The organism is Methylobacterium sp. Gmos1 (assembly GCF_053764715.1).
Window position 1 is genome coordinate 56515 of sequence record NZ_JBSNCC010000008.1, and the last position, 55771, is coordinate 112285.

The window sequence follows — 55771 nt, forward strand, 5'->3', positions numbered from 1 at the left end:
TCCTGCCGGTCCAGGCCGGCACCGTCCGCCTCGGGGGCGCGCTGCTCTCGGGCGCCGGGCCCCGCCAAGCCGTGCGGGCCGGGCTCTCCCACGTCATCGAGGGCCACCGGGTCTTCACCGGGCAGACGGTGCGCGAGAACCTGCTGCTCGCCGCCTACGACCTGCCCCGGGCCGAGCGCGAGGCGCGCATCGACGAGGCGCTGGCACACTTCCCCGAGATCGCCGCGAAGAGCCACGACAAGGGCGCCTCGCTCTCCGGCGGCCAGCAGCAGATGCTGGCGGTGGCCCAAGGCCTGGTGCAGCGCCCGCGCCTCCTGATGCTCGACGAGCCCTCCGCCGGCCTCTCGCCGGTGCTGGTCGACCGGGTGCTCGAGGTGGTCACCCGCCTGCGCCGCCAGGGCACCGCGGTGCTGCTGGTCGAGCAGCTGGTCGAGAAGGCGCGCGCCGTCTCCGACCGGGTCTACGCGCTCGCGCAGGGACGGATCGTGCTCGCGGCCGAGGCCGGCGCGCCCGACCTGCCCGAGCGGCTGGAGCGGGCCTATTTCGGCGAGGGCGGACCGGTGCACGCCTGATGGCAGCGGCCCAGGATGGTCAAATGGGGACGGCCCCTCCCGCAGGCGGGAGAGCCCCGGTCGAGCTGTCGCGTTGCATCCCCGTGTCCGGCCCCCGATCAGCCAAAGGCGACGGCCACACTGGTGGTACGCGACACGCGCTCCCATCATCGGAACCGCTTCGCGGCACGTCTCCCTTGGATCCCGGATCTCCTTCCGCCGACGCTTCGGTCGTCCGGGACAGGGGAGCGGTGGAGAGAGTAGGAAGGATGACATGACCGCACCACGCCCGACAGCCATCGATATCGTCGAGGTCGGTCCCCGCGACGGGTTGCAGAACGACAGCCGCCATCTCTCGACCGACGCCAAGGTCGAGATGATCCGCCGGCTCGCGGGCGCCGGCCTGCGGCGGATCGAGGCCGCGAGCTTCGTCAATCCGAAGCGCGTGCCGCAGATGGCCGATGCCGAGGCGGTGCTGGCCCGGGTCGTCGACCTGCCCGGCGTCAGCGTCTCGGGCCTCGTGCTCAACGCCCGCGGCTTCGAGCGGGCGCTCGCGGCGGGCCTGCGCGAGATCAGCTTCGTCGCCTCCGCGACCGACACGATGGCGGCGCGCAACCAGGGCACGACCGCGCGGGGCCTCGTCGAGACCTGGGCCGGGATCGCGGCGCGGGCGGGAGACGCCGGCCTGTTCCGGTCGGTCACGATCGCCGTCGCCTTCGGCTGCCCGTTCGAGGGCGAGGTGCCGCTCGAGCGCGTGATCGCGACCGCCCGGGCGCTCGCCGAGAGCGGCATCGACGAGATCTCGCTCGCCGACACGATCGGCGTCGCGACGCCGCGCCTCGTCGAGGAACGCTTCGCGGCGCTGGCGCAAGCTCTCCCCGGCCTGCCGCTGCGGGCGCATTTTCACAACACCCGCAACACCGGCTTCGCCAATGCCGACGCGGCACTGCGCTCCGGCGTCACGGTGCTCGATTCGAGCCTCGGCGGGCTCGGCGGCTGCCCGTTCGCCCCGGGCGCCACCGGCAACGTCGCGACGGAGGACCTCGTCTCGATGCTGGAGCGCGACCGGGTCGCGACCGGTGTCTCGGTCGAACGCCTGCGCGACGCGACCCTCTGGCTCGAGGGCGAGATGGGGCGGCGCCTGCCGGGCCACGGCGCCCACGTCACGCCGTGGCCCGCGGTGCTGGCGGCCTGACACCCGACACGATGAGCCCCGCGGCCGATCGGCGCCGGGATGTCCTTCGACAGCGATCTTGCGGGCGGCATCCTCGGCGCCCGCGAAAGCGGCCGATTGCCAGGTCTGCCGGCGGTGCGATACCGTCCCCGACCGAAGAGGCCGCCCGGCAGAAGGCGGTTTTTCCGACCGGGAGCGCGGGCGGCCGCCGCGGAGTGAGAGCCATGACGCAGACGCGCTCGGGTCCCCTCGCCGGACTGAAGGTGATCGAGCTCGCCCACATCATGGCCGGACCGGTCTGCGGGATGATGCTCGGCGACATGGGCGCCGAGGTGATCAAGGTCGAGAAGAGCGAGGGCGGCGACGACACCCGCCGCATGGTGCCCCCCGCGATCGCCGGCGAGAGCGCCGCCTACATGATGATGAACCGCGGCAAGAGCGGCCTCGCCCTCGATCTCAAGGCACCCGAGGGGCGGGCGGTGCTGCGCCGGCTCCTCGTGGGAGCCGACGTGCTCATCGAGAATTATCGCGCCGGCACGATGGACAAGCTCGGCTTCGGCTACGAGGCCCTGCGGGCCGAGCATCCGGGGCTGATCTACTGCTCGCTCTCCGGCTTCGGCCGCACCGGCCCCTACGCCGACCGCGCCGGATTCGACCTCGTGGCGCAGGGGATGAGCGGGCTGATGAGCATCACCGGCGAGGGCCCGGGCCGCCCGCCGGTGAAGAGCGGGGCGCCGGTCACCGACATCACCGCCGGCATCCTCGCGGCGATGGGCGTGCTCGCGGCCTACACGCACCGCCTGCGCACCGGCGCGGGCCAGCGGGTCGATACCTCGCTGTTCGAGGCCGGCATCGTCCAGACCTACTGGCAATCGGCCATCGCCCTCGCGACCGGGGTGGCGCCGGGCCCGATGGGCTCGGCCCACCCGCTCAACGCACCCTACGAGGCGTTCGAGACCGCCGACGGCTGGATCACCGTCGGGGCCGCCAACCAGACCAACTGGCTGCGGCTCCTCGGTGTTCTCGGGGCGGAAGCCCTGGCCGACGACCCGCGCTTTGCCCAGAACCGCGGCCGGATGGAGCACCGGGCCGAACTCGGCGCGGCGCTCACCGGGTATTTCCGGCGGGCGACCTCCGCCGAGTGGCTGGCGCGGCTCGAGGCCGGCGGCGTGCCCGCCGGACCCGTCCTCGACGTATCGCAGATGCACGCCGACCCGCAGACCCTCGCCCGCGACATGGTGGTCGAGGTCGACCACGCGCGGGCGGGTCGCATCCGGACGCTCGGTACCCCAGTGAAGTTCTCGGGCACGCCCGGGCGCGTGCATGGGCCGGCGCCGCTCCTCGGCGAGCACAGCCGCGCTATCCTGGCCGCGCACGGCTACGCCCCGGCGGAAATCGACGACCTGATCGAACGGGGTGTGGTGCGCGAGACGGTGGCGTGAGCGGAAACAGGACGGCTCACGCCGTCGCCGGCGTGACGATGATCGTGCCGGCTTCGCCTGCCTCGGGATGCGGGCGCACGATGATCTCCACGTCCTGGTCGAATGCGGTCAGGAAATTCATCAGTCGCTCGACGGAGTATTCCCGGAAACGGCCCTTGAACAGGCGCGACACCTCCGGCTGGGAGATGCCCAACAGTTCACCGGACTTGGTCTGGCTCATGCCCCGCTGCGTGAACACCCGATAAAGTTCCGCTACGATACGAGCCTTGAGCAGATGTGTCTCTGGATTAGGGAGGCCCAAGTCTGCAAAGATATTGTCGCCGCTCCGATGGATATCGCCGGCTTCAATGGTCATGTTCATATCTCCCGCGGCTTGCTGGCAGCATAATCGGCTTCAGCATCCCGCAAGCGCCGTTTGATCGGATCTACGTCGGTTTAAGGCGTCTTGATGCCCTGCTTCGATTTTCTCATGACGGCGTGCAGGACGCAGACCGCGGTTTCGAAGTAAACCGTGTAGACGGTGCGGTCGGTGCCACGATCGTCAAACTGGTGTTCGACGGCATCGGCCATGCCGCCGCAGCCGGCGTCGGGCGTGCGCCCGGCCACACCTACGAACCATCCATCTCCTCCCGCATGAACCGCGCGAAGCGCGGATCGCCGAGATGCGCGACGTTGACCCGCATCATCGGCGGACCGGCGGCGCCCTCCGGCAGGAAGAGACCGCCCGGCGCGATCAGGATGCTGCGCGACGCGGCCCGGCGCGACAGGGCGTCGAGGTCGCACGCCTCCGGCAGGCCGCACCAGAGGTAGTAGCCGCCGCGGGGCTCGCCGAAGACCGGCAGACCGAGGCCGTGCAGGACCGCCCGGCCCTGGAGCGTCGCCGCCTCGATCCGGCCGCCGAGGCGGCGCAGGTGGCGGCGGTAGCGCCCGCTCTCGATCAGCTCGTGGACGACCCGCTCGACGAAGCCCGAGCTGTTGACGCTCGTCACCATCTTGAGGTCGCGCAAGGCCTCCCGGACGTCGCGGCGCGCCGCGATGTAGCCGCAGCGCAGGCTGGCCGAGAGGGTCTTGGCGAAGGTGCCGACGTAGATCACCCGGTCGAGCTGGTCGAGAGCGGCGAGCCGGGCCTGGGCCGCCGGCAGCACGTCGGCGAAGGGGTCGCTCTCGACGATCCGGAGATCGAGGGCGCCGGCGCGCTGGAGCAATCGGTGGGCGACCGGCAGGGTGAGCGAGCAGCCGGTCGGGTTGTGGGCGAGCGAGTGGGTGAAGAACAGCCGCGCGCCGCTCGCCCGCGCCATCGCCTCCAGGTGGGCGACGTCCGGCCCGTCCGGGTTGCGCCGCACCCCGACGATCCGGGCCTTGGCGAGCCGCAGCTTGCCGAACAGCGGGTAGTAGCCGGGCGAATCGACCAGCACCGGATCGCCGGGGGCCACGAACTGCCGGATGATCAGGTCGAGGGCGTGGTTGGCGCCGGCCGTCAGCAGCACGTCCTCCGGCGCGGCGTGGATCGCGCGCTCGGCCAGCCGCAGGGCCAGGCTCCGGCGCAGCGGCGGATAGCCGTCGGGGCTGCCGTAGCTCTCGCTCGCCGCGGCGAGCGAGGGCCGCACCGAGCGGCCGACCTCTGCGCCCTCCATCCAGGCCGGCGGCGGGCGCCCGTCGCCGACGCGCACGTCGTAGTGCCGGTCCAACTGCTCGCGCAGCAGCCAGACGCTGTCGACCGCCCGCAGCGGCACCGGGGCCGGGGTCGCGGCCGGCGCCGGGCGGCGGCCCGAAACGTAGAAGCCCGAGCCCGGCCGGCTCTCGACCCGCCCCGACGCGACGAGGCGCTCATAGGCGTGGACGATCGTGTTCTTCGACACCGCGAAGGCCGCGGCCGCCGCCCGGATCGAGGGCAGGCGCTCGCCCGGGCGCAGGAGCCCCCGATCGATCCGCCCGGTCAGCCCGGCGACGACCTGCTCGACCCGGGTCCGGGGTTCGGGATCCCCAATCGTATCCATCGGGGGAAGGGTACGGTCACTCCGGATAAGGTGCAAAGCGTTCCTTGCCGGAAGGAGACGGATGGGTACGGTGCCGGTAACGGGCAGGTTCTAACGGGCCCGGACGAGGGAGAGCGGCGCCCCGGCGACGGCCTCGACGGGCCGGCGCATGACGGGTCGACATGCGGGCGATCGCCCTCGTCCGGCGCGGACGGACCGCCCGATCGCGGCGCTGATCGACGAGACACCCCATGCCGAACACGACCCGGGCGAACCGCACCTCGCGCATCGCCGGCTTCCACAAGAAGAGCCCGCGCGAGCGCCTCGACCTCGTCGCCGCCTTCGCGGATCTGTCGGAGGCCGAGGTCGCGCACCTCGCCGAGTTCGGCAACCTCAGCCCCGACCTCGCCGACCGGCTGATCGAGAATGTCGTCGCCACGATGACGATACCGCTCGGCATCGCCACCAACATGCGGATCGACGGCGAGGACGTGCTGATCCCGATGGCGACCGAGGAATCCTCGGTGGTGGCCGCGGTCTGCAACGCGGGCCGCCAGGTCTACGAGGACGGCTTCACCACCTCGGTCTCCGGCAACCTGATGATCGCGCAGGTCCAGGCCGTCGGCGTCAGCGACCCGTACGCGGCGCGCCTGCGCATCCTGGAGCAGCGCGCGGCCCTCGGCGCTCTCTGCGACGCCTGCGACCCGGTGCTGGTGCGCCTCGGGGGCGGCCTGCGCGACGTCGAGGTGCGGGTGCTCGACAGCCTGAGCGGGCCGATGGTGGTGACGCACCTCATCGTCGACACCCGCGACGCGATGGGGGCAAACGCCGTCAACACCATGGCGGAGGCGGTCGCCCCCCACATCGCCGGCTGGAGCGGGGGCCGGGTCTACCTGCGCATCCTCTCGAACCTCGCCGACCGGCGGCTCGCCCGCGCCCACGCGGTCTGGCGCACGGACGCGATCGGCGGGCCGGAGGTGCGCGACGGCATCGTCAGCGCCTACCACCTCGCCGAGGCCGATCCCTACCGTGCTGCGACCCACAACAAGGGCATCATGAACGGCATCGACGCGGTGGTGCTCGCCACCGGCAACGACACGCGGGCGATCGAGGCCGGCGCCCACGCCTACGCCGCGCGCTCGGGCCGCTACACCAGCCTCACCCGCTACGAGGTCACGGCGTCGGGCGATCTCAGCGCCTCGATCGAATTGCCGCTCGCCGTCGGCCTCGTCGGCGGGGCGACCAAGCTGCATCCGACCGCGCAGGCCTGCCTCAAGATCCTCGGGGCGACGACGGCCGAGCGCCTGGCGCGGATCATCGCGGCGGTCGGCCTCGCGCAGAATTTCTCCGCCCTCAAGGCGCTCGCCACCACCGGCATCCAGAAGGGCCACATGGCGCTGCATGCCCAGAACATCGCCATGATGGCCGGCGCCGTCGGCGAGGAGATCGAGGCGGTGGCGCGCGTGCTGGTCGAGGGGCACCGCGTGCGGCTCGACGTGGCGCAGGAGGTCCTGGCCGGGATCCGGCGGGGGTGACGGGCAGTCGGGCCGCGGCCGGTCGGCTCGTCCCGTCCCATTCGCCACCTCATCCTGAGGTGCGAGCGTCAGCGAGCCTCGAGAGGCCTCCAGACGTCAGTGCGATCTTTGAAGCCCTCCTTCGAGGCCGCTGCAAGCAGCAGCACCTCAGGATGAGGTTGTGGGTCGGACGAGCGGAGCCGCTCAGGCCCGCGACCAGATCCGGACGAATATTACGCCTGCACTTGATAACGACAAAAACGGGAGGAGACCCATGCTCAAGATCACCCGCACCCGCACCCGCGCCGCGCGCCTCGCCATCCGCCTGCTCGCCGGGGCCGCCCTCCTCGCCGCCGCCGGCGCCGCCCATGCCGAGGTGACGGTCGTCAAGCTCGGGGTGCTCACCGACCTCAGCGGATTCGCCGCCGACTCCACCGGCGAGGGCTCGGTCGTCGCCGCGCGCCTCGCGGTCGAGGATTTCCGCAAGGAGCAGCCGAAGATCAGGGTCGAGGTGATCCAGTCCGATCACCAGAACAAGCCCGACATCGGCTCGGCCACCGCCCGCCGCTGGATCGCGGAAGGCCAGGTCGACGCCATCCTCGACGTGCCGTTCTCTTCGGTGGCGCTCGCCGTGCAGGAGGTGGTGCGGGATTCCAGGGCCGCGTTCATCGCCTCGGGCCCCGGCACCTCGGACCTGACCGGCCCGAAATGCTCGGCCAACACCGTGCACTGGACCTACGACACCTGGGCGCTCGCCCACGGCACCGCGCTCGCGCTGGTGCGCGCCGGCAAGACGAAGTGGTTCTTCCTCACCGCCGACTACGCCTTCGGCCACGCGCTCGAGGCCGATGCCGCGAGCGTGGTCAGGCAGCAGGGCGGCACGGTGGTCGGCGGCGTGCGCCATCCGACGGCGGCGGCGGATTTCTCCTCGTTCCTGCTCCAGGCGCAAGCCAGCCGCGCCCAGGTGATCGCGCTCGCCAACGCCGTCGGCGATACGGTCAACTCGGTCAAGCAGGCGGCCGAGTTCGGCATCACCGGCGGCGGCCAGGACCTCGCGGCGCTGCTGATGCAGCTCTCCGACGTCCACGCGATCGGCCTCAAGGACGCGCAGGGGCTCTACCTGACAGAGGGCTTCTACTGGGATACCAACGAGGGCACCCGCGCCTTCGCCGACCGCTTCGCTCAGGCGATGAAGGGCCGCCGGCCGACCGCCAACCAGGCCGGCGTCTATGCCGGCGCGCTCGCCTACCTGCGCGCGGCAGCCGCCGCCGACAGCACCGACGGGCGCACCGTCGTCGCCAAGATGAAGGCGGAGCCGACCAACGACCCGCTGTTCGGCGAGGGCCGGGTGCGCGAGGACGGGCGGCACATCCACCCGATGTACCTGTTCCAGGTGAAGACCCCGGCCGAGTCGAAGGGCCCGTTCGACTACTACAAGCGCGTGCAGACGATCCCCGCCGCCGAGGCGTTCCGGCCGCTGGCCGAGGGGCGCTGCCCGCTGGTCAAGGCGCCGTGATCGTCGCCCGCGGGTGGATCGTCGGGGCTGCGCCGACGCCTCCCGGGCGGCGTCATACGACGTCCGACTGATTGCTTCAGGCGATCCTGCCGGATCGCATTCGCCATGCGGAAGTCGGCTTCGCTCAGACGTGTGAAGCCTGCGGCTTCACCGCGCGGGCTGGTGATACGAGATCCGGAAGTGATCTTCCGGATCTCGTATCAGTGGTGCCCCGCCATGTGCCGGCCGATCACCGCGGTCTCGGCCCGGGCGGCGTCGGTCTCGTAGACGAGGCGCCCTTCCGACATCACCAGGATGCGGTCGGACAGTTCGAGGATCTCGTCGAGGTCCTCGCTGATCAGCAGCACCGCGGCGCCGCCGTTGCGCGCCGCCACGATGCGCGAGCGGATGTCCGACACCGCCGCGAAGTCGAGGCCGAAGCAGGGATTGACCACGATCAGCAGATCGACCGGGTCGGTCAGCTCGCGGGCGAGCACCGCGCGCTGCACGTTGCCGCCCGACAGCGTGGCGATCGGCGCCTCCGCCGAGGCGGTCTTCACCCCGAACCGGGCGATGAGATCGTGGGCGCGCCGGCGCATGGCGCCCTTGTCGAGCCAGATCGCGGGGCGGCTCTGCGCGTCGTCCCGGCGCCGGTCGAAGGCGCGAAATCCGATATTCTCGGCGACCGACATCTGCGGCGCGCAGGCGTTGCGCAGGGGCTCCTCGGGGATGAACCGGACGCGACGGGCCCGGCTCTCCGCCCGGGTCCCGGCATAGGGCGTGCCCGCCACCGCGACACGGCCGCCGGTGGCGCGGATCTGGCCGCCGAGCACGTCGGCGAGCTCCTTCTGGCCGTTGCCGGACACGCCGGCGATGCCGACGATCTCCCGCGCCTGGACGCGAAGGTCGTCGATGGCGATCCGGCGCAGGCCCGACGGGTCGGTGGCGGTGAGGCCTTCGAGATGCAGCACGGTGCGGGCGGGATCGGGCGCGCCGGAGCGGGCGGCCACGGTGCGCACCCGGCGCTCGCCCATCATCATCGCCGCCATGTCGTCGCGCGAGACCGCGCCGACCGCGCCGCCGCCGGCGAGGTGCCCGCGGCGCAGCACGCTGAACGAGCGGGCGAAGGTCTCGACCTCGCGGAACTTGTGGCTGATCATCAGCACGGTCAGCGCGCCCGAATCCGTCATGCCGCGCAGCAGGCCCAGCACCTCCTCCGCCTCGCCCGGCGTGAGCACCGAGGTCGGCTCGTCGAGGATCAGGAACCGCGCCTTGAGGTAGAGCTGCTTGACGATCTCGAGCTTCTGCTTCTCGCCCGCCGACAGCGTGGCCACCGGGCGGTCGAGGTCGAGGCGAAACGGCATCCCGGCCATGAAGGCGGCGAGCGCCGCCCGCTCACCGGCCCAGTCGATGAGGCGCGGCACGTCGGCCCGGGCGATCACCAGGTTCTCCGCCCCGGTGAGGGAGGGCACCAGGGTGAAGTGCTGGTAGACCATGCCGAGGCCGCGGGCTTGCGCCGCCTTCGGGCCCGCGATCTCGACCTCGCGGCCGTCGACGAGCACGCTGCCGGCGGTGGGCGCGTAGAACCCCATCACGCACTTCACCAGGGTCGACTTGCCGGCGCCGTTCTCGCCGAGCAGCGCGTGGAAGCCGCCGGCCTCGATCTTGATCGAGACGTCGTCGAGGGCCGCGAAGGCGCCGAAGCGCTTCGTCATGCCGACCGTCTCGAGCGAGAGGGCGCCGCTCATGCTCCCATCCCCTCAAGGATCGCCGCCGAGGTCGCGACGGCGCCGAACACCCCGCCCTGCATCGTCACCATCTTGAGCGCGGCCTCGTGGTTGCCCGGATCGGTCGCGGCGGTCGCGTCCGAGACGATGACGCATTCGAAGCCGCGATCGTTGGCCTCGCGCATGGTGGTGTGGACGCAGACGTCAGTGGTGATCCCGGTGAGGATCAGGTTGCGGATGCACAGCCGGGTGAGGATCAGTTCGAGGTCGGTGGCGCAGAACGAGCCCTTGCCGGGCTTGTCGATGATCGGCTCGCCGGGCAGTGGCGCGAGTTCGGGGATGATCTCCCAGCCGGGCTCGCCCCGCACCAGCACCCGCCCGCACGGGCCCGGATCGCCGATGCCGGCGCCGATCCGGCGCGAGCGCCAGCGCTTGTTCGCGGGAAGGTCGGCGAGGTCGGGCCGGTGTCCTTCCCGGGTGTGGATGACGGGGTAGCCCTTCGCCCGTGCCGCCGCCAGCAGCCGGCCGATCGGCGCGATGGGCGCGCGGGTGAGGCCGAGGTCGTAGCCCATGGCGTCGACATAGCCGCCCTTGCCGCAGAAGTCGGTCTGCATGTCGATGATGACGAGGGCCGTCGTCTGCGGTGAGAGGCTGCCGTCGAAGGGCCAGGGGTAGGGCTCGGCGGCGACGAAAGTGCCGGGGGCGGTGCCTGCGTCGGTCGCGATCGTGGCGATGCTCATGCGACCTCCGCGCCGCTGGTGTCGGGACAATTTTGTAGTAACATCGCGATCGTGACGATGCGCTTCGAATGGGATCCGGCCAAGGCCGCATCGAACCTGCGCAAACACGGCGTGAGCTTCGAGGAGGCGGCGCGCGTGTTCAGCGATCCGTTCGCTCTCACCCAGGCCGATCGCGTCGAGAATGGAGAACTGCGCTGGCTCACGATCGGCATGGTCGGATCGGCCGTGCTGCTCGCCGTGGCGCATGCCGACCGCGAGGAGGACGACAATGGCGACACGATCGAGATCATCCGCATCATCTCGGCACGACGCGCAGGGCGGTCAGAGCGGAAGCGGTATGTCGATGAAGCGTGACAGCATCGCGATCGATGCGGCCGACCTGCCCCCGCTCACGACGGAGCAGAAGGCCCGCCTCGAAGCCTTGGCTGCCCGGCCCGACGACGAGATCGATTACAGCGAGATCCCGCCGCTTTCGGATGAATTCTGGGCCACTGCCGTGCGGGGCCGTTACTATCGCCCGACCAAGACCTCGACGACGGTGCGCATCGATTCCGACGTGCTGGCCTGGCTGCGCGCGCAAGGTCGCGGCTATCAGACCCGCATCAATGCGATCCTGCGCCGCGAGATGCTGGCGGCGCTGAAGCGGGAGGGGTGACGCGCCACTCACTCCGCCGCTTCCTTGACGTCGGGCGCCGGCTCCGCCTGATAGCTCCGCGTCGGCGCCGGGATCCCGCACGAGGTCCCGTCGGTGATCGTCACCTCCGCCTCCCAGGGCAGCCGGTACCGGCCGGCGGCGAGGTCGTGCATGTAGGTGTAGGGGCAGTCGCCGGCACCGCCCTTCACGGCGGCGTAGCCGCGATGGCCGAGCTGGTAGATGTTGTTCTCCACCCCCCAGTGCCGGCGCGCCTCGCGGACGAGGTCCGGCCGCACCTCGGCGGTGATGATCTCGTCGGGCCGGCCGGAGGTGCCGTGGGCGATGATCGTGCCGTCGAAGTTGACGACCATGCCCTCGCCCATCGAGTCGAAGGTGCCGTCCGAGCCGCACATGCAGACGTTGGCGGTCACCATCAGGTTGCAGAAGGCGTTGGACTGGTTGGTGAAGCGCCAGGCCTCGCGGATCGGCGCGGTGTAGCCGGCGGTGCGGATCATGATCTCGGCGCCCTTGTAGGCGCATTCGCGCGCCATCTCGGGGAACATGCCGTCGTGGCAGATGATCAGCGCGATCTTCGCCCCCTTCGGCCCCTCGATCACCGGGATGCCGCGGTCGCCCGGCTCCCACGGCTCGACCGGGACCCAGGGGTGCATCTTGCGGTAGTAGAGCTTGAGCTCGCCGGTATCGTCGATGATGAGGCCGGAATTGTACGGGTTGCCGGCGGGGTTGAACTCCATGATGGAGAAGCAGCCCCAGATCCGGTTGTCGATGCACGCCTGCTTGAACGCCGCGACCTCCGGCCCGTCGAGGCGGCAAAGGATGTCGGGGTTGGTATCCATCGAGAGGCCGTGCAGGGCGTATTCGGGGAACACCACGAGGTCCATTCCGGCCATGTTCGCCCGCGCCTTGCCGACCATCGCGACGATGCGGGCGGTCTGGGCCGCGAGGTCGGCCGGGGTGGCGACGACCGGCAGTTGCAGCTGCACGAGGCCGATGACGACGCCGTTGGGCGCCTTGTTCAATCCGCCGAGGCCGTTCATGCGCGACTCCTGGAAAAACTAACGCGACAGGCCGAGCTCGCCCGGGGCGCCGGCCAGCGCCCGGTCGGGCGAGGAGGTGGCGACGAGGAGCGCGAGGGTGAGGACGTAGGGCGCGGCGTAGAACAGGTAGTAGCCCGACGAGACGCCGACCGACTGGAGCGCGGGCCCGAGCGCGCCCGCGCCGCCGAACAGGAGCGCGGCGCCGAAGCAGGCGAGCGGGTTCCAGCGGGCGAAGATCACGAGCGCCACCGCCATCAGGCCCTGGCCCGACGAGATGCCCTCGTTCCACGAGCCCGGATAGGAGAGCGACAGGTAGGCGCCGCCGATGCCGGCGAGAACGCCTCCCGCCATGGTGGCGAGCACCCGGACCCGGGTCACGTTGTAGCCCATGGCCCGGGCCGCCTCGGCGCTGTCGCCGGCGACGCGGATGACCAGGCCGGCCTTGGTGTTGCGGAACGCCCACCACAGCACGACGCTCAGAAGCGCGCCGACCAGGAACAGCACGTTGACCCGCAACGCCGCCTGCACCTGGGGCAGGTCCGACCAGAACCCGAACGGGATCGCCGGCAGCGGCGGCGCCGAGGGCTGGATGAACGGCTTGCCGAGGAAGAAGGCGAGGCCGGCGCCGAACAGCATCAGGGCGATGCCGACCGCGACGTCGTTGACCCGCGGCAGCGAGCAGATCAGCCCGTGCAGCAGGCCGAAGCCGGCACCCGCGAGGCCCGCCGCCGCGACGCCGGCCCAGGGCGATCCGGTCAGCACGGCCGTGGCGTAGGCCGCCATGGCGCCGAAGACTAGGGTGCCCTCGAGCCCGAGGTTGATCCGCCCGGCGCGCTCCGTGATCGTCTCGCCGAGGCTGACGAACAGGAACGGGGTTGAGACGCGGATCGCGCCGCCGAGCACCGCGAGCGGCACCGTCCAGAGGCCGAGATCCTGGCTCATAGGATTTGGCTCATCGGATTTGGCTCATGCGGCGGCTGCCTTCTTGGACGACCAGAGGTGCGGGCTGAAGACCTTGAAGCGCCCGTAGGCCGTCTCGCCGACGAGGAGGCAGAGGAAGAGCAGGCCCTCCAGCACCAGGATCGTCGCGTCGGGCAGTTGCATCCGGCGCTGGATCAGCCCGCTCGATGCCTCGAGGCCGCCGAGCGCGAGCGCCACCGGCGGGATCGCCAGCGGGTTGTGGCGAGCCAGGAACGCGATCAGGATGCCGGTGAAGCCGTAGCCGGCGGCGAGCGTCGCGTTGGCATTGCCCTGCACGGCGGCGACCTCGAAGAAGCCGGCGAGCGCCGCACAGGCGCCGCCAAGCGCCGTGAAGCCGACGATCAGGCGGCGCACCGGCAGCCCCTGGATCTGCGCCGCCCGCACGTTGCCGCCAGCGATCCGGGCGGAAAAGCCGAGCGTCGTGCGCTCCATCAGCAGCCAGGCGGCGAGGCAGGCGACGACCCCGACGCCGAGGCCCCAGTGCACGCCGATACCCGGCATGGCCCCGAGCATGTTGGCCTCGCCGACCGGCAGCGTCGAGGGCTTGTTGAGGCTCGTCGGATCCCGAAGCGGCCCCTCGATCAGGTGGTTGGCGAGCGCGATCGCGATGTAGGACATCAGCAGGCTCGCGATCGTCGCGTCGACGCCGCGATAGGCCTTGAGCGCCCCGACCGCGCCGATCCAGACGGCGCCCATGAGCATCGCGGCGAGCGCCATCGCGGCGACGACCAGGGGGGCCGGCAGGCCGGCGAGCGGCGGCGCGACGACGGCCGCCGCGAGGCCGCCGAGCACGATCGCTCCCTCGCCCCCGATCACCACCAGCCCGAGCCGGGCCGGCAGCGCGACGCAGAGGGCTGCAAACAGCAGCGGCGCGGCGCGCTGCAGGCTGTTCTGCAGCGCGAAGGCCGAGCCGAAGCCGCCGCGCCAGACGAGATCGACCAGCGCGGCCGGGGACTTGCCGAGCGCCAGGAGGAACAGGCTGAACAGCGCGAGGCCGGCGAGCACGGCGCCGAGCGGGATCGCCACAGCCTCGGCGCGGCGGGCGAGCCAGGCCAGCACCTGGATCACGGGCGAGGGCCGCCTGCCGGCGGCCGTCACGCCGGAGGGGGCGGCATCGGCGACCATGGCGGGATCTCCGGCACGAGTCGGGGAGCGGACCGGCATGTCGAGCGCGGCGTCACACCGATCCCCGCACCCCGGCCACGAGGTAGTTGGTGCCCTCCAGCTCGATCGCCTTCTCGGGCAGGCCCTTGCCGGCGGCGATCACCTCCTTGCCGGTATTGTCCTTGAGCGGGCCTTTGATGATCTCGTAGCCGCCCTTCAGCATCTCGGCCTTCACCGCGTCGGCGTTGCGGCGCGCGCCATCGCTCACCGCGGGACCGTAGGCGCTCATCTTGACGAAGCCGTCGGCGAGGCCGCCGCGCAGGAAGTTCGGGGGAGAGCGGCCGGCCTGCACGTCGGCGACGAAGCCCTTGTAGATCGGCAGCCAGTCCCACTCGGCCCCGGTGAGGTACTTCTGGGGCGCCAGCGGCGACTGGTCGACGTGGTAGCCGCACACGAAGGCGCCGCGGCGGGCGGCGGTCTCGACCGTCACCTTCGGGCTGTCGACGTGGCAGGTGATGACGTCGGCGCCGCCGTCGACCAGCGCGTTGGTGGCCTCGGCCTCCTTGACCGCGAGCGACCACTCGCCGGTGAAGATCACCTGGCAGGTGATGCCGGGATCGACGCTCTGCGCGCCGAGCAGGAAGGCGTTGACGTTGTTCAGGACCTGCGGGATGGGTTTCGCCGCCACGAAGCCGATCTTCTTCGACTTGGTCGTGTGGCCAGCGACGATGCCGTTCAGGTACTGCCCCTGCGCGATGTAGCCGAAATAGGAGCCGGCGTTCTTCGGGTCCTTCTCGGTCCACAGGCCGCCGCAATGCCGGAACTGTACCTTCGGATTCTTCTTCGCCGCGGCGATCACGAACGGGTTGAAGTAGCCGAAGGAGGTCGGGAACAGCAGGCCGGCCCCGTCGAGGTTGATCATGCTCTCCATGGTCTTGTCGACGGCGTTGGTCTCGGAGACGCGCTCTTCCTCGATCACCTCGAGGCCGGGCATCCCCTTCAGGGCCTTGGCGGCGACCGCGTGGGCCTGGTTGTAGCCGTAATCGTCCTTCGGCCCGACATAGATGAAGCCGACCGTCAGGGAGCCGGCCGCCCGCGCCCGGCCGGGCAGGCCGGCGAGGCCGAGGGCGGCCGCGCCGCCGAGAAGATGCCGCCGGGTGAGATCAGTCTTCGTCACAGCTGCGCGCTCCGCCCGGGAGAAATCCGTGCAGGGCAGAGAATAGAGCGGTGTATACCTGCGGCGAAGCATCGAAATTCGGCAGCGCAGGGGCCCCGGCGCACAGGGGCGGGCGGGGATTCGGGGCACCATCGCCCAATCGCGCGCCCGTGTATGCACAAATGCGCGCCAGCGCCGAGGATGGTTCCGGGCCGTCGCAGGGACCCCGGAACATATGGCCACGATACTCGACTTCGGAGCCGGCGCACGGACGGCTTGTCGTAAGCCACTTCCCCTTTCCCATACGACTGGAGCGTCAGCGGAAGAAGATCCGGAATCCAGCAGAGAAAGTGCCGCGACTTTTTGCGCTGGACCCTGGATCTCCTTCCACTTCGTTCCAGTCTTGGGGGACAGGGGAGGCTCACGACGAATCGGCGGCGCATGGGCGAGGAGGGGAGCGATAACGATGGCTCTTCTCGGCAGTAGCATGTATGCACGGGGGCCATAACGGCTTCCGATCGGGTGAGGGCGGCGCTTCATCCTCCCGGCGCATCCGGCACCCGGGGACCGTCCCAGTTCGCGGAGACCAATCGCGCCCGTGGCCCCCTCGAAGACCCGCGCCGAACTCCTCTCCGAGCGGATCGCCGACGAGATCCTGGCGGGCGCCCTGCCGCCGGGGCTGCACCTCGACGAGCAGGTGCTCGCCCGGCGCTTCAGGGTTTCGCGCACGCCGGTGCGCGATGCGCTGCGGCTGCTCAGCGGGACCGGGCTGATCGATATCAGGCCCCGCCTTGGCGCCACCGTCCGGTCGGTGACGACCGAGGAGCTCGACACCCTGTTCGTCGCCATGGGGGAGATCGAGGCGAGCTGCGCGCGCCTGGCGAGCCTGTGCATGACCCGGGGCGAGCGGGCGTCCCTGCGGGCGCATCACGAGGCGATGGCGGGGCTCGCCGCCGCCCACGACCGCGAGGCCTATATCGAGGCGAACCTCGAGTTCCACGGCCTGCTCTACGCCGGCGCGCACAACCGGACGATCGAGGATATCGCCCGGGCCCTGCGGCGGCGGTTGATGCCGTACCGGCGGGCGCAGTTCCAGGCGCCGGGGCGGCTCGCCCGCTCCCACGCCGAGCACGACCTCGTGGTCCGCGCGGTCCTCGCCCGCGACGCCGCCAGCGCCAATACGGCGATGCTGGTCCACATGAGCGTGGTCGAGGACGTGTTCGTCGACCTCGCCGAGGCCACGAGGAGCGAAGCCCCGGTGCCGGGCGGGGAGCGCGGGTCGTCCGCCGCGCGCCCTGCCCGAAACTCGCGCAACGACGTGCGCAGATGAGGCAGGCCTTTTCGCTCGCGTGCATACATGATGGCGCGGCGACGCCCGAGGGATCTCCATGCCGCGCAACCTCACCGTCCCCGCCGAGCCCGGCCCGCTGACGCTCGATCTCGACGCGACGGCGCTCGTCATCATCGACATGCAGCGGGACTTCCTGGAGCCCGGCGGCTTCGGTGAGAGCCTCGGCAACGACGTGTCGCTGCTCGCAGCCGCCGTGCCGCCGTGCCGGGCGCTGCTGGCGGCGGCGCGGGCCGCCGGGCTCCTCGTCGTCCACACCCGCGAGGGCCACGCCCCCGACCTCTCCGACGCGCCGCCCGCCAAGATCGAGCGCGGCGCGCCGAGCGTCCGGATCGGCGCGCCCGGGCCGATGGGCCGGATCCTGATCCGCGGCGAGGCCGGCCACGGCATCATCGCCGACCTCGCGCCCGCCCCCGGCGAGGTCGTGATCGACAAGCCCGGCAAGGGGGCGTTCTACGCCACCGACCTCGGGACGGTGCTGGAGAGCCGCGGCATCGCGAGCCTGATCGTCTGCGGGGTCACCACCGAGGTCTGCGTCCACACCACCGTGCGCGAGGCCAACGACCGCGGATACCGCTGCCTCGTCGTGTCGGATGCCTGCGGCTCCTACATCCCGGCCTTCCACGCAGCCGGCCTCGCGATGATCGTCGCGCAGGGCGGCATCTTCGGCTGGGTGGCGGACAGTGGCGCCGTGCTCCCGCTCCTCGCCCCGGCGCAGCGAGGAGCTTGAGCCGGCTCAATGCGGCGGGGCGGCCTCCGCGTCGATCACGGAGCTGAGGGCGGCGGCGACCGAAAGCAGCCGCGCATCGGCGTAGCGGGGTCCGACGAGCTGGATGCCGACCGGCAGCCCGGCAGGCCCGCGCGTGCAGGGGATGCTCACGCAGGGCCCGTGCAGCAAGGTCCACATCGCGTTGAAGACGTGGTCGCCGGTATTCTGCAAGCCCGCCGGCGCCTCCCCGGGGCTTGCGGGTGCCAGCACCGCGTCGAGGCCGCCGAACAGCTCCGGGAGCGCGCGCCGGCACTCCGCCGCGAGGTCGTGGGCGGCGATCATCTGTGCCGGGGTGATGCCCTTGGCGTTCTCGGCCCGCTCGACGAAGTCCTGCCCCAAGCGCGATCCCTGGATCAGGAACTCGTCGAGGAAGGCAGCGCGGCCCTCGCCGAACATGATGGTATCTTGCGCCTCGAACAGACCGCCGAAGGCGTCGGGCAGGACGATCTCTTCCACGGCGACGCCGGCCCGGCTCAGCCGCTCGGCGGCGGTGGCGAAGGCCGCCTCGCCGCCGGGCTCGATCCGCGACCAGTACGGCGTGCGGCACAGGCCGATCCGGAGCACCCGCGGATCCGGCGCCGGAGCGTCCCCGATCCCGTCGAGCCGGAAGGCCTCGGCGACGAGGGCGAGGTCGGCGACCGAGCGGCCGTACCAGCCGATCGTGTCGAGGGAGTTGGCGTAGACCTTGGCGCCCTCGCGGCTCACGCTGCCCCAGGTGGGCTTGAGCGCGTAGAGACCGGTGAACGAGGCCGGGCGGATCAGCGAGCCGCCGGTCTGGGTGCCGAAGGCCAGCGGCACCTGGTGGTCGGCGACCGCCGCGGCCGACCCGGAGGACGAGCCGCCCGGGGTATGGGCGGGGTTCATCGGGTGGCGCGTCGCGGCCCGACGGCCGGCGGCGGCGAACTCCACCGTGTCGGTCTTGCCGAGGATCACGCCCCCGAGCGCCCGCACCACGCCGACGCAGGCCGCGTCCTTCGCCGGGCGGTGGCCCTGCCAGTTCGCCGAGTTGTGGGTCGTCGGCATGTCGAGGGTATCGATCATGTCCTTCACGCCGAAGGGCAGCCCGTGCAGCGGGCCTTGGCGCGGGCGCTTGTCGGCCTCCCGGGCGGCCTTGAGGGCGGCGCGGGGATCGAGGTGCAGCCAGGCCTTCACGGCGGGTTCGCGGGCCTCGATCCGCTCCAGGCAGGAGCGCACCAGGGCCTCGCTCGTCAGCCGGCCCTCGGCGATGGCGCGCGATGCGGCGGCGGCGGTGAGGAAGCAGGGCTCGCTCATCGCAGGGGCACCCGGAACACGTGCGCCGGCTCGTCCTCCTTCGAGGCCTGGCGCGGGATCGCCAGCCCGGCCGCCGCCGTCTTGTCGAGGAGGAGGGCGAGGTCCGCCACCTCGGCGGGCGCGAGACCGTCGAGGCCGTAGCGGGCCGCGTAGCGCTCGGCCTCGGCGAGGTGCTCGGGGAGTACGGCGGGCGGGGTCGTGTCGGGCATGATCGGTTCCGGGGCGTACGGGGCGGGGTCGGGTTTGCGGGTGCGCCAGGGTGTCATCGCCTCGTAGCCTCGCGCCACGCGCAGCACCGTCGCCTCGTCGAAGTAGCGGCCGACGACCTGGGCGTTGAGCGGCAGGCCGCTCGCGGTGAATCCGGTGCAGAGCGACAGGGCCGGGTGGCCGGTGAGGTTGAACACCGAGCAGGCGGTGTCGCGGGTGAAGGCCGGCACGCTCCCGGGCTCGCGCAGGCTCGGGGCGACGTGGAAGGCGCCGGGGAGGAGCAGCGCGTCGACCGAGCGCACCAGCGCGTCGGTGGCGAGCGCCAGCCGCCGCCGCTCGCGCAGGGCCGCGAGGTAATCGACGGCCCGGACGCAGAAGCCGGCCCCCATCTTGGTCCGCAGGGCCCGGCCCATCTCCCTGCGCCGGGCGAGGAAGTCGGTTTCGTGGATCGAGAACGACTCGGCCCAGTTGATGGTCCAGGCGACCGCCTGGTAGGTCGAGAGTGCGGCCGGCAGCGACACCTCGCGCAGGATCGCCCCGGCCTCCGCGAGCCGCGCGGCGGCGTCGTCGATCCCGTCGCGGATCGCCGGATCGACCCCGTCGAGGTCGCGCACGATCCCGATCACCAGGCCGCGCACGCCCTCGTGGAGCCCCTTCCGGTAGTCGGGAACCGGGGCTGTCGCGCTCGACGGGTCGCGGGGGTCGAACCCGGCAGTGGCGCCGAGCACGATCGCATGGTCCTCCACAGTCCAGGTCAGGGCGCCGGTGTGATCGAGCGACCAGCAATTCGGCAGGCAGGCGGCGCGGCTGTTGCGCCCGAAGGTGGGTTTGAGTCCCTGCAGCCCGCAGGCGGCCGCCGGCAGGCGGATCGACCCGCCGGTGTCGGAGCCGAGCGCGAACAGGGCGGTGCCGCCGGCGACCGCCGCCCCCGCGCCGGTCGAGGAGCCGCCGGTGAAGCGGGCGAGGTCCCAGGGGTTGCGCGCCACCGGATACGGCAGGTCGTGATAGACCTGCCCGTCGCCGGTGCCGTACTCCCAGGTATTGAGCTTGCCCATCAGGATCGCGCCGGCGCGCTCCAGCCGCGCCACGATCGTGGCCGTCTCGGTTTGCGGGGCGCTGTCCTGCATCAGGCGCGAGCCGCCGGTCGTGGGCAGGCCGGCGACGTGGTAATTGTCCTTGATGCCGAAGGGGATGCCGTGCAGCGGCCCGCGCCAGCCGCCGGCCGCGATCTCGGCCTCGGCCGCCCGCGCGGCGGCGAGCGCCCGCTCGGCCAGCACCAGGATGTAGCTGTTGAGGCGCTCGTCGACCGCCGCGATCCTGGCGAGCATCGCCTCGACCAGCTCGACCGGGGACAGTTTGCGCGCGCCGATCAGCCGGCCGGCCTCGGCGACGGAGAGGGTGTGGAGCTCGCTCATCGGACCGGGGCCCTCTCCTTGCGCCACGGCGTGGCCGCCTCGTAGGACGCGGCGACCCGCAGGATCGTCGCTTCGTCGAACCGGTGGCCGACCACCTGCCAGGCCAGGGGCAGCCCCTCGGGCGTGAAGCCGGTGCACTGGACGAGGGCCGGGTGGCCCGACAGGTTGAACGGCGTCATCGCGGTCTCGACCGTGAAGGCGACCATCTCGTCCTGTCGGTCGAGCCGGGGCGCGACCCGGAAGGTGCCGAAGGTCACGAGCGCGTCGAAGCCCGAGAGGAGCCTGTCGATCCCGTCCGCCACCACCCGCCACTGGCGCTGGGCGGCGATGTAGTCGGCCGCCCGCTGGAGCGTGCCGCCATGCATCTTGTCGCGGAGCGCCGTGCCCATCAGGGCGGCGTCCGTGCGGTACTCCGCCTCGTGGATCGAGGCCGATTCCGGCGGGCCGATGAAGCGCGAGAGCCGGAAGCATTCGTCCGCCGGCACCGGCAGCCGCGTCTCGACGATCGTCGCGCCCAGGCCTCTCAGCACGTCGAGGCCGGCGTGAAGGGCCGCCGCCATCGCGGCGTCGGGGGCCGGGAAGCCCGGGCCCGGATCGGTCACGGCGGCGATGCGAAGGCCCGCCACGCCGCCCGCGAGGCACCGGGGATAGTCCGGCACCGGCACGTCCTCGGTCACCGGATCGGCGGGATCGTGGCCGGCGATGCCCGCGAGCACGAGCGCCGCGTCCTCCACCGTCCAGGTGAACGGGCCCGGGATGTCGAGCGACCAGCAATTCGGCAGGAGGCCGTGGCGACTGACCCGCCCCGGCGTCGCCTTGACGCCGACGACCCCGCAGGCCGCGGCCGGCAGGCGCACCGAGCCGGTCGTGTCCGAGCCCAGCGCGAACATCGCGGTCCCGGCGGCGACCGCCGCGCCCGCGCCGATCGAGGAGCCGCCGGCAAAGCGCGCGAGGTCCCAGGGGTTGCGGGTGGTGGGATGGACCGTGTCGCCGTACTCACCACCGTTGCCGGTGCCGTATTCCCAGGTCGAGAGCTTGCCGAGGAGGATCGCCCCGGCCGCCTTGAGCCTCGCCACCGGGCCGGCATCGCGGGTCGCGACGTGGCCGAGGCGCAGGCGGGAATTGGCCACAGTCGGCAGGCCGGCGACGTCGTAATTGTCCTTCACCGCGAAGGGCAGGCCGTGCAGCGGCCCGCGCCGTCGCCCCGCCGCGAGCTCCGCGGCGGCGATGCGGGCCGCTGCGCGGGCGCCTGCCGCATCGACGTGGACGTAGCTCGGCATGCGGGCATCGACCGCCGCGATCCGGTCGAGGAAGGCCTCGACGAGGTCGATCGGCGACAGCGCGCCCAGGCCGATGCGCCACGACGCCTCGGCGACGGTGAGGCTCCAGAGGGGGGCGTCGGTCATGGCGCAGCCTGCCGGGAGGAGGGGAGGGCGGTCACGCGACCACCACCTGGGTGAGGTCCTGCAGCCAGCTCTGCGCCTGGACGAAGCCCGTGACGTTGGGCGCGAGCGCCCGCGGGTTGAGGTCGTGGACGACGAAGATCCACATCGCGTCCTCCACCACCACCTCGTGGAGTTTCCCCAAAAGCGCGTTCTGTGCAGCGGGATCGAATTCCTGCTTGGCGGCCTTCGCCAGCTCCTCCGCCTTGGGGTTGTAGTAATTGCCCCAGTTGAAGCCCGAATCCTTCATGAACCGGCTCGCCGGACCGATCAGGCCGATATCCGGGTCCCAGTAGGCGAAGGAGTTGTTGATGCCGTGCCGGCCCCTGTTCTCGGGGGCGGCGGCGCCGAGGCGGCGGCGGGTGCGCAGGGTCTCCCAGTCCATCACCTCGAACTCGACCGCGATGCCGACGTCCTGGAGGTTCTCCTTGATGAACTCGTTCATCGGCAGCGGCTGCATCTGCCCGGAGCCGGCCGGCGAGATGATGATCCGCGCCTTGACCGGCTTGTCCCGGCTGAACCCCGCCTCGGCGAGCAGCGCCCGGGCGCGGTCGGGGTTGTAGCTGAGGTCCAGCGTCGGCTTGCCGTACCAGGGATGGCCCGGATCGATCATGCCTTTCGCGGGCGCGGCGAGCCCGCCGAGCAGGCTCACCAGCCCCTCGCGGTCGATCGCCATGTTGGCCGCCCGGCGCACCCGCACGTCGAGGAAGGGCGAGCCCTCCTCGAAGCTGAGCATGTAGGGCCAGATATGCGGGTAGACGTTGGTGACGATTTTCATCTTCGACTGGCGCAGGCGCGGGATCGCGTCGGGCGGTGGCGCCTCGACGAAGTCGACCTGGCCCGACAGGAGCGCGGCGACGCGCGAATTGACGTCCGGCATCGGGATCAGCACCAGGCGCTCGGATTTCGGGATCCGCGTTCTGTCCCAGTGGTCGGGGTTGCGCACCAGCTCGGCCCGCTCCCGCGCCCGCACGCTGTCGAGCTTCCACGGCCCGGTTCCGGAGGGTTTCTGGGCCACCTTGTTCCAGTCCCGGCCCATCTCCTCCCAGCGCGCCGGGCTCGACATGAACACGCTCGCCAGCGAGTAGGGCAGGACCGCGTCGATCACCTTCGTGGTGATCTCGACGGTGTGGTCGTCGATCTTGCGCCAGCGGGCGATGCCCCCGGTATAGAGGCTGCCCTGCGTCGCCTGCGGCAGGTCGAATTGCGGCGAGGCCTTGTCGAGCAGCTTGTCGAGGTTCCACACCACCGCGTCGGCGGTGAAGGCCGACCCGTCGTGGAAGCGCACGCCGGGGCGCAGGCGGAACGTCCAGACCCGCTTGTCCTGCGGATCGACGCTCCAGCTCTCGGCCAGCCCCGGCACGATGGTGGCGGCGCGGTCGCCGCGGGAGAGGTCCCAGCGGGTCAGGCCGTCGTAGAGCGTGATGCCCATGAAGCGCACGCCCTCGGCGCCCTGGCTCGGCTGGCCTGTGGTGAGCGGGATGTCGCCCGCCGTCATCGCGACCCGCAGCACCCCGGGCCGCGACTGGGCGCGGGCCTCTCCCCTCACGCCCAGCGACAGGCCGGCGGCGGCGCCGAGCTTGAGAAATTCGCGCTTGTGCATTCCGTGTCCTCGCCGGTGCCGCGATCGTCCCCGCCCGGGCGTGTCTCCCTTGTCCGGCCGGGCTCGCCCGCCGGCTTGTCGTCTCTTGGGAGAGCCTTCGAGCAACCCGCGTGCCAGGAAACCCGCTGGCAAGGAATCCTGTCCTGGCAGGCCTCGCCGCGCCGTCGTCCGGCGCATGCCCGCCCGCGCGGAGGCGCGTTGCAGGCTCTGACAAACTGGCTCTACAACTGAACCAAAGGCGCGCCGGCCAAGGCAGCGCCGCGGGAGGAAACCATGCCGTCACTCGACCGCCGCAGCGTGCTTCGCGCCGCCGGAACGCTGGCGCTCGCCGCCCCCGCGCTGATCGGCCGGGCCGATGCCGCCGCCTTGCGCCTGCGCCTGTCCTCGTCGCAGGCGAACGACCCGAAATTCGGCAACGGCCGCGTCTTCTACGACCGCCTCGTCGGCCAGTTGCGCCAGGACGGGCTCGACGGCCAGGTCCAGGTCAGCTTCTTTCCCGACAACCAGCTCGGCCAGGAGATCGACGTCATCAACTCGGTCAAGCTCGGCGTGATCGACATGATGGTGTCGGGCTCGTCGATCGCCGCGAACGTCGTGCCCCTCGTCGGCACCTTCGATCTCGGCTACCTGTTCTCGAGCTTCGAGCAGCAGACGAAGGCCTTCGAGGCCGGCGCGGCGCGCCCGGTCGAGGAGGCGCTGCTGCGCGGCGGCGGCATCCGCATCGTCGCCTGGGCCTACAATTTCGGCGCCCGCAGCGTGCTGTCGAAGAAGGCGGTGCGCAACCCCGACGACCTGGCGGGCCAGAAGATCAGGACGCTCCCCAACCCCGTCATCACCGAGTGCCTGCGCCTGATGGGGGCGGCGGCGACGCCCCTCGCCTTCGGGGAGATCTACACCGCGCTCCAGGCCGGCGTCATCGACGGGCTCGAGCACGATCCGCCGACCATGGTGGCGAGCAAGTTCTACGAGACCTCGAAGTTCTACTCGCTGACCCAGCACAATTTCTCGCCCCTAGCGCTCTACCTGAGCGACGCGACCTACAACCGGATGAACGCGACCTTGCGCGACCGCTTCCTCGACGCGGCCAGGAAGGCGGCGGTCGAGGTCCGCGCCCACGGCCTGGCGGTGGAGAAGGAGGCGCTCGCCCTCCTGCGCGACAAGGGCGTCGGGATCGTCGAGTGCGACCGCGCCGCCTTCCGCCAGCGGGTCGCGCCGCAGATGGAGGCGTTCCTGCGCAGCCGGCCGGAGGCGAAGCCGATCGTCGAGCAGATCCGCGCGACGGCGGCCTGACGGAGCGTCGCCGATGCACGCTCCGGCCACCCCCGCCCGCGGCGATGGGGTCATCGACGGATGGCTCCTGGCGCCCCTGCTTGCCGGCTCCGACGCCGTCGCGGCCCTCCTCCTCGCCGCCGACCTCATCGTCGTCGTCGGCTCGGTCGTGGCGCGCTCGCTGTTCGGAGCCCCGGTCGAGTGGTCGGACGACGTCGCCCGCGGGCTGATGGTCGGATCGAGCTTCTTCGGCGCGGCGAGCGCGGTGGCGCGGGCCGAGAATCCGGGCGTCGCCTTCTTCGTCGACCGGCTCGGGGCGGGCGCGCGGCTGCGCCTCGACGCGCTCGGTGCCGTGCTGGTGGCGCTGGTCGCCGGCCTCGTCTCATACAATGCCCTGCGGCTCGGCTGGCTCACCGCCGGCCAGACCACCGGCTCGGGCCTGCCGCTCGAATGGACCTTCCTGCCGATGGGCGGCGGCGCGCTCGTCATGACGGTGTTCGCGCTCGCCATCGCGCTGCGCCGGCCGGGACGCGACCTCGCCGAGGCAGCGGGCGCGCTCGCCATCGTGGCGGCGGGCTTCCTCGCCTGGAACGCGCTGGCGCCGGATTCGCTGCCCGATCCGGGCTGGTTCATGGGGATCGGCTTCGTCCTCGCCCTCGTCGGCGGGCTGCCGATCGGCTTCTCGATCGCGCTCGCGGCGCTGATCTACATCTGGGTCGACGGCAACCTGCCCGGCGTGATCTTCGCCCAGCAGATGGCCCGCGGCATCGACAACTTCGTGCTCCTGGCGATCCCGTTCTTCATCCTGGTCGGCTACCTGATGGAGGCGAACGGAATGTCGGTGCGCCTCATCGAGCTGCTCCAGCGCCTGGTCGGGCGGATGCGGGGCGGGCTCAACGTCGTCATGGTGCTGTCGATGGTGCTGTTCTCCGGCATCTCGGGCTCGAAGATGGCGGATGTCGCCGCCGTCGGCTCGGTGCTGGTTCCGGCGGCGCGCCGCTCGCGCCAGGATCCCGGCCAGGCGGTGGCGCTCCTCGCCGCCTCCGCGGTGATGGCCGAGACGATTCCGCCCTGCATCAACCTGATTATTCTTGGCTTCGTCGCCAACCTGTCGATCGGCGGGCTGTTCATGGCCGGCCTCATCCCCGCAGCCCTGATGGCCGCGGCGCTGATCGGCGTCTCGGTCCTGTTCGGCACCAAGGCGGCGATCGCCGCCGACCTGATGCCCGAGGGCGCGTCGCGCCGGATGTGGGTCGGCGCGGTCGTCTCGCTCGGGCTGATCGCGATGATCTTCATCGGCTTCAAGAGCGGGTTCGCCACCGCCACCGAGATCTCGGCCTTCGCGGTGCTCTACGCGATCGTCGTCGGCGCGGTGGTGTTCGGCGAATTGAGCTGGCGGGCCCTGGCACGGTCCTTCGTCCACGCGGCGACGCGCTCGGGCCTCGTCCTGTTCATCGTCGCGGCGGCGCAGGCGCTTGCCTTCGTGCTGACGCTCCAGCAGGTGCCGCACGCGCTCGGCGAACTGATGATCGGGCTGTCGCAATCGAGCGGCACCTGGCTGTTCCTGCTGCTCTCGATCGCGATCCTGATCGTCATGGGCTCGGTGCTGGAGGGCGCGGCGGCGCTGATCATCTTCGGGCCGCTGCTGGTGCCGATCGCCGGGCGGCTCGGGATCGATCCGCTGCATTTCGGGGTCGTGCTGGTGATCGCCATGGGGATCGGCCTCTTCGCCCCGCCGCTGGGCCTCGGACTCTACGGCGCCTGCCTGATCGGCCACGTGCCGATCGAGCGCACGGTGCGGCCGATCCTGGGCTATCTCGGCCTCCTCTTCGCCTGCCTGCTGCTGATCGCCTTCGTGCCGGTCCTCAGCACCGGGTTGCCGCGGCTCCTGGGCTATTGAGGGATCTTGTGAGGGATCTTGGGCCATCGAGGGAACGACGATGAAGCTGCTGCTGACGCACACGCCGCGCATGCGCGAGCAGTATTACGGCGCCCGGGCGCTCGGCGAATTGCGTGGCCTCGCCGAGGTGGTGCTGCACGAGGGCGACGATCCGCTCGACGCATCCGCCCTGGTCACGGCCGCAGCCGGGGTCGACCTTGTCGTCTCCGACCGGCTCACCCCCGGTCCGGGCGAGGTCTTCGACCGGCTGCCGCGGCTGCGGGCGTTCCTGCGCTGCGCCGTCGACATCCGCACCATCGACGTGCCGGCGGCGAGCCGGGCCGGCGTGCTGGTGACCCATGCAGCACCCGGCTTCGTCGCCTCGGTCACCGAGCTGGCGCTCGGCTTCATGGTCGATCTGTCGCGCGGCATCTCGCGGGCGACGCGCGAATACCAGGCCGGCCGCGCCCCGGAGATGCGGATGGGCCGCCAGCTCGCCGGCAGCCGCCTCGGGATCATCGGCTACGGGGCGATCGGCCGGAGCCTCGCGGCGATCGCCGCGCATCTCGGCATGGAGGTGCTGATCTGCGATCCCCACGTCGCGGTGCCGGCGGACCGGGGCCGGCAGGTGGCGTTCGAGACGCTGATGGCTGAGGCCGACATCGTCGTGTGCCTGGCGGTCGCCACCGAGGCGACCGAGAACCTGATCGACGGGGCGGCCCTGGCGCGGATGCGGCGCGACGCGGTGTTCATCAACCTCTCGCGCGGCAACCTCGTCGACGAGGCGGCCCTGGCGGCGGCGCTCACCGAGGGCCGGATCGCCGGGGCGGCGATGGATGTCGGGCGCGCGCCCGACCAGATGCCCTCGCCCGCCCTCGCGCGCCTCGGCGGCGTGATCGCGACCCCGCATATCGGCGGCCTCACGCCGCCGGCGATCGAGGCGCAGGCCCTCGACACGGTGGCGCAGGTGCGCGCCATCCTGGCGGGGGAGGTGCCAACCGGGGCAGTCAACGCGGAGCACTGGTCGCGCCGGCCGTGAGCGAGGCACCGACCGGGATCGGCGCCTGCGACGATGCCATGACGACGGGCGCGCGTCCGTCCACCGACCTTTGCCCGGTGGAAGAGACGGCGGCCCGGCCTCACGTGCGCACGAGCGGGCAGCCGCCCTGCGCCAGGGGCTTGGCCGCGTCGGGACCGGGGATCTCGGTCACCACCTTGCAATAGTCCCAGCGCGCCCTGCTCTCGCCGGGGGTCTTCACCTGGAGCAGGAAAGCCGGCACCAGGGCGCGGCCGTCCTGGCGCACCACGGTCCGGCCGAAGGCGTCGTCGTCGGCCGGCATGGCCTTCATCCTGGCGATGGCCGCCGCCCCGCTCGCCTTGGCGGCGGGGGCGCCGAGGGCGGCGACCGCCTTCAGGTAGTGGAGCGTGCCGGCGTAGCAGCCGGCATGGACCATGCCCGGATAGGCGCCCTGCATCCGCGGCAGCACCCGCCTGGTGAAGGCGCGCGTGCGGTCGTTGGCGTCCCAGTAGAAGCTGTTGGTATGGAGCAACCCCTGCGTCAGCGGCAGCCCCAGCGCGTTGATGTCGTTGAGGAACATCACCGGCGCGGCGACCCGCATGCGGTCGCGCAGGCCGAACTCGCTCGCCTGCTTGAGGCAGTTCACCATGTCGGTGCCGCCGAGCGCGAGACCCAGCACGTCGGCGCCGCTGCCCTGCGCGGCGATCAGGAAGGACGAGTAGTCCGTCGCGCCGATCGGGTAGCGGGAATTGCCCAGGACCGTGCCGCCGGCCTGCTGCACGAAGCCCGCGGTCTCGCCTTGGATCGCGTTGCCGAAGGCGTTGTCGGTGGTGATGAAGTACCACTTGCGCCCGCCGGCCTTCACGGTCTCGGTGCCCAGCGCCTTCGCCAGCATGTAGGCGTCGTAGGTCCAGTTGATGGTGTTCGGCGTGCACTGCGCGCCGGTGAAGTCCATCGAGGTGACCGCGGTGCCGATGCAGGCCTTGTTGCGCTCGGCCGTCACGAAGGCGAGCGCGAGGGCGACCGAGGAGTTCGGCAGGCCGATCACCATGTCGACCCCCTCGGAATCGTACCAGCGCCGTGCGATGCCGGAGCCGACATCCGGCTTGTTCTGGTGGTCGGCGAACACGACCTCGACGGTAAAGCCGTGCTGCTCGGGGCCGAAATCCGCCACCGCCTGCTGCACGCAGGCGACGCCGCCCGGCCCGAGCAGGTCGGTGTAGATGCCGGAGAAATCCGACAGCACGCCGATCTTGATCCTCGGGGTGCCCGTCGCTCGAGCGCGGGCGCCGCCGCCCCAGGCGGCCGCGAGCGCGGTGGCGCCGCCCATCAGGGCCCGCCGCGAGATCTCCATGGCGTCGTCCTCCCGGATCGACCGTGCGGCGTCGAGGCCGCCGGCGTCCCTGCTCGTGTGGTCTCGTACCGGTTTGCGCCGGCCTCGCCCTTGTCGGCGCCGGCGCCCATGCGGGCTCGGGCCGCGCCTCCGGACCGGTCCGTCCGAAGGCGCCGCGGTCTCAGGCTCGGCGCCGCAGGCGCGGCTTCTCGATCCCGGCGAGGTCGCACAGGGCGTCGACCATCGCGGAGAAGTCCTTGGATCCGAAGCCGCGGGCGCGGGCGGTCGAGAACGCCTCGCGGGCGGCCGCCAGGATCGGCATCGGCACACGCGCGGCGTGGGCGGCCTCGCTGACGAGGGTCAGGTCCTTGTGGGCGAGGTCGATGGTGAAGCCCGGCTCGATGTCGCCGGCGAGCACCTTGCTCGGCCAGGCGATCTTCAGCTGCCCGTTGACCGCGGTGGTGCCGTAGAGGACCTCCAGCGTGCGCTCGAGGTCGAGGCCGAGGCGCTGCGACAGCCCGAGGGCCTCGGCGTTGAGCTGGCAGGAGGTCACCGCGAGGTAGTTGTTGACGAGCTTCGTGCGCGTGCCTGCGCCGACCGGGCCGCAATGGTAGATCGTCGAGCCCATGCCCTCCAGGAGCGGCTTGACCCGGACGAAGTCGGCCTCCGACGCGCCGACCATGAACAGCGACTCGGCCCTGTCGGCGTGGCTCGCCAGGCGGCCGACCGGGGCGTCGACGAAGCCGATGCCGCGCTCCTTGGCGAGGGCGGCGATCTCGTCGGTGGTCTCGGGCGAGACCGTGCTCATGTCCATGACGAGCGAGCCCGGTGCGGCATGCGCCAGCACGCCGCCGGGCCCGGCCACCACCTCGCGCACCACCGCCGAATTCGGCAGCATCGTGACGATGATCCCGGCCTGTCCAGCCACCTCGGCGGCGCTCGCCGCGGCGCGGGCCTGCAGGCTCTCGAGCTCTCCCACGGCGGCCGGGTTCACGTCGTTGACGACGAGCCGGAAGCCCTTGCGGCAGAGGTTGGACGCCATGGGCCGGCCCATGCGGCCGAGCCCGATGAACCCCACCATCTCCATGCCTGTCCTCCCGATTGGTCCGCCCGTTCGTCGCAGGCGACTTGAGGCCCGATCTTAGGCCGCGGCGCCTCGCAGCGAATTCGAATTCCGTGAGACCGGATATGCCGAGAATGAAAGTGCGCCGGGGACGCCGCCGCGGGCACATCTCGCCCCGTGACCTTGGGCTGGCCGGAGACGCCGATGACTGCCTCGACCGACGCCGTGACGGAGTGGCCGCTCGCGATCTATCGCGCCTTGCGCGAGGCCGGGGTGAGGCAGGCCTCCTACGTGCCGGATGCCGGGCACGCCCGCCTGATCCGCGCGCTGCACGACGACGCCGAGGTCCACACCACCGTCCTGACCACCGAGGAGGAGGGGATCGCTCTCGCGGCGGGCGCCTGGCTCGGCGGCGAGCGCGCGGTGCTGCTGATGCAGTCGAGCGGGGTCGGCAACTGCATCAACATGCTGTCGCTGCCCGCGACCTGCCGGTTCCCGTTCCTGACCCTCGTGACGATGCGCGGCGAATGGGCCGAGTTCAACCCGTGGCAGATCCCGATGGGCCTCGGCACGCCCGCCGCCCTCACGGCGATGGGCGTCACGCTCCTGCGCCTCGACCGGCCGGAGGAGGCGGGCGAGGTGGTGACGGCGGCGGCGAACCTCGCCTTCGACGGCGACCAGCAGGTCGCGGTGCTGATCTCCCAGCGGATGCTGGGGCGCAAGAAGTGGGTCGAGGGCAGATGAGCCGGGGAGATCACGCCATGTCGGAGACCTACGGGACGCTCGACCGCCGCCGGGCGGTCAAGATCCTCCTCGCTGAGCGCCGCGACCTCCTGGTCGTGACCGGGCTCGGCTCGCCGTCCTACGACGTCTTCGACGCCGGCGACCACGACGGCAACTTCTACCTCTGGGGCGCGATGGGTGGAGCCGCGCTCGTCGGTCTCGGGCTCGCGCTGGCCCAGCCCGCGCGCCCGGTCGCGGTCGTGACCGGCGACGGCGAGCAGATCATGGGGGCGGGCGGTCTGATGACGGTCGCGATGGCGGCCCCCGGCAACCTCACGCTCGTCGTCCTCGACAACGGCCATTACGGCGAGACCGGCATGCAGAGAAGCCATTCGGGCCTCGGCGTCCGGCTCGACCGGGTCGCGCAGGCGAGCGGGATCGAGGACGCGGTCGAGATCGCCGACGAGGCCGGGCTCGCGGCCTACCGGCCGAAGCTCCTGGCGATCTCCGGCGGACCCCGCTTCGTGCGGGTGCGGATCGCCTCCGGGCACGTCGAGCGGGCGCTGCCGCCGCGGGACGGCGTCTACCTCAAGCACCGGATGCGCGGGCATCTCGGCTTCACGGTCTCGTAGGGCGCGTCACGATCGCGCTGCAAACGCGAGGCTCTCTCGGTCTTTGTTTTATCGCATTTATCCGACGAAGCGGCCTCCGCTTCGTCGGATAAATGCTTCAGGGGGCAGACGATCCTATCGGGGCCGGGCGGCGAACTCGGTCGCGAGGCGCCAGCGGCCCTCGCGCACGAGGGCGGCGATCTCCGTCCGGACGAGGCCGGCGACGGCGGCGCTCGCGACCGAGGCCGGCTTGGCGGTGGCCGAGGCCAGCACGACCTCGCGGGTGATGCCCGGGGCCGCGAAGGCCGCGATCTCGAGGCGGCCCTGCTGCAGCTCGGCGTGGATCGCCGAGGGCGGCAGGATGGTGTAGCCGATCCCCTCCTCGACGATGTTGGTCAGGACGCGGAAGGAATCGGCCTCGACGACCACGTCGACCGCGAGCCTTCGGCGCTGCGCCGCCTTCTCGACCAGGCGGCGCAGCCCGTGCGAATGGCTCGGCAGGGCGAGCTTCTGGCCGATGAGCCAGGCGAGGTCGACGGGCGCGCGCTCGGCCAGGCCCGACCCCTTCGGCCCGACCGCCACCAGTTCGTCGCGCCCGAGCGTCTCGACGTCGAGATGCAGGTCGACGGCCGGACCGTAGATGATCGACAGGTCGACCCGGCCGCGATGCAGCCACTCGACGAGGTGACCGCCGTAGCTCTCGACGATCCGCAGCGCGACGTTCGGCAGTTCGGTCACGGCCCGCCGCGCGACCCGGGCCGACAGGACCGCGCTCACCGTCGGCACCACACCGAGCACCACGCTGCCCGACGGCACCCGGTCGAGCGACTGCATGTCGTCGCGGACCTGCTCGATCTGGCGCACGAGGCTCAGGCTGCGCTCCAGAAGCAGTTGCCCCGCGCTCGTCAGCACCATGCCGCGGCCGTTGCGCACGAACAGCTCGGCCTTCAGCTCGTGCTCCAGGAGCTTCATCTGCCGGCTGAGCGCCGGCTGCCCGATACGCAGCAGGTCCGCCGCCTTGCTCAGGCTGCCGAGCTCGGCGATGGCGTGGAACGTCCTGAGCGTGCGAAAGTCCATCGGCCCCTGCCTCGCCGGCCGGACGGTCCGCGCCCGTCCCCGGTCGGTCCTATGCCCGACGGCAGCCTGCGCGGTCGGCGGGTTGGCTAGGGACGCCTGCCGCCAGCTCAAGCGGGGCGGCGTCGGTCAACCGGTCGTCGCGGGCCGGTTCCCCGTCCCGGACGACCGGGACCGGCTGCCGAACGGATCGGTGCGGACACGGTCTCGTCCCACCCGGTGATGCGATCGCACTCTCCTCCACCGATCGGTCGACGCCAAGGCTCAAGGGTAGATCACGCCCTTGCGCAGGAGGATGTTGGCGTAGAGGCGCCGCTCGCCGCTGCGGATCACCGCGAAGGCCTTGGCGGTGCGGGCGTAGAATTCGGGGATCGGGATCTCGCTGATGACGATCGGACGTCCCTCGGCGCGGTCGGCGCTGGCCTGGTAGCCGTCGTAGAGCGGCCGGGTCTCGGGCGGGGCTTGCATCACCGCCACCGGGCTCTCGACGAAGTCGTCGAGGGGCAGGAGCGACAGGATCGCGTCGAGGAGCGCCGGCGCCGTCGTGCCCGGCATGTCCACGAGCCGCCGGGCGTTGCTCGCGGAGGGGAAGTTGGCGTCGGCGATGACGATCTCGTCGCCGTGGCCCATGTCGTCGAGGAGAGCGAGGAGCTGCCCGTTGAGCAGCGGATCGATGGTCTTCAGCACGGCGTCCCCCCATTCCGTTCTTGCCGCCGCCGGCCCGACGCGCCGAGCGGCGCGGTCGTCCCGGCAGGATCGCTTGCGTCGGAACGATAGGTTCGGCGCCTCGACCGGGCAACGCCCTTGTCGTGTCGGCTCACGCATTGCCCGGTCGGCGGGACCCCGCGCCCTCCGGCACCAGCCGGATCGTCGCGACGCTCGCTGCATCGACCGCCGCCCGGCTGTAGAGCATCGGCACGGTCTGCCCCCGGACCCAGAGAGGCGCCAGGTCGCGGTAATGCGGCGAGCGCGGGTCGCCGGACTGGCCGGGCGCGTTGATGCAGACGCTCCTGTCCCAGTCGCCGACGTCGACGACGAAGCGGACCGAGGCGCCGTTGGTGACGCGGAAATCGCTGCCGCGATAGGCCGCGTGCATCACCGTCGAGGCGCTGCCGGGCGTCTCCAGCGGCCCGACATCGAGCGTTTTCCGCACATCCGCATCGGCGGCCGGGCTCGCCGCATGAGCAAAGAAGCCGTGATGCAGCGCCCCCCAGCGCCAGTGCGACGGGTCGGCACCGAAGCGGGCGCCCGCCTCCGCGAAGGCCGCAGCCAGGGTTTCCGCGAGGAGCCGGTCGCGGCCTGAAGCGGGATCCTCGCCGAGGCGGGAATCGGGCCCCTCGAGGAGCTGCAGGATGCCCTCGACGTCGCCCGGCAGCATCAGGGCACGCAGCGAAGGATCGTCGATCAGGCGGGCGAACAGGGCCGGCTTCAGGTGGCGCGTCCACCACAGCTCGGAGAGGAGGCCGGCGCCGGAATCGACCGTCAGCCGCTCGTCCCAGGCCAGCAGCAGCGCGCGCGCCGGCCCGACCGCCCCCTCGGGCGGGAGCCGCTCCAGCAGCGGGCGCAGCCGGCGGGCCGGCATCGAGACGACGTCCGCCTGCAAGGCGGCGGATTCCGCGACCGTGTGGCCTGCGGCCTGCGACAGCACTGCGCGGATGCGGCGGGCACGGCTTCCCTCCAGCCACTCGTAGCCGACTTGCATCTCGGCATGCGGCCAGTCGGCCGGCAGGTTGGCCTCGTTGGCGCTGGCGACGAAGCCCTCGGGCGGGTTCTCCAGACGCGGCATGGCATCGGGATCGTGGAACCCGGCCCATTCGAAGCGTCCGTCGCCTGGGACCGGCAGCAGCCCGTCCCAGTTCGGCCGGATCGGAGTGAAGCCGGCCGGGAACCACGCGATGGTGCCGCCCGCATCGGCGTAGACGTGGTTGAGGGAGGGCGCCCCCCAGCGCCGGGCCGCCGCACGATACGCGGGCAGCGTCCTTGCCCGCATGGTCGAGAGGCCGGCGAGGTAGGCGGCCGAGCCCGGCTCGAACCAGACCGAGCGCAGCGCGAAGGCGCGCGGTCCTTCGGCGTGGAGGACCGGGCCGTGCCGGGTGAAGCGCAGGCGCACGGTCTGGTCCGGCGCGCCCTTCACGGATATCGTCTCCTCGACGATGCGCATCGCCTCCCACTCGCCGTCGTAGCGGTAGCGGTCGGGATCGCCCGGCTTCGTCTCGTAGACGTACACGTCCTCCTGGTCGGCGCCGAAGATCGTGATGGCGAAGGCGGCCTCGCCGTTGTGCCCCATGCAGATCCCCGGCACGGCGGGTTCGCCGGCGCCGATCGCGTCGAAGCCCGGCGCGCTCAGGTGCACGAGGTAGCGCAGGGACGGCACGGCGTGGGCGCGGTGAGGATCCCCCGCCAGGACCGGGCGGCCGGTGGCGGTGCGGCTGCCGGCGACCGCCCAGTTGTTCGAGCCCTCCCAGGCCGCGTCGCGCACGACCTCGCCGAGATCGGTGACGCTCGTCCAGGCCTCGGCCTCGGCGAGGGTGGCCGCCAAGCGCTCCGGCGTGAACAGCACGCCGGCCGTGCCGAGCTTGAACAGGTCGAGCACCGCGAGCGGGATCTGCGCGAGGTCGAGGCCGCCGGGATTGCCCGGCGCGATCCGAGGCTCCAGGTTCTTGCGCAGGAGGTCGGTCGCGTCGCCGCAGCGGGGCGCCACCTGGGCACGCAGGACCTCCGAGAGGGCGTTGCGGGTCAGGCCATGGCTGCGGATGCGCACGACGTCCTCGGGCGCCCAGAGCGCGGGCTGCGTGCCGAAGAGCCGGAACTCCTCGGGCAGCCGCTCCGGCTCGCGACGGGTCAGCGCCACGTAGGCGTTGATGCCGCGCACGAAGGCCTCGACGATGTCGCGCGCGTCGGGGGCGTAGCTCGCCCACTCGGCCGCCATGTCGCGGCGGTAGAGGAAGGCGCGGGAGGCGCGGTCCTGCGCGAGGTAGCCCGGCCCGAAATCCGCCGCGAGCAGCCCGAGCCCGCGCTTGCGCCACAGGTCGATCTGCCAGAGTCGGTCGCGGGCGGCGTTGAAGCCTTGCAGGAAGAACAGGTCGTCGAGGCTCTCCGCCCGCAGGTGGCAGAGGCCCCACGGATCGATCCGGATCTCGGCCGGCCGCGCCAGGCCCTCGATCGCGATGACCTCTGGTGTCGTGCCGGTGTCGCCCATCGCAGGCCTCGTGTCGGGTTCATGCGTCGCGGCAGCAGTCTACAGGCGCCCGTCATCCACGGGCAGCACCCGCCAGGTAGCACCTGCCAGGTAGCACCTGCCAGGTGATCCGGCCGGCCTGCCCGCCGGCGAGGAACGCGACTGCCCAACACGATCACGGCGAGGCCCGCGCCGCCCGCACCTCCGCCAGGAAGGCGCGCGCCAGGCGCGACAGCGGCTCGGCCTCCGACCACAGCATGAAGGCCTCGACGGGCGTGCGCGGCGCGAAGGATCGCACGACGACCGGGTGCGCGCCCCCTTGCGCGGGCGAGAACGGGTCGACCACCGCGACGCCGACGCCGGCGCCGGCGAGCACGCAGGCGGTGTTGCAGTAGCGCACCTCGACGGTGGCGTCGAACGGCACCCCGGCCCGCGCGAAGGCGTCCCGCAGGGCCTCGCCGAGGCGGGTGCCGCGCTCCAGCCCGATGAAGGGGTGGCGCGCGAGGTCCGCCGGCGTGACGCTCGCCTTCAGGCTCAGGGGATGGCCGGGGGCCATGACGCAGACCATCTCGCCCCGGTGCACGACCTCGTGGGCGATGCCGACGTGGTTCGACAGGCCGAGCGCGAAGCCGAGTTCCGCCACCCGGCCCGACACGCCCTCGATCACCCCTTCGTAGCGGCGCACGTCGAAGAACAGCCGCGTCTGCGGCCGCTCACGCACGAAGGCGGCCAGCGCGCGGGGCAGCAGGCCGTAGGCCAACGGCGGGGTCGCCATGATGGCGAGGTGGCCGTGCCGGTTCTCGCGCAGGTCGCGCAGGCGGTTCTCCAGCTTGGCGTGCAGCGCGAAGATCGCCTCGCTCTCCCGGTAGAGCGTCATCGCCTCGGCGGTCGGAAACAGCCTGTTGTTGATGCGGTCGAACAGGGGAAAGCCGACCTGCGCCTCCATCGCCTTGAGGGCGTTGCTCACCGCCGGCTGCGACACCGCCAGCTCCTCGGCCGCCGCCAGGGTGGTGCGGTGCCGGACCACCGCCCGCAGGATCTCCAGATGCCGCAGGTTCATCATCACTCCAGATTATAGTTCAGCACAATTTATCATAAGGCTCAGGATTGTGGAGGCGTAACGAATATGCATGATCGGGCCATGGAGGCCGGCCATTGGACCGTAATGCTTATAGTTCGAGCATGATGCCCGCTCAGAGGTCATGATGTCCCGTATCGTCACCGTCGCGGCAGCCCAGATGGGGCCGACCCAGCGCGCCGATTCCCGCGCCCACACCCTCGACCGGCTGATCCGCCTGCTCGAGGAGGCGGCGGGCCGCGGCGCGACGCTGGTGGTCTTTCCCGAACTCGCCTTCACGACGTTCTTCCCGCGCTGGCTGCTCGAGGGCGACGACCTCGACCGGTACTTCGAGCGCGCGATGCCCAACCCGGCCGTCCAGCCGCTGTTCGACCGCGCCCGGGAGCTGGCTGTCGGCTTCAACATCGGCTACGCCGAGCTGACCCCTTCGGGCGAGCGCTTCAACAGCACGATCCTGGTGCAGCCGGACGGGTCGATCCTCGGGCGCTACCGCAAGGTCCACCTGCCGGGCTCGGTCGAGCCGCGGGAAGGCGCCCGGTTCCAGCAACTCGAGAAGCGCTACTTCTCCTACGGCGATACCGGCTTTCCGGCCTTCCGCGCCGGTGACGCCTGGAAAGGCGCGATTCTCGGCATGATGATCTGCAACGACCGGCGCTGGCCCGAGGCCTGGCGGGTGCTGGGATTGCAGGGCGTCGAGCTGGTCTGCGTCGGCTACAACTCGGCGGCCTACGACCCCAACGGCGGCACGAGCGAGGATGCGGCGCTGCGCACCTTCCACTCGACCCTGGTCGCCCAGGCCAACGCCTACATGAACGCCACCTGGGCGGTGGCGGTGGCGAAAGCCGGGGACGAGGACGGCTCGGGCCTGATCGGCGGCTCCTGCATCGTCGATCCCGACGGGCGCATCGTCGCCCAGGCGCAGGGCCTCGGCGACGAGGTCGTGGTGGCCGAATGCGACCTCGACCGGTGCCGCCAAGGCAAGGACAAGATGTTCAATTTCGGCCAGCACCGCCAGCCGGCGCAGTACGGGCCGATCACCGAACGGGCCGGCGTGATCGAGCCGCCGCCCGCCGCGGCATGATCCTGGCACGGTCCTTCACCCGACATGGCGAGCGATGACGAGGGATTGATGAGCAGCGGACGCGCTCTCGCCGAGGGCTTTCCCGATCTCACAGGCCTGCCGACCGCGCGGCAGGCCCACTGGGGCCGCTGGCTCGCCGCCGGCCTGATCCTCGGCGTCCTGGCGCTCATCGGGCGCGCCTTCGCGCAAGGGCAGATCGAGTGGGCTTATGTCGGCCGCTTCCTCACCGTGCCGGTGATCCTGCACGGCATCGTCAACACCCTGACGATAGCGGTGCTGGCGATGGGGCTTGGCATCGCGCTCGGCCTTCTCGTCGCGGTGATGCGGCTCTCAGCGAACCCGGTGCTGAAGGGGGTGGCCGCCGGCTACACCTGGCTGTTTCGCGGCACGCCGCTGATCCTGCAACTGCTGCTGTGGTTCAACCTGGCGCTGGTCTTCCCCGTCATCGGCATTCCGGGCCTGTGGTCGGTGAAGTCGGTCGAGGTGATGACGCCGTTCCTCGCCGCCCTGCTCGGCTTGGGCCTCAACCAGGGCGCCTACACCTCCGAGGTGATGCGCGCCGGCCTGCTCTCGGTCGATACCGGGCAGTACGAGGCCGCGCAGGCGATCGGCATGGGCCGGCCGAAGGCGCTCTCCCGGATCATCCTGCCCCAGGCGATGCGGGTGGTGCTGCCGCCGCTCGGCAACGAGTTCATCGGCCTCGTCAAGGCGACCTCGCTCGCCAGCGTGATCCAGTACCCGGAGGTCCTGCACGCCGCCGAGAACATCTACTACGCCAATTCCCGGGTCATCGAGCTCCTGATCGTCGCCGGCCTGTGGTACTTGGCTGTGGTCTCGCTCCTCACCCCCTTGCAGATGCTGCTGGAGCGGCGGTTTTCCCGCGGCACCGCGAGGATCACCCGATGAGCGCGCAGCCCCTCGTCGCCGTCCGCCGCGTCTCGAAAGCTTTCGGCACCTTCAAGGCCCTCGACGACGTCTCGCTCGATGTGCGCGCCGGCGAGGTGATGTGCCTGATCGGCGCCTCGGGTTCGGGCAAGACGACGCTGCTCCGGTGCGTCAACCAGCTCACCCGGATCGATGCCGGCGGCATCTGGCTCGACGGCGAGCTCCTGGGCCTGCGCGAGTCCGGCGGGCGGCTCCACCGCTTGAGCGAGCGCGAGGTGGCGCGCCAGCGCCTCAAGACCGGGATGGTGTTCCAGCGCTTCAACCTCTTTCCGCACAAGACGGCGCTCGAGAACGTCACCGAGGGCCCCGTGCACGTCCAGGGCCGCCGCCCGGCGGAGGTGCGCGACGAGGCAGTGGCGCTGCTCGCCCGGGTCGGCCTCGCCGCCAAGGCGGGCAGCTATCCGGCCCAGCTCTCCGGCGGGCAGCAGCAGCGCGTCGCCATCGCCCGCGCGCTCGCCATGAAGCCGCAATTGATGCTGTTCGACGAGCCGACCTCGGCCCTCGACCCGGAACTCGTCGGCGAGGTGCTGGCGGTGATGCGCGAGCTCGCGCGCTCCGGCATGACCATGATGGTCGTCACCCACGAGCTGGGCTTTGCCCGCGAGGTCGCCGACACCGTGGTCTACATGGACCAGGGCGGCATCGTCGAGGCGGGCACGCCCTCGGAGGTCCTGGGCGGGCCGCGGGAGGCCCGCACCCGCAGCTTCCTCTCGGCGGTCATCGGCTGAAGAGTTTTTTTAGTTCACGAGGAGGTTTTGGTGAAGCGCCTGATCGCGACCGTTGTGATGAGCCTGTCGACCGCCGTGGCCGTGGCGCAGGACGCACCGAAGGCCGCCCTGCCGCCCGACGTCGCCAGGAGCGGAACGCTCAAGGTCGCGATCGTGCCGAACTATCCGCCGATGGAGTTCAAGAACCCCGAGACCGGCCAGCTCACCGGCTTCGACGTCGATCTCGGCGACGCCTTGGCCAAGAAGCTCGGGGTCAAGCTCGCCTGGCAGGAGACGAGCTTCGACCAGATGATGCCGGCGCTCGCGACCGGCCGGGTCGACGCGATCCTGTCCGGCATGACCGACCTTCCGACCCGGCACGACACCGCGACCTTCGTCGACTACCTGCGCAGCGGCCCGCAATTCTTCGTCCGCAAGGCCCGCCAGGGGGAGTTCACCGGCATGGCCTCGCTGTGCGGCAAGAAGGCCGGGGCGAGCCGGCGCACCTCGTTCCCGCGCGAGATCGCCGCCTGGAGCGAGCAGAACTGCAAGGACAACCCGGTGGTGTTCGTCGGCACGGAAGGCTCGGCCGATGCCCGCACCCAGCTCAAGCAGGGCCGCATCGACGCCGCCGTGCAGGGCAACGAGACGCTGCCCTACGTGATGGGGCTGGAGCCCGACACCTACTTGGCCGTCGGCACCCCGATCGCCCTGCAATATACCGGCATCGCGATCCCCGTGAAGGAGACCGGCCTGCAGCAGGCCGTGGCCGGCGCCCTCGACGCGATGATCGCCGACGGCACGTACAAGGCGCTCCTGGAGAAGTGGAAGCTCACCGAGAACGGCGTCGAGAAGGCGCTGATCAACGGGGCGAAGTAGCTGATCACGATTATCGAATGTCTGGCGCAGAATAGAGCGCGGGCGGCCCCTCTCCCCGCGGGAGGGGAGAGGGGGAGCCCGCACCTCATCCTTCCCCGGACAGCGCGAACCTTTCGACGCCGTTGCTCCCGGATTCCGCAGAGCAAGCCACCGACACGAGACCACCCATGAACCGCGCCGCCCTCGACAGCATCCCGCTCACCCCCGCGAACCTCGCACCTGCAGCCCCGGACTACCCGTGGCCGGCACCCTACCGCTCGGCGATGTTCCTCTCCTTCGACGTCGATGCCGAGAGCGCCTGGACCAGCAAGGATGCGGGCCACGCCGAGCGCCTGGTCACCATGAGCTACGGCGCCTACGAGGCCCGGGTCGGCACGCCGAAGCTCCTCGAACTCCTCGATCAGCTCGGCCTCAAGGGCACCTTCTTCATCACCGGCTGGGCGGTCGACGCCTATCCGGCGATGGCCGAGGCGATCGTGCGGGGCGGCCACGAGATCGGGCACCACGGCTACCACCACCTGATGCCCGATCCCGGTGCGCCCTTCATGGAGGAGGAGATCGAGCGCGGCTTCGAGACCCTGAAGCGGCGCCTCGGCGTGGTGCCGACGGGCTACCGCGCGCCCTACGGCGAGTTCACGGAAGACCTGCGACAGACCCTGGTCAAGCACGGCATCGTCTACACCTCCTCGTTTCGCGACGACGTGCGGCCCTACCGCCATGTGCTGCGCGACGGCACCCCCGGCCCGATCGAGTTGCCGGTCACGGCGAGCTACGACGACTGGATGCACGGGCTCTCGACCCGGTTCAGCCCGCGCTCGATCTTCCCCAAGGAGCACGTCCTGTCGCTGTGGAAGGACGAGCTCGACGAGGTGCGCGACTGGGGTGCGATGGTGACGACGGTGCTGCATCCCCAATGCAGCGGCCGGCCGATGCGGCTTCGCCTGCTGCGCGAGTTCCTGACCTACGCGCAATCCTGCCCCGACCTGTGGATCACCACCGGCGCGACGATCAGCGAGAACTTCTTGAAGCACGAGCGGGCGGCGTGACCTCGGTCGCAATCTTCGGCTCCCATGTCCTCACCCGCCGGGACGGTCGTCCTCGCATCGAGCGCGACCGCTGGGTCTTGGTCGAGGGCAACCGCATCGCCGCGGTCACGCCGGACCGGCCGGCGGCGGACGAGATCCACGACCGGCCGGGCCGCCTCGTGCTGCCGGGCCTCCTCAACCTGCACAATCACTGCTTCAGCGAGGCGATCGCCCGCTCGCACACCGAGGATGGCCGGGGGCGCAAGGGGGGCAAGAGCATCGTCTACACGGTGCTGCTGCCGCTCTCGAAGACCGCCCTCGACATCCTGTCGCCGCAGGAGCGCCGGGCCGCCGCGCGGCTCGGCATCCTGCAGCTCCTCAAGGGCGGGGCGACCACGGTGATGGAGCCGTTCCGCAACGGTCTCCCCGAGATGTTCGAGGCGGCCGAGGAGATGGGCCTGCGCTTCTACGGCGCGCCTTACCTGTTCTCGACCGCCGACGCCAAGGTCGGCCCGGACGGGCGCGTGACGTATCGCGGCGACGACGGCGAGGCCGACCTCGCGGCGTGGAACGCGCTCCACGCCCGCTGGGAGGGGAGGGGAGAGGGGCGCATCCGCCTGGCCATGAGCCCGCACGCCACCGATACCTGCGGCCCGGACCTGCTGCGGGCCTGCGCCGCCCGGGCGCGGGAGCTGGATGTGCCGATCACCACCCACCTCGCCCAGAGCGACGACGAGGTCGCGACCATCCGCGCTCGCCATGACGGGAGGAGCCCGGCCGAGTACCTCGACTGGCTCGGCCTGCTGGCGCCGGACCTGCTTGCCGCCCACTGCATCGCCAGCAGCGACGACGACCTGCGCCTGATGGCGGCGCGGGGCGCGACGGTGCTGAACTGCCCGCGGGTCTTCGCCCGGGCCGGCCGCACCGCCGCCTTCGGTCGCTTCGCCGCCCACGGCATCCGCACGCTGGTGGCTACCGACGGCTACAACATGGATCTGCTCGGCGAATTGAACGCCGCCTCGCTGATCTCGAAGGTCGCCGCCGGCCGGGCCGAGGTCGCGGACTCCACGGCCCTGATCGATGCCGTGACGGGACAGGCCGCCGCGGCGATCCGGCGTCCGGATCTCGGCGTGATCGCCCCCGGCGCCACCGCCGACCTGACGGTGGTCGACCTGATGCACCCGCATCTTCAGCCGCTGCACGATCCCCTGCGCGCCCTGATCGCGCTCGCCAATCGCGCCGACATCGCTCAGGTCATGGTCGACGGCAGGCTCCTGGTCGATCGGGGGCGCTTCCTCGCCGGCGACGAGGAAAACATCGTCCGCGAGGGCGCCGCCGCGATCGAGCGGATCTGGGACCTGCCGGAGGCCCGCGCCGCCTTCGCCGAGGCGTGATCACCGATGGTCCAAGGCGGCGCCACCCCGCCGCAGCCGCCGCCCGATGATGCGAGGATCCGGATCGTGCCGCCGGAAGCCCGGCATCGCCGAGGCTGCCTCAGCGCGGTGGCCTGGCGAGGTCGAGGTGGTCGCGCAGCGTCGCGCCGTCGTAGCCGCGGCGAAACACTCCGCGCTCCTGCAGCAGCGGGATCACGAGGTCGACGAAATCGGTGAAGCCGTCGTGGAACCAGGGCGGCATGACGTTGAAGCCGTCGGCGGCGCCGGTCTCGAACCAGTGCTGGAGCGTGTCGGCGACCGCCTCGGCCGAGCCGCACAGCACCCAGTGGCCGCGGGCCGCGGCGGTGAGGTTGTAGAGGTCGCGCAGGGTCATGCCGTCCCGGCGGGCTTTCGACAGCATCACCCGGGCGAAGCTGTGGTAGCTGTCCGGTAGGGCGATGTCGGGCACCGGCCCGTCGAGGTCGTAAGCCGACATGTCCTGCCCGAGCCGGTCGGAGAGGAGCGCCAGGGCGTTCGTGTCGCCGACGAAGCCCTGGAGCATCGCGAGCTTGTCGAACGCCTCGCGGTCCGTGCGGCCGACCACCGGCATCACGCCGGGCAGCACGCTCACCTCCTCCGGGCGCCGCCCGTGGGCCGCGAGCCGGCCTTTCAGGCTCGCATAGGCCGCGCGGGCCTCCTCGATGTCTTGCACCACCGAGAACACCACGTCGGCGGTGCGGGCGGCGAGGTCCTGGCCCGCCTCCGAGCCGCCGGCCTGGAGCACCACCGGCCGGCCTTGCGGGCTGCGGCCGATGTTGAGCGGCCCTTTCACCTTGAAGAACGGACCGTCATGGTCGAGGGCGCGCAGGCGCGACGGGTCGATGTAGAGGCCGCTGTCCCGGTCGGCGACGAGCGCGTCGTCGGCCCAGCCGTCCCACAGGCCGGCGACCACGTCGAGGAACTCGCCGGCGCGCTCGTAGCGCCGGGCATGGTCGGGGTGGACAGTGCCGAAATTGGCCGCGGTCGCCGGGCTCGCGGTCGTCACGGCGTTCCAGGCGGCGCGCCCGCCGCTGATGTGGTCGAGGGAGGCGAAGGCGCGGGCGACCGTGAACGGATCGCTGTAGGTGGTCGAGACCGTGGCGCCGAGCCCGATATGGCGGGTGAGCGGCGCGAGCGCGGCGAGTAGCGTCAGGGGTTCGAGGCGCAGGGTGTAGGACGGGTGCGCCGCCGGGTCGGCGTAGAGGTTGTCGCCGATGAAGATCAGGTCGAAGCAGCCGCGTTCGGCGGTGCGGGCGATCTCGGCGATCGCGGAGAAGTCCTGGAAGCTGTCGACGGCGCCGGGCATGCGCCAGCCGGCGACGTGGCTGCCGGTGCCGAGGAGGAACAGGCCGAGATGCATCCTTCGGGTCATGCGGCTCTCCAGAACAGCAGCCGGCGCTCGGCGAGGCCGACGAGGCCGAAGAAGGCGAGGCTCGCCACCGACGCGACGACGATCGCCGACCAGACCTGCACGAAGTCGATCTGCAAGACCGCCTGGTAGATCACCCAGCCGAGGCCGCCATAGGCCCCGAGCATCTCGGTGACGATCGCCACGATCACGCTGCGCACGGTCGAGACGCGAAGCCCCGCGAGGATCAGCGGCAGCGCCGTCGGCAGGCGCAGGCGCCACAAGAGGGCGAGGCGCCCGGCGCCGAAGCTGCGCATCAGGTCGATGCTGCGGCGGTCGACCCGGTCGAGGCCGGCCAGCGTCGAGAGGAACAGGGTGAAGCTGACGGCGAGCGCCACCATCACGACCTTCGAGGCGATGCCGATGCCGAACCACAGGAGGATCAGCGGCGAGTAGGCCACCACCGGCACGGAGTTCACTGCCGTCACCGCGGCGACGACGAAGCCCCTAGCCCGCGGCAGCAGGATCAGCGCGACCGCAAGCCCGATGCCGAGGAGCGCCCCGAGGGCGTAGCCGAGGAGCGCCTCGCAGAGGGTGTAGGAGGCAGCCTCCCCGAGCATCGCGCGCTGGCGCCACGCGCCGAGGAGCACGTCACTCATCGCCGGCAGGACGTAGGCCGGCAGGGAGAAGCCGCGGGCGACGCCCTCCCAGAGCCCGATCAGCATGAGCGCGCCGAGAATGCCGCGCTGCACCGCGAGGGATCGTTGCGCCGTCACTGCTCGGCCCCCCAGAACACGAGACGGCGCTCGAGCGCCGCGACCGCGGCGTAGAATCCGGTGCCGAGGAGAGCCGAGACGAGGAGCGCGGCCCAGATCGCCACGACGTTCTCGTTGTACATCGCCTGCAGCAGGAGCACGCCGAGGCCGGTCGTGTCGCCGAACCACTCGCCGACGATCGCCCCGACGAGGCTGAGCGAGGCGGCGAGCCGCAGGGCCACGAAGGTCTGCGGCAGGGCGCTCGGCAGTTGCAGCCGCAGGAGGATCTGGCGCGGCGAGGCGCCGAAGCTGCGCATCAGGGCGATCTGGCGCGGATCGACCGATTCGAGGCCGATCAGCGCGTTCACCGTCACCGGGAAGAAGGTGAGGTAGAAGGCGATCACCGCCTTGGCGATGAGGGTGTTGCCGAACCACAGCACCACCAGCGCCCCGAAGGCGATGACGGGGATGGTCTGCGACACGACGAAGAGCGGGAAGACCATCTCGCGCAAGGCCCGCAGCCGCAGGAACGCGACCGCCACCGCGACCCCGAAGGTGCCGCCAGCAACGAACCCGATCAGCGTCTCGGTAAGCGTGCGCAGGAAGCCGGACGCGTAGGCGCCGGGCGTCGCCAGGATCGCCGCCAGCACGGCGGAGAGCCGCGGCAGGTAGAAGGGCCGGATGCCGAGGAGCAGCACCAGTCCCTCCCAGGCGAGCGCGACGGCAAGCAGCGCGGCGACCCGCCCGCCGCGCCGGCGGGCGAGGCGGCTACGCCCGGCCGCCGGCGCGGCGGCAGCAACGGCGGTGGCGGCGCTCACAGCTGGCGGTCCGCGGAGGACAGGGCGTCGAGCGGCTGGGCGTCGAACGCGGCCTTCAGGTCGACGGGCTTCCCGATCACCTTGGCCTGGAGCAGCAGGTCGTGCGCCTTGGCGATGGCCGCGGGGTCGATCGCAAACAGCCCCTTCTCCTTGGCCGCACCCGCCGTCATCAGGCGCTTGACCTCCGTGAGCATGAACTCCTGGTGCGCCCGGTCGAGGGTCGGGGCGATCGCCATCACGGTGTCGACGGCCGCCTTCGGGTCGGCGAAGGCGTCGCGCCAGCCGCGGATCGAGGCGCGCAGGAAGCCCTTCACCAGCTCGGGCTTCTCCTTCAGCACCGTCTCGGACACGATCAGGGTGTCGCGCGGGAAGGTGACGCCGTAATCCTCGGCGACGAAGGTGCGTAAGTTATCTTTCCCCATCCGGCTCTGGATGGCGTAGAGTTCGTTGTAGTAGGTGGCCGTGGCGACGTCGCCGGCGCCGGCGACGAAGGGGGTGACGCTGACCTGCTGCGGCTGGATCTTCACCTCGTCGGGCCGGATCCCCTCCTTGGCCAGGATGGCGTTGAGGACGTGGTTGGCGCCGGTGAACCAGGTCGTGACGGTGCGGCCCTTGACGTCGTGGAGCGTCCTGACCGGGCCGTCCTTGCGGGTGACGAAGACGAACGGGGTGACCTGGTGCGAGACGCCGATGCAGACCACCGGCAGGCCCTTGTCGCGGGCGGCGAGCACGCTGTCGCTGCCGCCCGAGAGGCCGAACGTGTCGGCCCCGGTGGCCACCAGGTTCTCGGCGAGCAGGTTCGGCCCGCCCGGGTTGATCGTCAGGTCGAGGCCTTCCGCCTTGTAGTAGCCCTTCTGGGCCGCGACGTAGAACCCGGCGAACTGCGCCTGCGGCAGCCATTTCAGGCGCAAGCTCGCTTTCACGGGCTCGGCCGCGGCGGCGGGGCCGGCGAGTGCGATGGCGGCGAGGGCGGCGAGGAGATAGCGGCGCTTGAGCATCGGGGATCCCTGCGGTCAGTGGCGGTAGGACGGGTCGGTGCGGTCGAGCCGGCGCATCAGCGCCGGCCATTCGCGCTCGCCGGGGATCAGGATGTCGCCCTTGAGCTCCCAGAACTGCCGCGCGGCGCGCTCGCAGACCTCGTGGGGCGGGATCACCAGGGCGGCGCCCGCCGCGGCCGCCGCCTGCATGTCGAGCTGGATCCGCGCGGCGCGCTCGAAGTAGTAGAGCAGCATGAACGCCTCGCCGGGCGTGCGGCCGACGGTCAGGATGCCGTGGTTGCGCATCAGCATGACCTTGTGGGGCCCGAGGTCGCGCACGAGGCGGTCCTGCTCGTCGAGGTCGATCGCCACGCCCTCGTAATCGTGAAAGGCCTGCCGGTCGTAGAACCGCATCGCGAACTGGCTCAGCGGCAGGAGGCCCTTCTCCTGGCCCGAGACGGCGACGCTGGCATCCGAGTGGGTGTGCAGCACGCAGGCCGCGTCGTGGCTCGTCTCGTGGATCGCCGCATGGATCACGAAGGCGGCGAGGTTCACCGTGTGGGCCGTGTCGTCGAGGATCGTGCCCTCGAGGTCGATCTTCACCAGGCTCGACGCGGTGATCTCGTCGAAGAGCAGGCCGTAGGGGTTGATCAGGAATTCGTTCTCGCGTCCCGGGACGCGGGCCGAGATGTGGTTGTAGATCAGGTCGTCCATGCCGAGCTGCGCCACCATGCGGTAGCAGGCGGCGAGGGCCACGCGGGCCTCCCACTCGGCGGGATCGAAGCGGCGGGACGCGTCCACGGCGCTCATCAGACCTTCGCTCATCGGACCTTGGCTCATTGGGCCTTCTCCTGGGCGATCTGGAACGACTTCAGGCTCTCCTCCTCGATCGCCTCGAGGAGCGTGCGCTTGAGCCGGATGAATTCGGGGGCGGTGACGAGGTCGGGCCGGCGCGGCCGCGGCAGGTCGATGCGCTGCTCGAGCTTCACCGCCCCCGGCCGGGCGGTCATCACCATCACCCGGTCGCCGAGGAAGATCGCCTCGTCGACGTCGTGGGTGATGAACAGGATCGTGCGCCGGTGGCGCTGCCAGACGTCGAGGAGCCAGCGCTGCATCAGCGTGCGGGTGAGCGCGTCGAGGGCCCCGAACGGCTCGTCGAGCAGCATCAGGTCGCGCTCGAACAGGAAGGTGCGCATGAGCGCCACCCGCTGGCGCATGCCGCCGGAGAGCTGGTGCGGGTACTGCGCCTCGAACCCGGCGAGCCCGAATTCGGGCAGCATCCGCATCGCCTCGGCCCGGGCCTCCTTGCGCGGCCGGCCCTCGATCTCGAGCGCCAGGATCGCGTTGTCGATCACCGTGCGCCAGGGCAGGAGCAGGTCGCGCTGCGGCATGAACGAGACCCGGCCGAGCAGGTCTGCAGCGTGGCAGCTGCGGCCCTCGAAGCGCAGGGCCCCGCCGGGATCGGGCTCCTCGAGCCCCGCCACGATGTTGAACAGGGTGCTCTTGCCGCAGCCGCTCGGGCCGACCACGGTGACGAACTCGCCCCGCCCGACCCTGGCCGAGAGGCCCGACAGCGCCTTGACCGGCCCGAAGGTCTTGTCGACGCCGCGAAGCTCGATCAGCGGCTCGGGATCCGCCGCGGTCGCGGGAACATCGTCCTTGTGTCGCAGCATGGCCCGCAAGAGACGTCCTTTCGGGTTCTTGTATAACGAGGACCGGCTCCGGCATGCCTGAGCACCGGCCGCGATGGGCCGATCTCTGCAACGGATGTGCCAGCACGCGCCGGACCGGACCGGAACCGACGGCACCTCGCTTGCAATCGGCCCAGGCAGGTCGGTCGACGGGTTGTGCGGGGAGCAGGACGGTGATGGCGACGAGTTTAATGTATACAAATATGAGACTTAGAGATGCATAAGGTAGCAGCAGGCGCACAAATTGACGTCACCCCGCTCGAGGGACAGCGTCCGACCCCCTCGCATGCCGCGGGGGTGACCCTGGCGGAGAGCCTGCGCCAGCGGCTCGAGGCGGCGATCGCCGCCGGTCATCTCGAGCCGGGCAGCCGCCTCGACGAGCAGGAGATCGCTTTGCGCTACGGCGTGTCGCGCACGCCCGTGCGCGAGGCGTTCCGGCTCCTCGCCGCGAGCCATCTCGTCGAGCTGCGCGGACGGCAGGGCGCGGTCGTGCGCACCATCGGCCCGCACGCCCTGATCGAGATGTTCCAGGTGATGGCGGAGCTGGAGGGCCTGTGCGCGCGGCTCGCCGCCCGGCGCGTCCCGCCGACCTGGCGGGCGACGATCGAGCCGATCCACCAGCGGCTGACCGCCCTCGTCGATTCCGGCGACACCGACGCGTTCTACGACGTGAACCAGGAGTTCCACGAGGCGATCTACGAGGCTGCCCGCAACGGCTTTCTCGCCGACCAGACCCGGCGCCTGCGCAACCAGGTCGCCGCCTACCGCCGCCGCGTCACCCGGATGCCGAACCGGATGAGCGACACGATCCGCGAGCACGAGGCGATCCTGCGGGCGATCCTCGCCCACGATCCGGAAGGCGCGCACCGGGCGATGCGCGACCACGTCGCGCTGCTCGGCGACAACCTGCTCGACTTCCTGGCGGCGTTCGAGTGAGTACTGGTCTGGTATGCAAATTGCTGCGACATGCATACCTGCCAGCCGCCAGGAGTGCCCCGTGCAGCTCGACCTCACCGATAAGACCGCCCTGATCACCGGCGCCTCGAAGGGCATCGGCCTCGCCGTCGCCCGGACCTTCGCCGCCGAAGGCTGCCACCTGCATCTGGCCGCCCGCAACGGCGCGGCGATGGAGGAGGCCAAGCGCGAACTGGAGGCCGAGTACGGCGTGCGCGTCACCGTCCACGCCCTCGACCTGTCGAGCACCGCCGCGATGGAACGGCTCGCCGCGGCGGCCGGCGACATCGACATCCTGGTCAACAATGCCGGCGACATCCCGGCCGGCTCGATCGAGATCTTGGAGGAGGCCGACTGGCGCCGGGGCTTCGACCTCAAGGTGTTCGGCTACATCACGCTGTCGCGGCTGTACTATCCGCGCCTGAAGGGCCGCGGCGGGGTGATCGTCAACGTCATCGGCAATTCGGGCGAGAACTGGGACGCGAGCTACATCGCGGGCTCGACCGGCAACGCCGCGCTGATGTCCTTCACCAAGGCGCTCGGCGGGCGCAGCCTCGACCAAGGCGTGCGGGTGGTCGCGGTCAATCCCGGCCCGGTCGCCACCGACCGCATGCTCAAGATCATGAAGCGCAAGGCGATCGACATGCTCGGCGACGAGGCGCGTTGGCAGGAACTGTTCGACAAGTATCCGGGCAAGCGCCCCGCCACGTCGGAGGAGGTCGCCGACCTCTGCGCCTTCCTGGCCTCGCCGCGCGCCGGCTACATCACCGGCACCGTCGTCACCATCGACGGCGGGATCGCCTCGCGCGGCTCGGTGATCTGATGGCCTCTCCCGCCCTCACCCGCAACCGCTACTTCGACGCGCTCTCGGCGACGCCGGACCTGATCTGGCTCGGCCAGAACACCAACCACGTCGAGGCGCACCCGACTGTTCGCGCCGCGATGATCCGGGCGATTGGGGAGAACGCCTTCAACGCCTACGCCCCGCCGCTCGGCTTCGAATCCCTGCGGTCCGCGATCACCGCCGATCTCGGCACGCCGGGAGCCGAGGCGCTGGTGACCGAGGGCGGCGTCAACGCGCTGGCGATGGTCTGCCGCGCCCGCTGCCGGCCCGGCACCACCTTCGTCACCACCGACCCGACCTGGAAATGGCCGTGCCTATTCGCCGAGCAAGCCGGCGCCACGGTGATCGAGATCCCGATCTACGATCCCGCCTGCGGGTACCGTCTCACCCCGGAGGCCCTGCGCGCCAACGTCGACGAGCTCACGGCGATCATCTATCTCGTCGATCCCAACAACCCGCTCGGCATCCGCTACACGCGCGCCGAGATCGAGGCCTTCGCGGGAATCGCGCGGGATTGCGGCGCGCTCCTCGTCCACGACTGCACCTATCGCGACTTCGCCGACGACCATTACCCCGCGCTCCTCGCCGATCCGGAGAACGCGGTCGTCTCGCTGAGCTTCTCGAAGTGGCTCGGGCTTGCGGGGTTGCGCATCGGGGCGCTCGTCGCCTCGCCCGCCCTGTTCGAGGAGATGGCGGCGCGCACCACCAGCGTGCTCGGCGCCAGCGTGATCGCGCAGCGCGCCGCCGAGGCCGGGCTCGCGGTCAAGCCCGAGTGGATGGCGCAGGTCCGCCGCATCGACCGGGCCAACAAGGCGATGATCGCCGAGGCCGCGGGGCGGATCGAGGGGCTGGCGCTGCCGGTCTTCCCCTCGCACGGCAACTTCCTGGTGCTGGAGACGATCGGTGCCGGCATCCGGCCCGAGGCCCTGGTCGAGTGCTACCGCCGCCGCGGCATCATGATCCGCCAGGGCACCTACCACACCGCCCGCTTCGGCGACCGCTTCGTCAAGGTCTCGACCTCGGTGCCGACGCCGTGGGTCGAGCGGTTCTGCGACCTGCTGCCGGCGCTGGCGGAGGAAGCGCGCATGCTGAACGACCTGCCGGCGCAGTTCTGAGGTCCCCCTCCGCTCCCGGTTCTCCAGCGGCTTCGGTTCGTCCAGTCATCATACGGTCCAGCCCAGGACAGGCACCCATGACGATCACCACCAAGGACGGCGTCCAGCTCCACGTCGAAGAGGCAGGAGAGGGCACACCGATCCTGTTCATCCACGAATTCGGCGGCAACCACGCGAGCTGGGAGCCGCAGCTGCAGTATTTCAGCCGGCGCCACCGCTGCATCACCTACGCGGCCCGCGGATACCCGCCGTCCGACGTGCCGGAGAGCCTCGACGCCTATTCGCAAGCCATTGCCGCCGACGACGCGGTCGCGGTGCTCGACGGTCTCGGGATCGACAAGGCGCATATCGTCGGACTGTCGATGGGCGGGTTCTGCACGGTCCATGTCGGACTGCGCTACCCCGAGCGCGCCCTTTCGCTAACGGTGGCGGGGGCCGGCTACGGCTGCGAGAAGGAGTTCGAGGACTACTTCCGCGGCGTCTCCCTCGAGGTGGCCGACAACTTCGAGACGCAGGGCGCGAGGGAATTCGCGAAGATCTACGCGCTCGGCGCCAGCCGGGTGCAGTTCCAGAACAAGGATCCCCGCGGCTGGCAGGTCTTCGCCGACCGCCTCGCCACCCACTCGGACAAGGGCGCGGCGATGACCATGCGCGGCGTCCAGGCCCGCCGGCCATCCTTCTACGACCTCGAGGACGAACTGAAGCGGATGGCGGTGCCGACCCTGGTGATGGTCGGCGACGAGGACGACCACTGCTTGCAACCCGGCATCTTCCTGAAGAAGACGATCCCCGCCTGCGGCCTCTCGGTCTTCCCCAAGACCGGCCATACCCTGAACCTCGAGGAGCCGGCCGCCTTCAACGCCCTCGTCTCCGAATTCCTCGCCCAGGTCGAGGCCGGACGCTGGCTGCCCCGCGACCCGCGGGCGCTGCCCGGCCAGATCATGCGGACGCGCTGAAGCGATGCCCGCACCCGAGTCCGACCGGCTCTGGCGCCGGCTGATGGCGCTGTCCGAGATCGGCGCCATCGCAGGGAGTGGCGTCGACCGCCAGGCCCTCACCGAGGGCGAGGCCGAAGCATGGCGGCGCGTCATCGGCTGGGGGCGCGAGGCCGGGCTGCACCCGGCGACCGACTCGGCCGGCAACCTGTTCCTGGTTCTGCCCGGCCGCGACCGGGCGGCGGCGCCGGTTCTGCTCGGCAGCCATCTCGACACCCAGCCGACCGGCGGGCGCTTCGACGGGGCGGCCGGCGTGCTCGCCGCCCTCGACGCCGTCGCCGATCTCGCCGCGAGCGGCTGGGTTCCGGCGCGCGACTGCGTCGTCGTCGCCTGGATGAACGAGGAGGGCAGCCGCTTCGCTCCCGGCATGATGGGCTCGGAGGCGTTCTGCGGGGTGCGGGATCTCGCGGCGATCCGGGCCGTGCGGGACGCGGACGGCATCAGCGTCGGCGACGCCCTCGACCGCTTCCTCGCGGGCTTCCCCGATCTGCCGCGCCGGCCCCTCGGCGGACCGGTCGGGGCCTATCTCGAACTGCACATCGAGCAGGGCCCGGTGCTGGAGGCGGCGGGCATCCCCGTCGGGATCGTCACCGGCATCCAGGGCAAGATGACCTTTTCGGTGTGTCTCTCCGGCGCTGAGGGCCATGCCGGCACCCTGGCCATGGCGGAGCGCCGCGACGCGGTGGCGGCCTTCGCGCGCTGCGCGGCGGCGCTCCACCGCGAGGTCGGCGGCCTCGATCCGGACATCAAGTTCACCATCGGGCGGGTGCAGGTGGCGCCGAACGCTCCGTCCGTGGTGGCCGGGGAGGTCCGCTTCAGCATCGACCTGCGCCATCCCGACAATGCGGTGCTCGACGAAGCCGGCGCCCGCGTCGCGCCGCTGTGCCGTGACGAGGCCGGCCCCTGCCTCGTCACGGTGACGCCGCTCGTCGACGCGCCCTCGAACGTGTTCGATCCCGGCTTGCGGGAGCGGATCGGGCGGGCGGCGGCGGATCTCGGCATCCCGGCGATGCCGCTCCTCTCGGCGGCCGGTCACGACGCCCGTCACCTCGCCGGCCTGTGCCCGAGCGCGATGATCTTCGTCCCGTGCCGGGCCGGGATCAGCCACGCTCCGGCCGAATGGACCGAGCCCGACCATCTCGCGGCCGGCGCGGCGGTGCTGGCCCGGGTTCTCGACGACCTCGCCTTCGCCGACGCCCTGCCGCTTCCACCAGGAGATGCCCGATGAGCGAAACCCTCGCACCGATCGAAACCGCGCCGGTCGACATGGCCGACCTGCCGGTCCAGCTGCCGCGGATCCCGGCCGGCCCGGCCGAGGCGCGGGCGCGCTACTTCAATTCCGGCAACGCCTTCAACATCAAGCTGCCGCCGGTGCCGGGCCAGGTGTTCACCGACGAGGCCGCCCGGGCGCTCGCCCCGGATGCGCCGACGGGGGTCATCGCCTGCGACCAGGCCGACGCGATGGCCTGCCCGTTTCCGGCGACGACGCCCCTCATGCTCGCCCGCTACGCCACGATCGCCGCGGGCGCACGCCTCTCCTGCGATCTCGCGGCGACCGGCTCGATCTGGTTCGTCATCGCTGGCGCCGGCGAGACCCGCGCCGGGGCCGAGACCCTGCGCTGGGGGGCCGGCGACGTGATGCTGCTGCCCGGCGGCCCGCTCACCCACGCGGCCGAGAACCGGGCGGTCCTGTGGTGCGTCAGCAACGAGCCGCAGCTCGCCCACGACGCCTCGCGCCCGCCCGCCGCCCCGGTTGCCCCCGTGCACTACCCGGCGGCCGAGATCGAGCGCCAGCTCGCGGTGATCGCCGCGGCCGGCACCAACGCCGCGACCTCGGGCCTCGCGCTCATCTTCTCCTCGGACGGGCTCGAGGCGGCCCGCAACATCCTGCCGACCCTCACCCTGTCGCTGAACACCCTGCCGCCGGGCACGCACCAGCGGGCGCATCGCCACAACTCGGCGGCGGTGACCCTCGCGATCGCGGGCGAGCGCTGCTTCTCCACCGTCGACGGCGCCCGCTGCGACTGGACGCCGTGGGCGACCCTGGTGACGCCCCCGGGCGCACCCCACTCGCACCACAACGAGGGCGGGACCCGCGCCCGCTTCCTGATCGTGCAGGATGGCGGCCTGCACTACCACGCCCGCACGATGGGCTTCGCGTTCCTGGAGTGAGCGGGTCGCAGGGCGCCCGAGCGGTCCAGGGCTGCCCGGGGGGGGGGTCAGTCGCGGCGGCCCGTCGGCACGCGAGGCCGGTCGGGACGCGCCTTGTCGAAGGTCGCGACGCGATCGCACTCACCGGAGCGCGACAAGCGGCTGCGGGCTCATCGAGGTCGCCCCGGATCGGCGGGGCGCTCCTCCTCGCTGTCGGGCTGGCGTGCCGGATGGGCGGTCACGAAGGCAGGATGGCGCTCGGCGAGCGCGGCGGCGCGCGCGATCCTCGGGAACGCCTCCATCGGCACGGCGAAGCGCCGGGCGGCGTAGACCTGGGGCACCAGGTAGACGTCGGCGAGTCCCGGCTCGGTGCCGAAGCAGAAGCCCTCGTCGCCGATCAGCGCCTCGATCGCCGCGAACCCCTCGGCGATCCAGCGCCCGATCCAGGCCCCGACCTCCTCCTCCGACCGCCCGAGGTCGCGCCGCAGGTGGTTGAGCGGGCCGACATTGTGCAGCGGATGGATGTCGCAGCCGATGATCGCCGCCACGGCCCGGACCCGGGCCCGCGCGACCGGATCCGCCGGCAGAAGCGGCGGGTCGGGATGGACTTCTTCCAGGTACTCGATGATCGCCGGGGACTGGATCAGCACGCTGCCGTCGTCGAGGACGAGGCTCGGCACCCGGGCCTGCGGGTTGATCGCGCGGTAGGCGGCACTTCGGTGCTCGCCGCCGTTGCGCACGAGGTGGACCGGGCTCTGGTCCGGGTTCAGGCCCTTCAGCGCCAGCGCGATGCGCAGGCGGTAGGACGAGGTCGAGCGCCAGTAGCCGTAGAGCTTCACGCAGCCGCCTCCAGGATCACCGCCCGGCACTCGCCGAACCCGATCGACGCGAAGCCCTCCCGCACCCCGCGGGCCCGCAGGATCACCTCGTCGCCGTCCTCCAGAAACCGGCGCTCCTCGCCCGAGGCGAGCCGCAACGGCTCTCGTCCGCCCAGCGTCGCCTCGACCATGCTGCCGCAGGCGTCGCGCTCCGGCCCGGAGATGGTGCCCGTCCCGAGGAGGTCGCCCGGCTGCAGGTTGCAGCCGCCGCTGGTGTGGTGGGCCACCATCTGCGCCACCGTCCAGTACATGTGCCGGGCATTCGAGGCCGAGATCTGGTGCGGGGCGAGGCCGGCCTCACGCAGGCCCGGGGTCACCAGCAGCACGTCGAGGCGAAGATCGAGGGCACCGCCGTCCTGGTC

At 71.5% G+C, this 55771-nt stretch carries 53 protein-coding genes (2 of these 53 running past the window's edge); 26 read left to right on the forward strand and 27 right to left on the reverse strand.

From position 1 onward, the window contains the following. The 3 genes from ACS5PV_RS17095 to ACS5PV_RS17105 all read left to right on the forward strand — a co-directional run. Positions 1–572: the 3' portion of an ABC transporter ATP-binding protein gene (locus ACS5PV_RS17095; protein WP_455396537.1), read on the forward strand. It extends 184 nt beyond the left edge of the window; the window shows 572 of its 756 coding nt (coding positions 185–756); its start codon lies off the left edge, out of view; it ends in the stop codon at positions 570–572. A gap of 253 nt (positions 573–825) precedes the next feature. Then, entirely contained in the window at positions 826–1746 is a 921-nt protein-coding gene (locus ACS5PV_RS17100) for a hydroxymethylglutaryl-CoA lyase (protein WP_455396538.1), read from the forward strand. 203 nt (positions 1747–1949) lie between these two features. Beyond that, positions 1950–3167: a CaiB/BaiF CoA transferase family protein gene (locus ACS5PV_RS17105; protein WP_455396539.1), complete on the forward strand. Its 1218-nt coding sequence runs from the start codon at positions 1950–1952 to the stop codon at positions 3165–3167. Between the two features lie 16 nt (positions 3168–3183). Here the strand turns inward: ACS5PV_RS17105 and ACS5PV_RS17110 are convergent, their stop codons facing one another. The 3 genes from ACS5PV_RS17110 to ACS5PV_RS17120 form a co-directional block, all read right to left on the reverse strand. Beyond that, positions 3184–3522: a helix-turn-helix domain-containing protein gene (locus ACS5PV_RS17110; protein WP_455396540.1), complete on the reverse strand. Its 339-nt coding sequence runs from the start codon at positions 3520–3522 to the stop codon at positions 3184–3186. An 80-nt stretch (positions 3523–3602) separates the two neighbouring features. Beyond that, positions 3603–3773: a hypothetical protein gene (locus tag ACS5PV_RS17115; RefSeq protein WP_455396541.1), complete on the reverse strand. Its 171-nt coding sequence runs from the start codon at positions 3771–3773 to the stop codon at positions 3603–3605. A 2-nt stretch (positions 3774–3775) separates the two neighbouring features. Then, the gene (locus ACS5PV_RS17120; protein WP_455396542.1) at positions 3776–5164 is read right to left on the reverse strand and encodes an aminotransferase-like domain-containing protein; all 1389 of its coding nucleotides are present in this window, start codon (positions 5162–5164) and stop codon (positions 3776–3778) included. Between the two features lie 230 nt (positions 5165–5394). Here ACS5PV_RS17120 and ACS5PV_RS17125 point away from each other — a divergent pair, with 230 nt between their 5' ends. Beyond that, a complete protein-coding gene (locus tag ACS5PV_RS17125) occupies positions 5395–6678 on the forward strand; it encodes a hydroxymethylglutaryl-CoA reductase, degradative (RefSeq protein WP_455396543.1) in 1284 nt (427 codons plus the stop codon). Between the two features lie 253 nt (positions 6679–6931). Next, positions 6932–8173, forward strand: coding sequence for an ABC transporter substrate-binding protein (locus ACS5PV_RS17130; RefSeq protein ID WP_455396544.1), 1242 nt, complete (start codon positions 6932–6934; stop codon positions 8171–8173). Positions 8174–8373: 200 nt separating this feature from the next. Here ACS5PV_RS17130 and ACS5PV_RS17135 read toward each other — a convergent pair whose 3' ends face one another. Together ACS5PV_RS17135 and biuH are read right to left on the reverse strand one after the other, a co-directional pair. Further along, the gene (locus ACS5PV_RS17135; RefSeq protein WP_455396545.1) at positions 8374–9900 is read right to left on the reverse strand and encodes an ABC transporter ATP-binding protein; all 1527 of its coding nucleotides are present in this window, start codon (positions 9898–9900) and stop codon (positions 8374–8376) included. Continuing rightward, positions 9897–10619: a biuret amidohydrolase gene (gene biuH, locus ACS5PV_RS17140; RefSeq protein ID WP_455396546.1), complete on the reverse strand. Its 723-nt coding sequence runs from the start codon at positions 10617–10619 to the stop codon at positions 9897–9899. Before biuH ends, ACS5PV_RS17135 begins: the two co-directional genes overlap by 4 nt. A gap of 51 nt (positions 10620–10670) precedes the next feature. Here biuH and ACS5PV_RS17145 point away from each other — a divergent pair, with 51 nt between their 5' ends. Then, positions 10671–10973: a BrnT family toxin gene (locus ACS5PV_RS17145; RefSeq protein ID WP_455396547.1), complete on the forward strand. Its 303-nt coding sequence runs from the start codon at positions 10671–10673 to the stop codon at positions 10971–10973. Continuing rightward, on the forward strand, positions 10963–11274 hold the full coding sequence (locus ACS5PV_RS17150) for a BrnA antitoxin family protein (protein ID WP_455396548.1): 312 nt from the start codon (positions 10963–10965) through the stop codon (positions 11272–11274). Before ACS5PV_RS17145 ends, ACS5PV_RS17150 begins: the two co-directional genes overlap by 11 nt. An 8-nt stretch (positions 11275–11282) precedes the next feature. Here the strand turns inward: ACS5PV_RS17150 and ACS5PV_RS17155 are convergent, their stop codons facing one another. The 4 genes from ACS5PV_RS17155 to ACS5PV_RS17170 are packed head-to-tail and all read right to left on the reverse strand — an operon-like array spanning position 11283 to position 15573. Then, positions 11283–12311, reverse strand: coding sequence for a formamidase (locus ACS5PV_RS17155; protein ID WP_455396549.1), 1029 nt, complete (start codon positions 12309–12311; stop codon positions 11283–11285). An 18-nt stretch (positions 12312–12329) separates the two neighbouring features. Continuing rightward, entirely contained in the window at positions 12330–13253 is a 924-nt protein-coding gene (locus ACS5PV_RS17160; RefSeq protein WP_455396550.1) for an ABC transporter permease, read from the reverse strand. A gap of 24 nt (positions 13254–13277) precedes the next feature. Next, positions 13278–14417 (reverse strand): ABC transporter permease, encoded by a 1140-nt coding sequence (locus ACS5PV_RS17165; protein WP_455396551.1) that lies wholly within the window; start codon positions 14415–14417, stop codon positions 13278–13280. 52 nt (positions 14418–14469) lie between these two features. After that, the gene (locus ACS5PV_RS17170; protein ID WP_455396552.1) at positions 14470–15573 is read right to left on the reverse strand and encodes a BMP family ABC transporter substrate-binding protein; all 1104 of its coding nucleotides are present in this window, start codon (positions 15571–15573) and stop codon (positions 14470–14472) included. A 577-nt stretch (positions 15574–16150) separates the two neighbouring features. On the opposite strand from ACS5PV_RS17170, the gene ACS5PV_RS17175 reads away from it, so the two are divergent. After that, a complete protein-coding gene (locus ACS5PV_RS17175; RefSeq protein WP_455396553.1) occupies positions 16151–16882 on the forward strand; it encodes a GntR family transcriptional regulator in 732 nt (243 codons plus the stop codon). 58 nt (positions 16883–16940) lie between these two features. Next, positions 16941–17630, forward strand: a complete 690-nt coding sequence (locus tag ACS5PV_RS17180) for a cysteine hydrolase family protein (RefSeq protein WP_455396554.1) — start codon at positions 16941–16943, stop codon at positions 17628–17630. Positions 17631–17636: 6 nt separating this feature from the next. On the opposite strand, the gene ACS5PV_RS17185 is transcribed toward ACS5PV_RS17180, so the two are convergent. The 4 genes from ACS5PV_RS17185 to ACS5PV_RS17200 are packed head-to-tail and all read right to left on the reverse strand — an operon-like array spanning position 17637 to position 23608. Further along, on the reverse strand, positions 17637–18941 hold the full coding sequence (locus ACS5PV_RS17185; protein WP_455396555.1) for an amidase: 1305 nt from the start codon (positions 18939–18941) through the stop codon (positions 17637–17639). Next, a complete protein-coding gene (locus ACS5PV_RS17190; RefSeq protein ID WP_455396556.1) occupies positions 18938–20563 on the reverse strand; it encodes an amidase in 1626 nt (541 codons plus the stop codon). The genes ACS5PV_RS17185 and ACS5PV_RS17190 overlap by 4 nt, the downstream gene beginning before the upstream one ends. Beyond that, positions 20560–21969: an amidase gene (locus ACS5PV_RS17195; RefSeq protein WP_455396557.1), complete on the reverse strand. Its 1410-nt coding sequence runs from the start codon at positions 21967–21969 to the stop codon at positions 20560–20562. Before ACS5PV_RS17195 ends, ACS5PV_RS17190 begins: the two co-directional genes overlap by 4 nt. Positions 21970–22000: 31 nt before the next feature. After that, a complete protein-coding gene (locus ACS5PV_RS17200) occupies positions 22001–23608 on the reverse strand; it encodes an ABC transporter substrate-binding protein (RefSeq protein WP_455396558.1) in 1608 nt (535 codons plus the stop codon). Positions 23609–23881: 273 nt separating this feature from the next. Here ACS5PV_RS17200 and ACS5PV_RS17205 point away from each other — a divergent pair, with 273 nt between their 5' ends. From ACS5PV_RS17205 to ACS5PV_RS17215, 3 genes are read left to right on the forward strand one after another with little or no spacing between them, the layout of a single operon-like run. Continuing rightward, complete coding sequence (locus ACS5PV_RS17205; protein WP_455396559.1) at positions 23882–24898, forward strand: TRAP transporter substrate-binding protein; 1017 nt, start codon at positions 23882–23884, stop codon at positions 24896–24898. A gap of 13 nt (positions 24899–24911) precedes the next feature. Continuing rightward, on the forward strand, positions 24912–26777 hold the full coding sequence (locus ACS5PV_RS17210; RefSeq protein WP_455396560.1) for a TRAP transporter large permease: 1866 nt from the start codon (positions 24912–24914) through the stop codon (positions 26775–26777). Positions 26778–26817: 40 nt separating this feature from the next. Next, positions 26818–27795 carry an NAD(P)-dependent oxidoreductase gene (locus tag ACS5PV_RS17215; RefSeq protein WP_455396561.1) on the forward strand — a complete coding sequence of 326 codons (978 nt, stop codon included), beginning with the start codon at positions 26818–26820 and terminating at the stop codon, positions 27793–27795. 100 nt (positions 27796–27895) lie between these two features. Here ACS5PV_RS17215 and ACS5PV_RS17220 read toward each other — a convergent pair whose 3' ends face one another. Then, positions 27896–29128, reverse strand: a complete 1233-nt coding sequence (locus ACS5PV_RS17220; RefSeq protein WP_455396562.1) for an ABC transporter substrate-binding protein — start codon at positions 29126–29128, stop codon at positions 27896–27898. A gap of 160 nt (positions 29129–29288) precedes the next feature. After that, positions 29289–30194: an NAD(P)-dependent oxidoreductase gene (locus ACS5PV_RS17225; RefSeq protein ID WP_455396563.1), complete on the reverse strand. Its 906-nt coding sequence runs from the start codon at positions 30192–30194 to the stop codon at positions 29289–29291. Between the two features lie 180 nt (positions 30195–30374). Between ACS5PV_RS17225 and ACS5PV_RS17230 the strand changes: the two genes are divergently transcribed. After that, positions 30375–30914, forward strand: a complete 540-nt coding sequence (locus ACS5PV_RS17230; RefSeq protein WP_455396564.1) for a thiamine pyrophosphate-binding protein — start codon at positions 30375–30377, stop codon at positions 30912–30914. 17 nt (positions 30915–30931) lie between these two features. Beyond that, the gene (locus ACS5PV_RS17235; protein ID WP_455396565.1) at positions 30932–31525 is read left to right on the forward strand and encodes a thiamine pyrophosphate-dependent enzyme; all 594 of its coding nucleotides are present in this window, start codon (positions 30932–30934) and stop codon (positions 31523–31525) included. Positions 31526–31639: 114 nt separating this feature from the next. Here the strand turns inward: ACS5PV_RS17235 and ACS5PV_RS17240 are convergent, their stop codons facing one another. The 4 genes from ACS5PV_RS17240 to ACS5PV_RS17255 form a co-directional block, all read right to left on the reverse strand. Then, positions 31640–32581 (reverse strand): LysR family transcriptional regulator, encoded by a 942-nt coding sequence (locus tag ACS5PV_RS17240; protein WP_455396566.1) that lies wholly within the window; start codon positions 32579–32581, stop codon positions 31640–31642. 261 nt (positions 32582–32842) lie between these two features. Further along, entirely contained in the window at positions 32843–33265 is a 423-nt protein-coding gene (locus tag ACS5PV_RS17245; protein WP_455396567.1) for an RbsD/FucU family protein, read from the reverse strand. Between the two features lie 130 nt (positions 33266–33395). After that, complete coding sequence (locus ACS5PV_RS17250) at positions 33396–35777, reverse strand: penicillin acylase family protein (protein WP_455396568.1); 2382 nt, start codon at positions 35775–35777, stop codon at positions 33396–33398. Between the two features lie 154 nt (positions 35778–35931). Further along, the gene (locus ACS5PV_RS17255) at positions 35932–36816 is read right to left on the reverse strand and encodes a LysR family transcriptional regulator (protein ID WP_455396569.1); all 885 of its coding nucleotides are present in this window, start codon (positions 36814–36816) and stop codon (positions 35932–35934) included. 145 nt (positions 36817–36961) lie between these two features. Here ACS5PV_RS17255 and ACS5PV_RS17260 point away from each other — a divergent pair, with 145 nt between their 5' ends. The 6 genes from ACS5PV_RS17260 to ACS5PV_RS17285 all read left to right on the forward strand — a co-directional run bounded on the left by ACS5PV_RS17260 (position 36962) and on the right by ACS5PV_RS17285 (position 42865). Next, a complete protein-coding gene (locus ACS5PV_RS17260) occupies positions 36962–37915 on the forward strand; it encodes an N-carbamoyl-D-amino-acid hydrolase (protein ID WP_455396570.1) in 954 nt (317 codons plus the stop codon). 48 nt (positions 37916–37963) lie between these two features. Continuing rightward, positions 37964–38821 (forward strand): amino acid ABC transporter permease, encoded by an 858-nt coding sequence (locus tag ACS5PV_RS17265; protein ID WP_455396571.1) that lies wholly within the window; start codon positions 37964–37966, stop codon positions 38819–38821. After that, positions 38818–39588: an amino acid ABC transporter ATP-binding protein gene (locus ACS5PV_RS17270; protein ID WP_455396572.1), complete on the forward strand. Its 771-nt coding sequence runs from the start codon at positions 38818–38820 to the stop codon at positions 39586–39588. The genes ACS5PV_RS17265 and ACS5PV_RS17270 overlap by 4 nt, the downstream gene beginning before the upstream one ends. A 30-nt stretch (positions 39589–39618) precedes the next feature. Beyond that, the gene (locus tag ACS5PV_RS17275; RefSeq protein ID WP_455396573.1) at positions 39619–40446 is read left to right on the forward strand and encodes an ABC transporter substrate-binding protein; all 828 of its coding nucleotides are present in this window, start codon (positions 39619–39621) and stop codon (positions 40444–40446) included. 167 nt (positions 40447–40613) lie between these two features. Further along, on the forward strand, positions 40614–41492 hold the full coding sequence (locus ACS5PV_RS17280) for a polysaccharide deacetylase family protein (protein ID WP_455396574.1): 879 nt from the start codon (positions 40614–40616) through the stop codon (positions 41490–41492). Continuing rightward, a complete protein-coding gene (locus ACS5PV_RS17285) occupies positions 41489–42865 on the forward strand; it encodes an amidohydrolase family protein (RefSeq protein ID WP_455396575.1) in 1377 nt (458 codons plus the stop codon). The genes ACS5PV_RS17280 and ACS5PV_RS17285 overlap by 4 nt, the downstream gene beginning before the upstream one ends. Before the next feature lie 100 nt (positions 42866–42965). Here ACS5PV_RS17285 and ACS5PV_RS17290 read toward each other — a convergent pair whose 3' ends face one another. From ACS5PV_RS17290 to ACS5PV_RS17315, 6 genes are read right to left on the reverse strand one after another with little or no spacing between them, the layout of a single operon-like run. Next, entirely contained in the window at positions 42966–44255 is a 1290-nt protein-coding gene (locus ACS5PV_RS17290) for an LLM class flavin-dependent oxidoreductase (protein ID WP_455396576.1), read from the reverse strand. After that, entirely contained in the window at positions 44252–44983 is a 732-nt protein-coding gene (locus ACS5PV_RS17295) for an ABC transporter permease (RefSeq protein ID WP_455396577.1), read from the reverse strand. The genes ACS5PV_RS17290 and ACS5PV_RS17295 overlap by 4 nt, the downstream gene beginning before the upstream one ends. 20 nt (positions 44984–45003) lie before the next feature. Further along, a complete protein-coding gene (locus ACS5PV_RS17300; RefSeq protein WP_455396578.1) occupies positions 45004–45804 on the reverse strand; it encodes an ABC transporter permease in 801 nt (266 codons plus the stop codon). Further along, a complete protein-coding gene (locus ACS5PV_RS17305) occupies positions 45801–46802 on the reverse strand; it encodes an ABC transporter substrate-binding protein (RefSeq protein ID WP_455396579.1) in 1002 nt (333 codons plus the stop codon). Before ACS5PV_RS17305 ends, ACS5PV_RS17300 begins: the two co-directional genes overlap by 4 nt. Positions 46803–46817: 15 nt before the next feature. Continuing rightward, entirely contained in the window at positions 46818–47591 is a 774-nt protein-coding gene (locus tag ACS5PV_RS17310; protein WP_455396580.1) for a class II aldolase/adducin family protein, read from the reverse strand. 26 nt (positions 47592–47617) lie between these two features. After that, positions 47618–48454, reverse strand: coding sequence for an ABC transporter ATP-binding protein (locus tag ACS5PV_RS17315; protein ID WP_455396581.1), 837 nt, complete (start codon positions 48452–48454; stop codon positions 47618–47620). Between the two features lie 234 nt (positions 48455–48688). Here ACS5PV_RS17315 and ACS5PV_RS17320 point away from each other — a divergent pair, with 234 nt between their 5' ends. From ACS5PV_RS17320 to ACS5PV_RS17345, 6 genes are all read left to right on the forward strand, one after another. Further along, entirely contained in the window at positions 48689–49408 is a 720-nt protein-coding gene (locus ACS5PV_RS17320) for a GntR family transcriptional regulator (RefSeq protein WP_455396582.1), read from the forward strand. A gap of 61 nt (positions 49409–49469) precedes the next feature. After that, the gene (locus tag ACS5PV_RS17325; protein WP_455396583.1) at positions 49470–50249 is read left to right on the forward strand and encodes an SDR family oxidoreductase; all 780 of its coding nucleotides are present in this window, start codon (positions 49470–49472) and stop codon (positions 50247–50249) included. Next, positions 50249–51385, forward strand: coding sequence for a pyridoxal phosphate-dependent aminotransferase (locus tag ACS5PV_RS17330; RefSeq protein ID WP_455396584.1), 1137 nt, complete (start codon positions 50249–50251; stop codon positions 51383–51385). Before ACS5PV_RS17325 ends, ACS5PV_RS17330 begins: the two co-directional genes overlap by 1 nt. Before the next feature lie 77 nt (positions 51386–51462). Next, positions 51463–52341: an alpha/beta fold hydrolase gene (locus ACS5PV_RS17335; protein ID WP_455396585.1), complete on the forward strand. Its 879-nt coding sequence runs from the start codon at positions 51463–51465 to the stop codon at positions 52339–52341. 4 nt (positions 52342–52345) lie between these two features. Continuing rightward, a complete protein-coding gene (locus ACS5PV_RS17340) occupies positions 52346–53608 on the forward strand; it encodes a hydantoinase/carbamoylase family amidase (RefSeq protein ID WP_455396586.1) in 1263 nt (420 codons plus the stop codon). Further along, positions 53605–54552, forward strand: coding sequence for a cupin domain-containing protein (locus tag ACS5PV_RS17345; RefSeq protein WP_455396587.1), 948 nt, complete (start codon positions 53605–53607; stop codon positions 54550–54552). The genes ACS5PV_RS17340 and ACS5PV_RS17345 overlap by 4 nt, the downstream gene beginning before the upstream one ends. Positions 54553–54701: 149 nt before the next feature. Here ACS5PV_RS17345 and maiA read toward each other — a convergent pair whose 3' ends face one another. Then, positions 54702–55370 carry a maleylacetoacetate isomerase gene (maiA, locus tag ACS5PV_RS17350; protein WP_455396588.1) on the reverse strand — a complete coding sequence of 223 codons (669 nt, stop codon included), beginning with the start codon at positions 55368–55370 and terminating at the stop codon, positions 54702–54704. After that, positions 55367–55771 carry the end of a fumarylacetoacetase gene (gene fahA / locus ACS5PV_RS17355; RefSeq protein ID WP_455396589.1) on the reverse strand. The gene runs 906 nt beyond the window's last position, so only the last 405 of its 1311 coding nucleotides appear in the window; its start codon lies beyond the right edge, outside the window; the stop codon is at positions 55367–55369. Before fahA ends, maiA begins: the two co-directional genes overlap by 4 nt.

Bases quoted from the DNA above. Each gene is read 5' to 3' on its own strand.
- biuH (WP_455396546.1), bottom strand. From the start codon at position 10,619: ATGAGCATCGCCACGATCGCGACCGACGCAGGCACCGCCCCCGGCACT.
- ACS5PV_RS17235 (WP_455396565.1), top strand. From the start codon at position 30,932: ATGTCGGAGACCTACGGGACGCTCGACCGCCGCCGGGCGGTCAAGATC.
- ACS5PV_RS17165 (WP_455396551.1), bottom strand. From the start codon at position 14,417: ATGGTCGCCGATGCCGCCCCCTCCGGCGTGACGGCCGCCGGCAGGCGG.
- ACS5PV_RS17125 (WP_455396543.1), top strand. From the start codon at position 5,395: ATGCCGAACACGACCCGGGCGAACCGCACCTCGCGCATCGCCGGCTTC.
- ACS5PV_RS17315 (WP_455396581.1), bottom strand. From the start codon at position 48,454: ATGCTGCGACACAAGGACGATGTTCCCGCGACCGCGGCGGATCCCGAG.
- ACS5PV_RS17280 (WP_455396574.1), top strand. From the start codon at position 40,614: ATGAACCGCGCCGCCCTCGACAGCATCCCGCTCACCCCCGCGAACCTC.
- ACS5PV_RS17260 (WP_455396570.1), top strand. From the start codon at position 36,962: ATGTCCCGTATCGTCACCGTCGCGGCAGCCCAGATGGGGCCGACCCAG.
- ACS5PV_RS17255 (WP_455396569.1), bottom strand. From the start codon at position 36,816: ATGAACCTGCGGCATCTGGAGATCCTGCGGGCGGTGGTCCGGCACCGC.
- ACS5PV_RS17305 (WP_455396579.1), bottom strand. From the start codon at position 46,802: ATGCTCAAGCGCCGCTATCTCCTCGCCGCCCTCGCCGCCATCGCACTC.
- ACS5PV_RS17205 (WP_455396559.1), top strand. From the start codon at position 23,882: ATGCCGTCACTCGACCGCCGCAGCGTGCTTCGCGCCGCCGGAACGCTG.
- ACS5PV_RS17190 (WP_455396556.1), bottom strand. From the start codon at position 20,563: ATGAGCGAGCTCCACACCCTCTCCGTCGCCGAGGCCGGCCGGCTGATC.
- ACS5PV_RS17195 (WP_455396557.1), bottom strand. From the start codon at position 21,969: ATGACCGACGCCCCCCTCTGGAGCCTCACCGTCGCCGAGGCGTCGTGG.
- ACS5PV_RS17225 (WP_455396563.1), bottom strand. From the start codon at position 30,194: ATGGAGATGGTGGGGTTCATCGGGCTCGGCCGCATGGGCCGGCCCATG.
- ACS5PV_RS17330 (WP_455396584.1), top strand. From the start codon at position 50,249: ATGGCCTCTCCCGCCCTCACCCGCAACCGCTACTTCGACGCGCTCTCG.
- ACS5PV_RS17135 (WP_455396545.1), bottom strand. From the start codon at position 9,900: ATGAGCGGCGCCCTCTCGCTCGAGACGGTCGGCATGACGAAGCGCTTC.
- ACS5PV_RS17105 (WP_455396539.1), top strand. From the start codon at position 1,950: ATGACGCAGACGCGCTCGGGTCCCCTCGCCGGACTGAAGGTGATCGAG.
- ACS5PV_RS17250 (WP_455396568.1), bottom strand. From the start codon at position 35,777: ATGGGCGACACCGGCACGACACCAGAGGTCATCGCGATCGAGGGCCTG.
- ACS5PV_RS17130 (WP_455396544.1), top strand. From the start codon at position 6,932: ATGCTCAAGATCACCCGCACCCGCACCCGCGCCGCGCGCCTCGCCATC.
- ACS5PV_RS17150 (WP_455396548.1), top strand. From the start codon at position 10,963: ATGAAGCGTGACAGCATCGCGATCGATGCGGCCGACCTGCCCCCGCTC.
- ACS5PV_RS17240 (WP_455396566.1), bottom strand. From the start codon at position 32,581: ATGGACTTTCGCACGCTCAGGACGTTCCACGCCATCGCCGAGCTCGGC.
- ACS5PV_RS17220 (WP_455396562.1), bottom strand. From the start codon at position 29,128: ATGGAGATCTCGCGGCGGGCCCTGATGGGCGGCGCCACCGCGCTCGCG.
- ACS5PV_RS17340 (WP_455396586.1), top strand. From the start codon at position 52,346: ATGCCCGCACCCGAGTCCGACCGGCTCTGGCGCCGGCTGATGGCGCTG.
- ACS5PV_RS17160 (WP_455396550.1), bottom strand. From the start codon at position 13,253: ATGAGCCAGGATCTCGGCCTCTGGACGGTGCCGCTCGCGGTGCTCGGC.
- ACS5PV_RS17180 (WP_455396554.1), top strand. From the start codon at position 16,941: ATGCCGCGCAACCTCACCGTCCCCGCCGAGCCCGGCCCGCTGACGCTC.
- ACS5PV_RS17270 (WP_455396572.1), top strand. From the start codon at position 38,818: ATGAGCGCGCAGCCCCTCGTCGCCGTCCGCCGCGTCTCGAAAGCTTTC.
- ACS5PV_RS17210 (WP_455396560.1), top strand. From the start codon at position 24,912: ATGCACGCTCCGGCCACCCCCGCCCGCGGCGATGGGGTCATCGACGGA.
- ACS5PV_RS17120 (WP_455396542.1), bottom strand. From the start codon at position 5,164: ATGGATACGATTGGGGATCCCGAACCCCGGACCCGGGTCGAGCAGGTC.
- ACS5PV_RS17200 (WP_455396558.1), bottom strand. From the start codon at position 23,608: ATGCACAAGCGCGAATTTCTCAAGCTCGGCGCCGCCGCCGGCCTGTCG.
- ACS5PV_RS17335 (WP_455396585.1), top strand. From the start codon at position 51,463: ATGACGATCACCACCAAGGACGGCGTCCAGCTCCACGTCGAAGAGGCA.
- ACS5PV_RS17230 (WP_455396564.1), top strand. From the start codon at position 30,375: ATGACTGCCTCGACCGACGCCGTGACGGAGTGGCCGCTCGCGATCTAT.
- ACS5PV_RS17155 (WP_455396549.1), bottom strand. From the start codon at position 12,311: ATGAACGGCCTCGGCGGATTGAACAAGGCGCCCAACGGCGTCGTCATC.
- ACS5PV_RS17320 (WP_455396582.1), top strand. From the start codon at position 48,689: ATGCATAAGGTAGCAGCAGGCGCACAAATTGACGTCACCCCGCTCGAG.
- ACS5PV_RS17110 (WP_455396540.1), bottom strand. From the start codon at position 3,522: ATGACCATTGAAGCCGGCGATATCCATCGGAGCGGCGACAATATCTTT.
- ACS5PV_RS17215 (WP_455396561.1), top strand. From the start codon at position 26,818: ATGAAGCTGCTGCTGACGCACACGCCGCGCATGCGCGAGCAGTATTAC.
- ACS5PV_RS17185 (WP_455396555.1), bottom strand. From the start codon at position 18,941: ATGAGCGAGCCCTGCTTCCTCACCGCCGCCGCCGCATCGCGCGCCATC.
- ACS5PV_RS17290 (WP_455396576.1), bottom strand. From the start codon at position 44,255: ATGACCCGAAGGATGCATCTCGGCCTGTTCCTCCTCGGCACCGGCAGC.
- ACS5PV_RS17100 (WP_455396538.1), top strand. From the start codon at position 826: ATGACCGCACCACGCCCGACAGCCATCGATATCGTCGAGGTCGGTCCC.
- ACS5PV_RS17345 (WP_455396587.1), top strand. From the start codon at position 53,605: ATGAGCGAAACCCTCGCACCGATCGAAACCGCGCCGGTCGACATGGCC.
- ACS5PV_RS17310 (WP_455396580.1), bottom strand. From the start codon at position 47,591: ATGAGCGCCGTGGACGCGTCCCGCCGCTTCGATCCCGCCGAGTGGGAG.
- ACS5PV_RS17265 (WP_455396571.1), top strand. From the start codon at position 37,964: ATGAGCAGCGGACGCGCTCTCGCCGAGGGCTTTCCCGATCTCACAGGC.